Source organism: Novosphingobium sp. PY1, from assembly GCF_017312445.1.
GTDB lineage: Bacteria > Pseudomonadota > Alphaproteobacteria > Sphingomonadales > Sphingomonadaceae > Novosphingobium.
Map to the genome: position 1 here is coordinate 114,167 of NZ_BLTI01000003.1, position 53,876 is coordinate 168,042.

The 53,876-nt window shown below is 66.1% G+C and carries 62 protein-coding genes (2 of these 62 running past the window's edge); 37 read left to right on the forward strand and 25 right to left on the reverse strand.

Annotation, left to right across the window (positions count from 1 at the left end; all coding sequences use genetic code 11):
* Positions 1–520 carry the 3' portion of a hypothetical protein gene (locus J3474_RS03490; RefSeq protein WP_207093110.1) on the forward strand. It extends 140 nt beyond the left edge of the window, so the window shows 520 of its 660 coding nt (coding positions 141–660); its start codon lies beyond the left edge, outside the window; its stop codon occupies positions 518–520.
* A 494-nt stretch (positions 521–1,014) separates the two neighbouring features.
* Here the strand turns inward: J3474_RS03490 and ruvB are convergent, their stop codons facing one another.
* Together ruvB and ruvA are read right to left on the reverse strand one after the other, a co-directional pair.
* On the reverse strand, positions 1,015–2,052 hold the full coding sequence (gene ruvB / locus J3474_RS03495; protein WP_007012912.1) for a Holliday junction branch migration DNA helicase RuvB: 1,038 nt from the start codon (positions 2,050–2,052) through the stop codon (positions 1,015–1,017).
* A gap of 70 nt (positions 2,053–2,122) precedes the next feature.
* Positions 2,123–2,731: a Holliday junction branch migration protein RuvA gene (gene ruvA / locus J3474_RS03500; RefSeq protein WP_207093111.1), complete on the reverse strand. Its 609-nt coding sequence runs from the start codon at positions 2,729–2,731 to the stop codon at positions 2,123–2,125.
* A gap of 109 nt (positions 2,732–2,840) precedes the next feature.
* Here ruvA and J3474_RS03505 point away from each other — a divergent pair, with 109 nt between their 5' ends.
* On the forward strand, positions 2,841–4,352 hold the full coding sequence (locus tag J3474_RS03505; protein ID WP_207093112.1) for a hypothetical protein: 1,512 nt from the start codon (positions 2,841–2,843) through the stop codon (positions 4,350–4,352).
* A gap of 21 nt (positions 4,353–4,373) precedes the next feature.
* On the opposite strand, the gene ruvC is transcribed toward J3474_RS03505, so the two are convergent.
* The 5 genes from ruvC to J3474_RS03530 form a co-directional block, all read right to left on the reverse strand.
* Positions 4,374–4,850: a crossover junction endodeoxyribonuclease RuvC gene (ruvC, locus tag J3474_RS03510; protein WP_007012909.1), complete on the reverse strand. Its 477-nt coding sequence runs from the start codon at positions 4,848–4,850 to the stop codon at positions 4,374–4,376.
* Between the two features lie 61 nt (positions 4,851–4,911).
* A complete protein-coding gene (locus J3474_RS03515) occupies positions 4,912–5,655 on the reverse strand; it encodes a YebC/PmpR family DNA-binding transcriptional regulator (protein ID WP_007012908.1) in 744 nt (247 codons plus the stop codon).
* 107 nt (positions 5,656–5,762) lie between these two features.
* Positions 5,763–6,080 (reverse strand): heavy metal-binding domain-containing protein, encoded by a 318-nt coding sequence (locus tag J3474_RS03520; RefSeq protein WP_007012907.1) that lies wholly within the window; start codon positions 6,078–6,080, stop codon positions 5,763–5,765.
* Positions 6,081–6,190: 110 nt separating this feature from the next.
* Positions 6,191–6,427, reverse strand: a complete 237-nt coding sequence (locus J3474_RS03525; RefSeq protein WP_007012906.1) for a DUF2312 domain-containing protein — start codon at positions 6,425–6,427, stop codon at positions 6,191–6,193.
* 147 nt (positions 6,428–6,574) lie between these two features.
* Entirely contained in the window at positions 6,575–6,886 is a 312-nt protein-coding gene (locus J3474_RS03530) for a DUF1244 domain-containing protein (protein WP_013834389.1), read from the reverse strand.
* A gap of 77 nt (positions 6,887–6,963) precedes the next feature.
* On the opposite strand from J3474_RS03530, the gene pyk reads away from it, so the two are divergent.
* Both pyk and J3474_RS03540 read left to right on the forward strand, forming a co-directional pair.
* Positions 6,964–8,445, forward strand: a complete 1,482-nt coding sequence (pyk, locus tag J3474_RS03535; protein WP_007012903.1) for a pyruvate kinase — start codon at positions 6,964–6,966, stop codon at positions 8,443–8,445.
* A 13-nt stretch (positions 8,446–8,458) separates the two neighbouring features.
* The gene (locus J3474_RS03540; protein ID WP_207093113.1) at positions 8,459–9,088 is read left to right on the forward strand and encodes a LysE family translocator; all 630 of its coding nucleotides are present in this window, start codon (positions 8,459–8,461) and stop codon (positions 9,086–9,088) included.
* Between the two features lie 38 nt (positions 9,089–9,126).
* On the opposite strand, the gene J3474_RS03545 is transcribed toward J3474_RS03540, so the two are convergent.
* Positions 9,127–9,792: a YggS family pyridoxal phosphate-dependent enzyme gene (locus tag J3474_RS03545; protein ID WP_007012901.1), complete on the reverse strand. Its 666-nt coding sequence runs from the start codon at positions 9,790–9,792 to the stop codon at positions 9,127–9,129.
* On the opposite strand from J3474_RS03545, the gene J3474_RS03550 reads away from it, so the two are divergent.
* From J3474_RS03550 to J3474_RS03560, 3 genes are all read left to right on the forward strand, one after another.
* Positions 9,791–10,396 carry a thiamine phosphate synthase gene (locus tag J3474_RS03550; protein ID WP_207093114.1) on the forward strand — a complete coding sequence of 202 codons (606 nt, stop codon included), beginning with the start codon at positions 9,791–9,793 and terminating at the stop codon, positions 10,394–10,396. The two genes, J3474_RS03545 and J3474_RS03550, sit on opposite strands and share 2 nt — an antisense overlap.
* Positions 10,397–10,449: 53 nt before the next feature.
* On the forward strand, positions 10,450–12,843 hold the full coding sequence (locus J3474_RS03555; protein ID WP_207093115.1) for a DNA translocase FtsK 4TM domain-containing protein: 2,394 nt from the start codon (positions 10,450–10,452) through the stop codon (positions 12,841–12,843).
* 291 nt (positions 12,844–13,134) lie between these two features.
* Positions 13,135–14,880: a cation:proton antiporter gene (locus J3474_RS03560; protein ID WP_013834394.1), complete on the forward strand. Its 1,746-nt coding sequence runs from the start codon at positions 13,135–13,137 to the stop codon at positions 14,878–14,880.
* Positions 14,881–14,895: 15 nt separating this feature from the next.
* On the opposite strand, the gene J3474_RS03565 is transcribed toward J3474_RS03560, so the two are convergent.
* On the reverse strand, positions 14,896–15,357 hold the full coding sequence (locus J3474_RS03565; protein ID WP_007012896.1) for an Lrp/AsnC family transcriptional regulator: 462 nt from the start codon (positions 15,355–15,357) through the stop codon (positions 14,896–14,898).
* A 142-nt stretch (positions 15,358–15,499) separates the two neighbouring features.
* On the opposite strand from J3474_RS03565, the gene ald reads away from it, so the two are divergent.
* Positions 15,500–16,615: an alanine dehydrogenase gene (gene ald / locus J3474_RS03570; protein WP_013834395.1), complete on the forward strand. Its 1,116-nt coding sequence runs from the start codon at positions 15,500–15,502 to the stop codon at positions 16,613–16,615.
* Positions 16,616–16,669: 54 nt separating this feature from the next.
* On the forward strand, positions 16,670–18,376 hold the full coding sequence (locus J3474_RS03575; RefSeq protein WP_207093116.1) for a diguanylate cyclase: 1,707 nt from the start codon (positions 16,670–16,672) through the stop codon (positions 18,374–18,376).
* Here J3474_RS03575 and J3474_RS03580 read toward each other — a convergent pair.
* Entirely contained in the window at positions 18,363–18,761 is a 399-nt protein-coding gene (locus J3474_RS03580) for a thioesterase family protein (protein WP_007012892.1), read from the reverse strand. The two genes, J3474_RS03575 and J3474_RS03580, sit on opposite strands and share 14 nt — an antisense overlap.
* A complete protein-coding gene (locus J3474_RS03585) occupies positions 18,758–20,836 on the reverse strand; it encodes a S9 family peptidase (protein ID WP_207093117.1) in 2,079 nt (692 codons plus the stop codon). Before J3474_RS03585 ends, J3474_RS03580 begins: the two co-directional genes overlap by 4 nt.
* A gap of 48 nt (positions 20,837–20,884) precedes the next feature.
* Here J3474_RS03585 and J3474_RS03590 point away from each other — a divergent pair, with 48 nt between their 5' ends.
* The 5 genes from J3474_RS03590 (at position 20,885) to J3474_RS03610 (ending at position 26,192) form a co-directional block, all read left to right on the forward strand.
* On the forward strand, positions 20,885–22,699 hold the full coding sequence (locus J3474_RS03590; RefSeq protein WP_242528177.1) for an aminopeptidase P family protein: 1,815 nt from the start codon (positions 20,885–20,887) through the stop codon (positions 22,697–22,699).
* A gap of 92 nt (positions 22,700–22,791) precedes the next feature.
* Complete coding sequence (locus J3474_RS03595) at positions 22,792–23,190, forward strand: cupin domain-containing protein (protein ID WP_207093119.1); 399 nt, start codon at positions 22,792–22,794, stop codon at positions 23,188–23,190.
* 190 nt (positions 23,191–23,380) lie between these two features.
* Complete coding sequence (locus J3474_RS03600) at positions 23,381–24,010, forward strand: EF-hand domain-containing protein (RefSeq protein ID WP_207093120.1); 630 nt, start codon at positions 23,381–23,383, stop codon at positions 24,008–24,010.
* Positions 24,011–24,036: 26 nt separating this feature from the next.
* The gene (locus tag J3474_RS03605; protein WP_013834401.1) at positions 24,037–24,771 is read left to right on the forward strand and encodes a response regulator; all 735 of its coding nucleotides are present in this window, start codon (positions 24,037–24,039) and stop codon (positions 24,769–24,771) included.
* Positions 24,768–26,192, forward strand: coding sequence for an ATP-binding protein (locus tag J3474_RS03610; RefSeq protein WP_041559139.1), 1,425 nt, complete (start codon positions 24,768–24,770; stop codon positions 26,190–26,192). Before J3474_RS03605 ends, J3474_RS03610 begins: the two co-directional genes overlap by 4 nt.
* A gap of 43 nt (positions 26,193–26,235) precedes the next feature.
* On the opposite strand, the gene J3474_RS03615 is transcribed toward J3474_RS03610, so the two are convergent.
* On the reverse strand, positions 26,236–27,834 hold the full coding sequence (locus J3474_RS03615; protein WP_007012885.1) for a helicase HerA-like domain-containing protein: 1,599 nt from the start codon (positions 27,832–27,834) through the stop codon (positions 26,236–26,238).
* 124 nt (positions 27,835–27,958) lie between these two features.
* Between J3474_RS03615 and pabB the strand changes: the two genes are divergently transcribed.
* Genes pabB through arfB form a run of 4 tightly spaced genes read left to right on the forward strand, consistent with a single transcriptional unit; the run spans position 27,959 to position 32,060 of the window.
* Positions 27,959–29,779, forward strand: coding sequence for an aminodeoxychorismate synthase component I (gene pabB, locus J3474_RS03620; RefSeq protein WP_207093121.1), 1,821 nt, complete (start codon positions 27,959–27,961; stop codon positions 29,777–29,779).
* Positions 29,779–30,945, forward strand: coding sequence for a pyridoxal phosphate-dependent aminotransferase (locus J3474_RS03625; protein WP_207093122.1), 1,167 nt, complete (start codon positions 29,779–29,781; stop codon positions 30,943–30,945). Before pabB ends, J3474_RS03625 begins: the two co-directional genes overlap by 1 nt.
* Before the next feature lie 13 nt (positions 30,946–30,958).
* On the forward strand, positions 30,959–31,657 hold the full coding sequence (locus tag J3474_RS03630) for an RluA family pseudouridine synthase (protein WP_207093175.1): 699 nt from the start codon (positions 30,959–30,961) through the stop codon (positions 31,655–31,657).
* Positions 31,650–32,060, forward strand: coding sequence for an alternative ribosome rescue aminoacyl-tRNA hydrolase ArfB (arfB, locus tag J3474_RS03635; protein WP_207093123.1), 411 nt, complete (start codon positions 31,650–31,652; stop codon positions 32,058–32,060). The genes J3474_RS03630 and arfB overlap by 8 nt, the downstream gene beginning before the upstream one ends.
* A gap of 15 nt (positions 32,061–32,075) precedes the next feature.
* Here the strand turns inward: arfB and J3474_RS03640 are convergent, their stop codons facing one another.
* From J3474_RS03640 to dksA, 5 genes are all read right to left on the reverse strand, one after another.
* Complete coding sequence (locus J3474_RS03640; RefSeq protein WP_207093124.1) at positions 32,076–32,288, reverse strand: hypothetical protein; 213 nt, start codon at positions 32,286–32,288, stop codon at positions 32,076–32,078.
* An 8-nt stretch (positions 32,289–32,296) separates the two neighbouring features.
* Entirely contained in the window at positions 32,297–32,680 is a 384-nt protein-coding gene (locus J3474_RS03645; protein WP_013834407.1) for a DUF4112 domain-containing protein, read from the reverse strand.
* Between the two features lie 74 nt (positions 32,681–32,754).
* On the reverse strand, positions 32,755–34,293 hold the full coding sequence (locus J3474_RS03650; protein ID WP_207093125.1) for an ABC transporter substrate-binding protein: 1,539 nt from the start codon (positions 34,291–34,293) through the stop codon (positions 32,755–32,757).
* Between the two features lie 116 nt (positions 34,294–34,409).
* A complete protein-coding gene (locus J3474_RS03655) occupies positions 34,410–34,775 on the reverse strand; it encodes a PilZ domain-containing protein (RefSeq protein WP_007012877.1) in 366 nt (121 codons plus the stop codon).
* A gap of 148 nt (positions 34,776–34,923) precedes the next feature.
* On the reverse strand, positions 34,924–35,382 hold the full coding sequence (gene dksA / locus J3474_RS03660; RefSeq protein ID WP_013834409.1) for an RNA polymerase-binding protein DksA: 459 nt from the start codon (positions 35,380–35,382) through the stop codon (positions 34,924–34,926).
* Positions 35,383–35,678: 296 nt separating this feature from the next.
* Between dksA and J3474_RS03665 the strand changes: the two genes are divergently transcribed.
* Positions 35,679–36,017, forward strand: coding sequence for a sel1 repeat family protein (locus J3474_RS03665; protein ID WP_007012875.1), 339 nt, complete (start codon positions 35,679–35,681; stop codon positions 36,015–36,017).
* 31 nt (positions 36,018–36,048) lie between these two features.
* Here the strand turns inward: J3474_RS03665 and J3474_RS03670 are convergent, their stop codons facing one another.
* Genes J3474_RS03670 through J3474_RS03690 form a run of 5 tightly spaced genes read right to left on the reverse strand, consistent with a single transcriptional unit; the run spans position 36,049 to position 39,382 of the window.
* Positions 36,049–37,185, reverse strand: coding sequence for a GNAT family N-acetyltransferase (locus tag J3474_RS03670; RefSeq protein WP_207093126.1), 1,137 nt, complete (start codon positions 37,183–37,185; stop codon positions 36,049–36,051).
* Positions 37,182–37,979: a glycerophosphodiester phosphodiesterase family protein gene (locus J3474_RS03675; RefSeq protein ID WP_207093127.1), complete on the reverse strand. Its 798-nt coding sequence runs from the start codon at positions 37,977–37,979 to the stop codon at positions 37,182–37,184. The genes J3474_RS03670 and J3474_RS03675 overlap by 4 nt, the downstream gene beginning before the upstream one ends.
* On the reverse strand, positions 37,951–38,415 hold the full coding sequence (locus J3474_RS03680; RefSeq protein ID WP_207093128.1) for a RidA family protein: 465 nt from the start codon (positions 38,413–38,415) through the stop codon (positions 37,951–37,953). The genes J3474_RS03675 and J3474_RS03680 overlap by 29 nt, the downstream gene beginning before the upstream one ends.
* Positions 38,412–39,086 (reverse strand): HAD family hydrolase, encoded by a 675-nt coding sequence (locus tag J3474_RS03685; RefSeq protein WP_207093129.1) that lies wholly within the window; start codon positions 39,084–39,086, stop codon positions 38,412–38,414. Before J3474_RS03685 ends, J3474_RS03680 begins: the two co-directional genes overlap by 4 nt.
* Entirely contained in the window at positions 39,083–39,382 is a 300-nt protein-coding gene (locus tag J3474_RS03690; protein ID WP_232512550.1) for a DUF3572 domain-containing protein, read from the reverse strand. Before J3474_RS03690 ends, J3474_RS03685 begins: the two co-directional genes overlap by 4 nt.
* 41 nt (positions 39,383–39,423) lie before the next feature.
* Between J3474_RS03690 and J3474_RS03695 the strand changes: the two genes are divergently transcribed.
* The 3 genes from J3474_RS03695 to J3474_RS03705 all read left to right on the forward strand — a co-directional run bounded on the left by J3474_RS03695 (position 39,424) and on the right by J3474_RS03705 (position 41,398).
* Positions 39,424–39,786, forward strand: coding sequence for a response regulator (locus J3474_RS03695; RefSeq protein ID WP_007012869.1), 363 nt, complete (start codon positions 39,424–39,426; stop codon positions 39,784–39,786).
* 113 nt (positions 39,787–39,899) lie between these two features.
* Positions 39,900–40,139, forward strand: coding sequence for an acyl carrier protein (locus tag J3474_RS03700; protein ID WP_007012868.1), 240 nt, complete (start codon positions 39,900–39,902; stop codon positions 40,137–40,139).
* A gap of 23 nt (positions 40,140–40,162) precedes the next feature.
* The gene (locus J3474_RS03705; protein WP_207093130.1) at positions 40,163–41,398 is read left to right on the forward strand and encodes an aminotransferase class I/II-fold pyridoxal phosphate-dependent enzyme; all 1,236 of its coding nucleotides are present in this window, start codon (positions 40,163–40,165) and stop codon (positions 41,396–41,398) included.
* A gap of 60 nt (positions 41,399–41,458) precedes the next feature.
* Here J3474_RS03705 and J3474_RS03710 read toward each other — a convergent pair whose 3' ends face one another.
* From J3474_RS03710 to J3474_RS03720, 3 genes are all read right to left on the reverse strand, one after another.
* Complete coding sequence (locus J3474_RS03710; protein ID WP_013834415.1) at positions 41,459–42,016, reverse strand: NADPH-dependent FMN reductase; 558 nt, start codon at positions 42,014–42,016, stop codon at positions 41,459–41,461.
* 78 nt (positions 42,017–42,094) lie between these two features.
* Positions 42,095–42,370 (reverse strand): usg protein, encoded by a 276-nt coding sequence (locus J3474_RS03715; RefSeq protein WP_013834416.1) that lies wholly within the window; start codon positions 42,368–42,370, stop codon positions 42,095–42,097.
* 148 nt (positions 42,371–42,518) lie between these two features.
* Positions 42,519–43,157 (reverse strand): YqaA family protein, encoded by a 639-nt coding sequence (locus tag J3474_RS03720; protein ID WP_013834417.1) that lies wholly within the window; start codon positions 43,155–43,157, stop codon positions 42,519–42,521.
* A 186-nt stretch (positions 43,158–43,343) separates the two neighbouring features.
* Here J3474_RS03720 and J3474_RS03725 point away from each other — a divergent pair, with 186 nt between their 5' ends.
* The 15 genes from J3474_RS03725 to J3474_RS03795 form a co-directional block, all read left to right on the forward strand.
* Complete coding sequence (locus J3474_RS03725; RefSeq protein WP_207093131.1) at positions 43,344–43,844, forward strand: hypothetical protein; 501 nt, start codon at positions 43,344–43,346, stop codon at positions 43,842–43,844.
* Positions 43,831–45,156: a DNA-packaging protein gene (locus tag J3474_RS03730; RefSeq protein ID WP_207093132.1), complete on the forward strand. Its 1,326-nt coding sequence runs from the start codon at positions 43,831–43,833 to the stop codon at positions 45,154–45,156. The genes J3474_RS03725 and J3474_RS03730 overlap by 14 nt, the downstream gene beginning before the upstream one ends.
* Before the next feature lie 24 nt (positions 45,157–45,180).
* Positions 45,181–46,341 (forward strand): phage portal protein, encoded by a 1,161-nt coding sequence (locus J3474_RS03735; RefSeq protein ID WP_207093133.1) that lies wholly within the window; start codon positions 45,181–45,183, stop codon positions 46,339–46,341.
* The gene (locus J3474_RS03740; RefSeq protein WP_207093134.1) at positions 46,341–46,649 is read left to right on the forward strand and encodes a DUF6127 family protein; all 309 of its coding nucleotides are present in this window, start codon (positions 46,341–46,343) and stop codon (positions 46,647–46,649) included. Before J3474_RS03735 ends, J3474_RS03740 begins: the two co-directional genes overlap by 1 nt.
* Entirely contained in the window at positions 46,646–47,044 is a 399-nt protein-coding gene (locus J3474_RS03745; protein WP_207093135.1) for an HK97 family phage prohead protease, read from the forward strand. Before J3474_RS03740 ends, J3474_RS03745 begins: the two co-directional genes overlap by 4 nt.
* Positions 47,045–47,101: 57 nt before the next feature.
* A complete protein-coding gene (locus tag J3474_RS03750; protein WP_207093136.1) occupies positions 47,102–48,238 on the forward strand; it encodes a phage major capsid protein in 1,137 nt (378 codons plus the stop codon).
* 60 nt (positions 48,239–48,298) lie between these two features.
* Positions 48,299–48,847 (forward strand): phage head-tail connector protein, encoded by a 549-nt coding sequence (locus J3474_RS03755; RefSeq protein ID WP_207093137.1) that lies wholly within the window; start codon positions 48,299–48,301, stop codon positions 48,845–48,847.
* A complete protein-coding gene (locus J3474_RS03760; RefSeq protein ID WP_207093138.1) occupies positions 48,844–49,026 on the forward strand; it encodes a hypothetical protein in 183 nt (60 codons plus the stop codon). The genes J3474_RS03755 and J3474_RS03760 overlap by 4 nt, the downstream gene beginning before the upstream one ends.
* Before the next feature lie 3 nt (positions 49,027–49,029).
* Positions 49,030–49,419, forward strand: coding sequence for a DUF3168 domain-containing protein (locus J3474_RS03765; RefSeq protein WP_013834424.1), 390 nt, complete (start codon positions 49,030–49,032; stop codon positions 49,417–49,419).
* Positions 49,420–49,454: 35 nt separating this feature from the next.
* Positions 49,455–49,862 carry a phage major tail protein, TP901-1 family gene (locus J3474_RS03770; RefSeq protein WP_207093139.1) on the forward strand — a complete coding sequence of 136 codons (408 nt, stop codon included), beginning with the start codon at positions 49,455–49,457 and terminating at the stop codon, positions 49,860–49,862.
* Positions 49,859–50,191: a gene transfer agent family protein gene (locus J3474_RS03775; RefSeq protein WP_013834426.1), complete on the forward strand. Its 333-nt coding sequence runs from the start codon at positions 49,859–49,861 to the stop codon at positions 50,189–50,191. Before J3474_RS03770 ends, J3474_RS03775 begins: the two co-directional genes overlap by 4 nt.
* Positions 50,188–50,382 (forward strand): phage tail assembly chaperone, encoded by a 195-nt coding sequence (locus J3474_RS03780; protein ID WP_207093140.1) that lies wholly within the window; start codon positions 50,188–50,190, stop codon positions 50,380–50,382. Before J3474_RS03775 ends, J3474_RS03780 begins: the two co-directional genes overlap by 4 nt.
* Positions 50,375–50,950: a tail tape measure protein gene (locus J3474_RS03785; protein ID WP_207093141.1), complete on the forward strand. Its 576-nt coding sequence runs from the start codon at positions 50,375–50,377 to the stop codon at positions 50,948–50,950. The genes J3474_RS03780 and J3474_RS03785 overlap by 8 nt, the downstream gene beginning before the upstream one ends.
* Before the next feature lie 66 nt (positions 50,951–51,016).
* Positions 51,017–53,347 carry a DUF2460 domain-containing protein gene (locus tag J3474_RS03790; protein ID WP_207093142.1) on the forward strand — a complete coding sequence of 777 codons (2,331 nt, stop codon included), beginning with the start codon at positions 51,017–51,019 and terminating at the stop codon, positions 53,345–53,347.
* Positions 53,344–53,876, forward strand: partial view of a DUF2163 domain-containing protein gene (locus J3474_RS03795; RefSeq protein ID WP_207093143.1) — the 5' portion only. 292 nt of this gene lie beyond the right edge of the window; only the first 533 of its 825 coding nucleotides appear in the window; the start codon lies at positions 53,344–53,346; the stop codon falls past the right edge of the window. Before J3474_RS03790 ends, J3474_RS03795 begins: the two co-directional genes overlap by 4 nt.

A 53,876-nucleotide genomic window follows, 5' to 3' on the forward strand; every position in this document is an offset into this window, starting at 1 on the left:
CGACGAGGAACTGCTCGACGAGGACGAACTGCTGGTCGAGGACGAGGAACCCGAGGAGGACGAACTGCTGCTCGACGAAGAGGACGAGCCGCTTGAACCGCCGCTGGAGGTCGTGCCGCCCGATGAACTCGAAGATGAACTGGACGACGACGACGATGAACTCGACGAGGAGGACGACGAGGAGCTGGTCGAAACATTACCCGAGCTGGTCGATGTCGTCGAAGTCACACCTCCCGTGGTCGAAGTTACGCCGCCCGTGGTCGAGGTCACGCCGCCGCTCGAACTGGACGTCGAAGTGGAGCCGCCCGTGGTCGTGGAGGTCAGGCCGCCGGTCGAGGTAGAGGTCGATCCGCCGCTGGTCGTGGAACTGATCACGACGTTTCCGCCGCCGCCACCGCCGCCACCGAAGAAGCCGCCGAAGAAGCCGCCGCCGAAACCGCCCAGCGGCCCGCCGCCGATCACCACCGGCACGCCGCCACCGCTGCCGCCGACCGGCGGCTGGGGGGCCGGCGGGATGTAAGGCGGCGGAAGCGGCACCATGGCCACTTCAGGCTGTTCGCAACAGGTCCGCTTGATGATCTTGCGCACGCGCTTGGTTTCGCGCGGAAGTTCCCTCTTCACCACGCGCTTGACCGGCTTGGGCTGAGCGACCTTGGCCTGCTTGACCTTGCGGTACTGCACTTCCTTGGAAGGGGTTTCCGCCACGTGGACGGCGCCGCCCCCAATGATGGCGCAGCCTGCCGCGCAGGCAGACAATTTTGCAAGGGCCATCCGAACCGACATAAGCGAAGCTCTCTTTGTTCCGTTTGGTCTTTGCGGCTGCCTGAATGGCTAACCGACCAGTCCATCTGGCACAGAGAACACGCAGAAAGCTTAACGCGACAACGGCGTTAACCGTGAATCGGGCGTCCCGAAGCGGGAAACGCGGTTAATTAATCATCAAGCCCCAAGGCCTGTACCGAAACGGGACTGCCAGATGCCGATTCTGTAAACGTCTCCGACGCTTTTTCGAAGCTAGTCAGTCGATTGCTCCGAATCGAAAAGCCCGCCCTGCGGCCCTGCGGGCGGCGTCAATCCCAGATGCTTCCAGCCCAGATCGTTGAGGCAACGCCCGCGCGCCGTGCGTGCGACGAGACCGAGCTGGATCAGATAGGGCTCGATCACCTCCTCGATCGTGTCGCGCGGCTCCGAGAGGCCCGCGGCCAGCGTCTCGACGCCAACCGGACCGCCCTTGTAGATGTCGGCGATCATATGGAGGTAGCGCCGGTCCTGCGCATCGAGGCCGATCGAATCGACTTCGAGCCGGGTGAGCGCATCGTCGGCAATGGCGCGGGTGATGACATCGCTTCCCGCGACATGTGCGAAGTCGCGCACCCGGCGCATCAGCCGCCCGGCCACGCGCGGCGTTCCCCGCGAACGGCGGGCGATCTCGGTCGCCCCGCCCTTGTCCATGCCGATGCCCAGCAGTCCCGCGCCGCGCGTTACGACATGTTCAAGCTCGGGCACGGTGTAGAACTGCAGGCGCACGGGGATGCCGAAACGGTCGCGCAAGGGCGTCTGCAGCAGCCCCTGCCGGGTCGTCGCGCCGATCAGGGTGAAAGGCGGCAGGTCGATACGCACCGAGCGCGCGGAAGGCCCCTCGCCGATGATGAGATCGAGGGCACGATCCTCCATCGCCGGATAGAGCACTTCCTCTACCACCGGGTTGAGCCGGTGAATCTCGTCGATGAACAGGACGTCCCCCTGTTCCAGATTGGTCAGCAGCGCGGCGAGGTCGCCCGCTTTCGCGATGACCGGGCCGGAGGTGGCACGAAAGCCCACGCCCAGTTCGCGCGCGACGATCTGCGCCAGCGTGGTCTTGCCCAGCCCCGGAGGGCCGAAGAAGAGCACGTGATCCATCGCCTCGCGCCGCGACTTGGCGGACTCGATGAAGATACGCAGGTTGTCCTTGGCGCCCGCCTGTCCGACGAACTCCTCAAGCGTCTTGGGACGCAGCGCCGCGTCGGCATCCTCGGGCTGACGGGACGAAGTGAGGATGGGGTTATCGGTCATGACCTGGCCGCTTGGGATGGAATGGACCCAGAAACAAGTTCAGGGTGAGGTGCCGGGGTAATTCCTGAAGTCACCCCGCAGCCCTCTTGAGGGCCACGCGAACGATGGCGTTGAGGTCGGCGTCATCGCCCAGTTCGCCCATCGCGTGGGCCACTGCGGCGCTGGCGATGGCGGGCTTGAAGCCGAGGTTCTGCAGCGCGGAGACCGCATCGGCGCTGACCGAACCTGCGGGCGCTGCTGACGTCGCCACACCCGGGGAGCCCGGCGCGGTCGGCATGCCGCCGGCCTTTTCCTTCAGCTCGTTGACGATCCGGCTTGCCAGTTTCGGCCCGACGCCATTGGCCCGAGCGACCATCGCAGCGTCACCGCCGGCGCAAGCTCGCTGCAGTTCCTCGGTGTTGAGCGCCGAGAGGATCGCAAGCGCCACCTTGGAGCCGACGCCCTGCACGGCCGTCAGCAGGCGGAACCAGTTGCGCTCCGCCGCGCTGGCAAAGCCGATGAGGCGCTGGTCGGTTTCGGAGACCTGCATTTCGGTATGAACGACGACCTTGTCGCCGCGAATGCCCAGGTGCTCCAGCGTGCGGGCCGAGCAATGGACGAGGTATCCCACCCCGTTGACGTCGATGATCGCCCAGTCCGGGCCGGTATCGTCGAGCAGACCTGTAAGCTTGGCGATCATGGTTTGTTCCTATGGCACAAGGGCGAGTCGCGCCGCAAGCGCAAAGGCGGAAGAGCCGTGGATCACCCCCGACGCAATGCGGTGACAAGTCCGCCGGCGAGGACTAAGCATGGGTGCGATGGGGCAAGATCGGGCTGACCGGACATCGGGGCAGGAACGGGGGGAACGCGTGTCCCCGGGCTGGAAGCTGCTCGTCGTCCTCACCCTGATCGCAGCGCTGGCCCTGCGGGTGCGTGCATTCTCGCTTTACGACATCGCCTACTCGGACGAACTGCTCCAGTATCTCGAGCAGGCTAACCGGTTCGTGACCGGTCATGGCGTAGTCCCCTGGGAATGGCGCGTGGGCCTGCGCAATGCGCTGATCCCGCAAGTACTTGCCCTGCCCGTCTGGCTCGGCCACGCGCTTGGCCCCGGCACCATGCTGCCCGTCGCCCTTGCCCGCGCGGCATTCCTGGCGCTGAACCTGCTGGTCCTGCCCGCGGCCTATCGTCTTGGCGCCCTCCACTCGCGCGCCGCCGCACTGGTTGCGCTCTTCGCAGTGTCGGTCTGGTGGGAAAGCGTGCTTTTCAGCGAGTTGATGCTGGCCGAAAGCCTGGGCGCCGCGCTCATGCTGCCTGGCGCGGCCTTGCTCCTCGATCGGAGCGCCTCGCGGCGCGCGCTCGTGCTGAGCGGGCTGCTGCTGGGCCTAGCCGTGCTGGTGCGCATGCAATACGCGGTTTTTGCCGGCGTTCTGGCGCTGGCCGCCCTGCGCGTGGACCGTGGGCGCTGGGTGCCTGTCATGCTCGGCGGACTGGCCGCGCTACTGGTCGGCGCGGCAAGTGACCTCGCCGCCGGATTGCCGCCGTTCGGCTGGGTCGTGGTCGGCATATCCAAGAACATCGGCGAAGGCATCGCCGCGCGCTTCGGCACTTCACCGCCGCTTGCCTACCTCGGGATGCTCCAGCAGCATCTCTGGCCGGTCTTCGCCCCGGCGCTGGTGGGAGCGGTGCTGGCCGGACGGCGCTATCGACCGCTCATGCTGGCAGCACTGGCCAACCTGATCGTGCACAGCCTGATCGGCCACAAGGAATACCGCTTCGTCTGGCTGACGACGCTGACCATCGTCATCCTGTCCGCCATCGCCCTCGTGCGCCTTGCAGACTGGCTGGCGAATCGGCGCGGACAGGAACCCGGGAGCTTGCGCAGCGCCGCCATTCTTTGCGGCGCCATCGCCCTGCTGTCCGCCTTTTCCGCCACCATGACCGGCGGAGCGAGTGCCTGGCGCGGCGGCGGCGCGATTCCCCGCCTGGCCGGATTGGCGGCACAGGACCCCAAGGTCTGCGGCATCGCCGTCGCCTACGAGTTCAAGAGCCACGTGGTGCCTGCGCTGCTGCCCCGCCGCGTACCGCTGATGCTGGCGCCCGAAGGTGTCCTGTCCGGCAACCGGCCGCTCTCTCCGGGCCTTGCTGCGGCGGCCGACGCGCTGGTTCTCAACTCGGACACGCCGGTGCCGCAGCAATACGAGCGCCGCGCCTGCCTGCCGCTTGCAGGGGACAGTCCCTGCCTATTCGTGCGCCCCGGCACCTGCACGCATGACACCCGCGACAGCTACCAGCAGGCGATTGCCCGGAACGACATGTAATTACCGGCTTCCCGCCAGCGCTCAGCGATGGCTGCCGAGCATGTTGGCGTGGGTGATCGCGACGGCCAGAGCGTCGGAGGCGTCTTCGCCGGCCAGCTTAACGCCGGGCAGCAGCACCTTGAGCATGGCCTGTATCTGCGCCTTCTCAGCCCCGCCAGTGCCGACGAGCGCCTTCTTGACGACCTTGGTCGAATATTCGGCGACGGGCATCCCGGCGCGCGCCAGCGAGAGCATGGCAACGCCGCGCGCCTGACCGAGCTTGAGCGTGGACTGCGGGTTCACGTTGACGAAGACTTCCTCCACCGCGCCCGCATCCGGCCGGTGGTGGAGAATCACATCGGTCAGGGCCGCGTCGAGTTCGACAAGGCGGTCGGCCATCGCCGCCTTGGCATCGGTGCGGATCTGCCCGTTGGCAACGTGGCTGAGCCTGCTGCCCGACTTGGCGACGATGCCCCAGCCAGTGCAGGTCAGGCCCGGATCGAGGCCGATGATGATCATGACGGCGGTGCGCCCGGGACCGGGCTTTCGGGCAGGACGCGAAAATCTGCCCGATGCCGGATCAACCCAGTTGTTCCATGACCTCGTCGGAGATCTCGTAGTTGCCCCAGACGGTCTGGACATCGTCGTCATCGTCCAGCGTGTCGACCAGCTTGAGCAGGGTCGAAGCGGTATCGGCGTCGACGTCGACCTTGATGTTGGGCTTCCACGCCAGCTTGACGCCTTCGGCCTCGCCCAGCGCCTTTTCCAGTTCGCGGGCGACTTCATGCAGGTCCTCCACCGCAGTCCAGACCGAGTGACTTTCCTCGTCGCTTTCGACGTCCTGCGCACCGGCCTCGATCGCGGCTTCGAGGACCTTGTCCTCATCGCCCACCGAACCGGGGTACTCGATCAGGCCGAGACGTTCGAAGCCGTGGGAAACCGCGCCGCTGGCACCGAGGTTGCCGCCGTTCTTGGAGAAGGCGGTGCGTACGTTGGTGGCGGTGCGGTTGCGATTGTCGGTCAGCGCCTCGACGATGAGGGCGACGCCGCCGGGGCCGTAACCTTCGTAGCGCACTTCCTCGTAGTTCTCGCCATCGTTCTTGCTGGCCTTGTCGATCGCGCGCTGGATGTTGTCCTTGGGCATCGACTGCGCCTTGGCCGCGTTGACGGCGGCGCGAAGGCGCGGATTCATGTCCGGATCGGGCATGCCCATCTTGGCTGCGACGGTGATTTCGCGCGAAAGCTTGGAGAACATCGCCGAGCGCTTTTTGTCCTGCGCCCCCTTGCGATGCATGATGTTCTTGAACTTGGAATGGCCTGCCATGGGTCCGCCCGTTATTTCGTTATGGATCGCCGGAACCGGTTTCCGGCGGGAAAGATCGCGCGCCCTTACAACAGGCGCATGGCCGAGGGCAACCGCCCCCGATGCCCTCAGACGACTACGGCCGTGCCCGAGCAGCTGACCATCAGCATCGATCCGCTTTGCCCGATCACCTCGTAGTCGAGGTCGACGCCGACCACGGCATTGCCGCCCAGCTTCACGGCCTCCGCTTCCATTTCCGCCAGTGCTTCCTTGCGAGCGCGCTGCAGCACCTGCTCGTACTTGCCCGAGCGGCCACCGACGATATCGGTGATCGAGGCGAAGAGATCGCGGAAGATGTTCGCGCCGACGATGACCTCGCCGGTGACGATGCCCAGGTAGTGCTGGACGGGACGGCCTTCGACGGCAGGCGTGGTCGTGACGATCATTCGGCTCTCTCCTCGGCCTTGGGCTTGTTGCGCATGCCTAGCGCAAGCCGGGGCCGAGGTCAGCCTCGATCGTCACTTTCCCGCTGCGCGGCAGCTGCCGCGCAGGCCGATCAGTCGATGCCGAGCGCGGCCTTGTAGGTATCGAGAATCATGTCCATTTCGCGGCGGTCGTCGGGCTTCATCTTCCGCAGGCGCACGATCTGGCGCATGATCTTGACGTCGTAACCCACGGCCTTCGCCTCGTTGTAGACGTCGCGGATATCGTCCGAGATGCCCTTCTTTTCCTCTTCGAGGCGCTCGACGCGCTCGATCAGCAGGCGCAGGCGATCGTCGGTGGTTTCGGCCATGGGGTGTCAGCTCCGGAAACTGGGATGGTGAATCGATTGGTCGGGGCTGATAGCCGCAGCCGGAGATTCGGGCAAAGCCGGACCTGTGGAAATTGCAGGTGCCGAAAAAGCCCGCGCGCGAGCGGCCTGCCGCCCGCGCACCAGCGTTCAGTGCGATCCGCCGTTCTTCTTCAGGCTTTCCTCCATCCGGGCGAGCTGTTCGGGCGTCGCCTCGGTCTGGTACTTGTCCTTCCATTCGGCGAAGGGCATGCCGTGGATCAGCGCACGCGCCTCGGCCTTGTCGCCTGCGAATCCCGCATCGCGGATCCAGTCGGCAAGGCAATTGCGGCAAAAGCCTGCAAGCCCCATCAAATCGATGTTTTGCGCATCGTGACGCTGCTGGAGATGGCCCACCAGCCGGCGGAACGCAGCGGCCGCGATTGCGTCGTCAAGATCTGCGATTTCGTATTCTTGGGTCATATCCCTGCCATTCGTCCTTGGTTTGTAACCTGCCCTTTGCCATATGACCGGGCAACTTCGAAAGAGGCAGAAACGACTTGGCCAATCTCCCCAACCGTCGATCCCCGCATCACCGCGGCATCAAACGCGCACGCAAGGTCAAGATCCTGGCGACGCTAGGCCCCGCCAGCCGCGACAAGGAGACCATCGCCAAGCTGCTGAAAGCCGGGGCCGACGCCTTCCGCGTCAACATGAGCCACGGCGATCACGAAACCCACCGCGAGACCATCGCCAACATCCGCGCGGTCGAAAAGGACCTGATGCGCCCGGTCGCGGTGCTGTGCGACCTGCAGGGACCGAAACTGCGCGTCGGCCAGTTCGAGGGCGGCAAGGCCTTCATCCGCCACGGCGCACACTTCACACTCGATCGCAATCCCGAACCGGGCAACGACGAACGCGTCTGCCTGCCGCATCCCGAACTGTTCGGCCTGCTCGAAAAGGGCCAGCGCCTGCTGATCGACGACGGCAAGCTGCGCCTTGTCGTCCTGCGCGCCGAACCGGACGCGATCCTGTGCAGCGCCGAAGTCGGCGGGCAGATCTCGGACCGCAAGGGCGTGAACATTCCCGATGCCATCGTCCCGGTCCCGGCACTGACCGAGAAGGACCGGCGCGACCTCGCCTTCGCAGTCAAGGAAGGCGCCGACTGGATCGGCCTCTCCTTCGTCCAGCGCCCCGAGGACGTCGCCGAAGCGCGGCGCCTGATGGGCGGCCACGGCGCGCTGATGGCCAAGATCGAAAAGCCCGCCGCGGTGGAGAGCCTGAACGAGATCATCGAGCTGTCCGACGGCATCATGGTCGCGCGCGGCGATCTGGGCGTCGAACTCAATCCCGAGGAAGTGCCGCCGATCCAGAAGCGCATCATCGAAATCACGCGCGGTCACGGCAAGCCTGTCGTCGTCGCCACGCAGATGCTGGAATCGATGATCACCAGCCCCTCGCCGACCCGCGCGGAAGTTTCCGACGTTGCCAACGCGGTCTACGACGGCGCCGACGCGGTCATGCTCTCGGCAGAGACGGCCGCGGGCCAGTGGCCGGTAGAGGCAGTGACGATCATGGATCGCATCGCATCGCAGGTCGAAGGCGATTCGACCTACAACGCGCGCGTCCACCTTGCGCAGACGCCGCCCGATGCCACGACCGCCGACGCGCTTTCGGCTTCGTGCGCGACCATCGCCGACACGCTGCCGATCGAGGGGATCATCGTCTTCACCGGTTCGGGCGGCTCGGCCCGCCGCGTGGCCCGCGAACGCCCCGCCGCGCCGATGCTGGTGCTCACCCCCTCGCAGAAGACGGCCCGCCGCCTCGCCCTGCTGTGGGGGGCGCACACCGTCTCGACCCGGGACATCGGCAGCTTCGAGGAGATGATCGCCAAGGGCAAGCGCATGGCCCTGCGCCATGGCTTCGGCGCCGGCGGATCGCGCCTCGTCACCCTGGCGGGCGTACCTTTCGGCGTTCCCGGCTCGACCAACCTGCTGCATGTCGTGACCCTGACCGGCAACGAACTCGACACGCCCAAGTAAGCCTGACCCACACATGGCATTGCATACATTGTGGATCTACGCGGTCGCGGTCTTTCTGCTGAGCGCGACCCCGGGACCGAACATGCTCCACGTCCTCTCGCGCAGCGTCGAGCTGGGCATGAAGCGTACCGTGGCGACGATGGCGGGCTGCCTGCTCGGCCTCGTCACCCTGCTGGCCGCTTCTGCGGTCGGCCTGGGCGCTCTGCTCCATGCGCTGCCGGGCGTCTTCACCACGCTTCGCATCGCGGGCGCGGCTTACCTGCTGTTCCTGGCGGTCAAGGCATGGCGCGCGCCGGTTCGCGAGGACGAAACCGAAACCCAGGACCTGCGGCCCGAAGTTTCATGGCAGGCCCTGTTTCGTGGCGGCTACGCGATCTCGATCAGCAATCCCAAGGCGATCGTCTTTGCCGCCGCCTTCCTGCCGCAGTTCATCGACCCGGCCCTTGCGCAAGTGCCGCAGTTCGCGATTCTCGTCGGCGTCTTCGCGGTGATCGAGGCGTTCTGGTATTCGGTCTATGCGGGAAGCGGCCGCGCACTCTCGCGCCACCTCAATCGCGCCGGCGTGAAGCGCGCGTTCAATCGGCTGACCGGCGGGCTGTTCGCCGGCTTCGGCCTGTCGCTGCTGGCCTTCCGCGCAACCTGAATCTGGTCCTCCCCCGCGAGGGGGAAGACTTCACCGGTTCAGCCGCGCGCGCCGAACAGGGCGCTGCCCACGCGTACGTGCGTTGCGCCGAGCATAACCGCGGTCTCGAAATCGTCGCTCATGCCCATGCTGAGCTGGTCCAGTCCATTCTCGGCGGCGATCTTGGCGAGCAGCGCGAAGAACGGCGCCGCCTCGATACCCAGCGGCGGCACGCACATCAGGCCGACGACCGGGATCTGCGCTTCGCGCGCGGAAGCCAGCAGCGCCGGCACCTCGGCAATCGCGCACCCGCCTTTCTGCTCCTCCTCGCCGATGTTCACCTGCACGAAGCACGGCACCTGCCGGCCCAGCTTGTCCATCGCCTTGCCGAGCGCCGACACCAGCGAGGGACGATCGAGCGAATGGATGCAGTCGAACAGCTGCACGGCGTCTTCCGCCTTGTTCGACTGCAGCTGCCCGACGAGGTGGAGCTGCACCCCTTCGTAGCGTTCGCGCAGCTCGGGCCACTTGGCCTGCGCTTCCTGCACCTTGTTCTCGCCGAAGACGCGCTGGCCTTCCTCGATCAGCGGAACGATCCGCTCGGCCGGGTGGGTCTTGGAAATGGCGATGAGCTCGACGGCCCCGGGCTTGCGGTGCGCAATCGTCGCGGCATGGGCGATCCTGGCCCGGACGGTCTGCAGGGGAGTAAGGTCTGGTTGATCCATGGGCCGCTGCTATAGCGATTGCGTGCCGATCCGCTACCCGCCTCTTTCCGTGAACCTGCCCGACATATGGCTGATCAGCGACGAGCGCATCGACGCGCAGCTACCTCAAGTTCTTTCACGGCTGCCGCGCGGGTCCGGCTTCGTCTTTCGCCATTACCACCTGCCGCCCGCCCACCGCCGCACCCGCTTCGAGGAGCTGGCGCGCATCGCCCGGCGGTACGGGCATGTCGTCGTGCTTTCCGGCACACCGCGCGAAGCCGGGCGATGGCAGGCCCACGGAGCCTACTGTGCGCCGCGAAGGCTTGCGGGCGGCCCCGCCACCTTGCGCCTCGCCACCGTCCATTCGCTGCGCGAACTGGCGCAGGCGAACCGCACGCGCGCCGATGCCGTGCTGCTTTCGCCGGTCTTCCCGACCCGCTCGCATCCAGGCGCGCGCCACCTCGGGCAGGTGCGTTTTCACCTCATGGCTGCCCGCTCAGGCGTGCCGGTCATTGCCTTGGGCGGAATGAACGCCCATCGGGCACGCTCTGCCCGGATCAGGAAATGGGCTGCGATTCAGGGACTTGCAAAATCGCCCACAAAGTCGTTCCCGATCCATTCTTGACGGCGAGTCCCGCCGAAGCGCATTATCACGACCTGTAACCAGGGGAATTCCGAATGGCCACACGGCCCATGGCGCCCGGACGGCGCATCGCCAAGCCGGACTGGCGCGCAGTCTTGAAGCGCAGCCTGCGCCGCGCGTCCGAACTGAGCGGTGCGGTGGTCCTGTTCGCGGCCATGGCGTTCCTCGCGCTGGCGCTGCTGAGCTATCACCAGACCGACCCTTCCGCCTCGACCGCCGCGGGCGGCGACGTGCAGAACTGGATGGGGGCCGCCGGCGCATGGGTGGCCGAGCGCGCGCTGTTCTTCTTCGGGCCGGTTTCGGCGCTGTTCGTGCCCCTGCTCTATGTCTTCGCCCGCAAGCTGTGGCTGCTGGTCGAGGAAGACGACAACGAAATCGAGCATTCCAACCAGCGCTGGTGGCGGCCCGTGGGGATGCTCGCCTTCGCCATGATCCTGGTGGCAACGGTGCTCTCGCTGTGGATCGACGAGCCGGGCGGTACCCTGCCCGCATCCTGGGGCGGGATCACCGGCCTGCTCGGAGCCAAGGCGATCACGGCCATTGCCGGATTCGCGCCCGATGCCGTGGACGGATGGATCAAGCTGGCACTGGCGCTGGTCTTCCTGGCCTGCGGCATCGCGCTGATCGGCAAGGTCTTCGCGATCGACTGGGTGCGCCTGCTCACCCTGCCCGGCCGCATCGGCCAGGTTCGCGATGCCCTGCCCAAGCCTGCGAAGCGCACCGCCGCGCGTGAGGCGACTGGCGAAACCGACGCCGAAGTCGAGACGGCCAAGCCCGAAGCGCCCGCCCCGCGCGCTGCCGCCCCCGCGCCGCTCAACGAGCCGGCCCGCAAGGCTCCCCAGATCGTCGATCCGACGACGCCCGCTCGCCCGGCGCAGCTGGGCACCGGCAGCCAGCAGAAGGACCTGTTCGACCAGTACCAGCTGCCGCCGCTCGACATCCTCGCCGATCCTCCGGCCAATGCCGGCCCGAAGATCGACAAGCTCAGCCTCGAGCGCAACGCGCGCCTGCTGGAAACCGTGCTCGACGACTTCAACGTCAAGGGCGAGATTACCGCCGTGCGCACCGGCCCGGTCGTCACCATGTACGAACTGGAACCGGCCCCGGGCATCAAGGCCAGCCGCGTGATCGGCCTGGCCGACGACATCGCCCGCAACATGTCGGCGATCTCCGCGCGCGTCTCCTCGATCCCGGGCCGCACGGTGATGGGCATCGAGCTTCCCAACGCCGACCGCCAGATGGTGTCCTTCAAGGAAATGGTCGGCTCGGAGAACTTCGCCCACCACAAGGGCATGCTGCCGATCATCCTGGGCAAGGACATCGCCGGCGAACCCGTCGTCGCCGATCTTGCGACGATGCCCCACCTGCTCGTTGCCGGCACCACCGGCTCGGGCAAGTCGGTAGGCCTCAACTGCATCCTGCTTTCGCTGCTCTACCGGATGACCCCGGCGCAATGCCGCCTGATCCTCGTCGACCCCAAGGTCCTCGAACTCAAGAGCTACGACGACATTCCGCACCTGCTCTCGCCGGTGGTCACCGAACCGCCCAAGGCGGTGCGTGCGCTCAAGTGGGCAGTCGAGGAAATGGAGCGCCGCTATCGCCAGATGAGCGAGATCTCGGTGCGCAATCTCGCCAGCTTCAACGAGAAGGTCCGCGCCGCCGCGGCCAAGGGCAAGCCGCTGGGCCGCCGCGTCCAGATCGGTTTCGACCCGGAAACCGGCGAGGAACTCTACGAGGAAAACCAGCTCGACTACGAAGTGCTGCCGCAGATCGTCCTGATCGTCGACGAGCTGGCCGACCTCATGGTCACCGTCGGCAAGGAAATCGAAGTGCTGATCCAGCGCCTCTCGCAAAAGAGCCGCGCGGCGGGCATTCACCTGATCATGGCCACGCAGCGTCCCTCGGTCGACGTCATCACCGGCGTCATCAAGGCCAACCTGCCCACGCGTATTTCCTTTGCCGTGACCAGCCGCATCGACAGCCGCACGATCCTGGGCGAACAGGGCGCCGAACAGCTGCTGGGCAAGGGCGACATGCTCTACAAGCCCAACACCGACCCGATCAAACGCGTCCACGGCCCCTTTGTCTCGGACGAGGAAGTCGAACACGTCGCCGACTTCTGGCGCACGCAGGGCAAGCCGGAATACATCGACGCCGTCACCGAAGAGCCCGAGGAAGGCAGCTTCGGCTTCGACGATCTCAACGCCACCGCCTCGGACAATCCCGAGGAGCGCAAGTACCTGCAGGTCTGCCAGCTCGTGTTCGAAAACCAGAAGGTTTCGGTCTCGTGGCTCCAGCGCCAGATGGGCGTGGGGTACAATACCGCGGCCAAGTGGGTGGAGCGCATGGAAAACGACGGTTACGTCGGCCCGGCCAATCACGTCGGCCGCCGCGACATCTATCGCGACGAGAACGGCAACCCGCTGTAACTGCGAAGCGGGTGGGCCGCAGGGGTCTTGCCCCATCGACAGGCCCGGGGTGAGCGGGGCAGCTCAAGGCAGGCGGGGTGTGGTGACCGGGTGCAGCGCTGTGAAGCGTTCCGCCCGAGGCCCGCTCATCCCGCGCTTGTGGAGCCATGCACCCCAGCCCTCCGATCCGCCTTCCACCCGCGACAAACCACGCCTACCGCACGCCGAACGGCAAGTCGGCGCTAGATTCCCGGGCGCCGGCCACTACATAGACCCCAATCAGTTCTCACCCAACCTGCCGGAAAGACCCAGATGGAACAACATGCGCAGGACTTCCTGCTGAGGGACGGCTTCCTGCTGCTCGGCACTGCGCTGGTCTTCGTCCTGCTGTTCCGGCGGCTGGGCCTGGGCGCGACCCTGGGTTACCTGCTCGCCGGAGCGATCCTCGGGCCTTACGCGCTCGACCTGATCGGCGACCCCGAAAGCAAGATCGGCATTGCCGAGCTGGGCATCACCCTGCTGCTCTTCGTCGTCGGCCTCGAACTGGCACCCCGGCGACTGTGGCGCATGCGGCACGAAATCTTCGGGCTGGGCCTGCTGCAAGTCGCACTGTGCGGGCTGGCGGTTTCGGCGGTAATCCATGTCTTTGCCGGCTTCACCATCGAGGCCTCGCTGGCGCTGGGCCTGCCGCTCGGCCTGTCATCGACGGCGCAGGTCCTGCCGATGCTGCAAAGCGCGGGCCGCCTGCACACCCCGTTCGGCGAACGCGCCTTTGCAGTGCTGCTGTTCCAGGATCTCTCGATCATACCGCTGATCACGATCATCGCGGCGATGAACCGCAATCCCAACCTGCCGGAAGGCCCTCCGGGCTGGCAGCTGGCGCTGCTGACGGTTGCCGCCATCGTCGGGCTGATCGCGGCGGGGCGTTTCGTCATCCGTCCGCTGTTCCGCCTGATCGGCAACCTCGGCGAGCGCGAGATGTTCGTCTTCGCCGCGCTGTTCACGGTGATTGCCTCGGCCGCGCTGATGCAGTGGCTCGGCCTTTCGACCGCACTGGGCGCCTTCATCGCCGGTGTCATGCTGGCCGACTCGCCCTATCGCCACGAACTGGAAGCGGACGTCGAGCCGTTCCGTTCGATCCTGCTGGGTCTGTTCTTCATGTCGGTTGGCATGATGCTCGACCTTTCCGCCATCGCCGAGCGGCCGCTGTTCGTCGCGGCCATGGCAACGGCGCTGATCGCGGTCAAGGCGACGATCATCTTCGCACTGGCGCTGGCCTTCCGCATGAACTGGCGCAGTGCACTGGCGCTTGGCCTGTTGCTCAGCCAGGGGGGCGAATTCGGCTTCGTCCTGTTCGCGCAGGCGCAGAATGCGTGGCTGATCGAACCGCAGGCAGCCAGCCTGTTCAGCGCCATCGTCACCCTGTCGATGATTACCACCCCGTTCCTGATGATGGCGACCCGGCGCATTCGCGAAACTCCGGCAAGCCGGCAGGAGCGCGAGGCTCCGCGCGAGGACGGTGCGAGCGCGCTCGTCGTCGGCTACGGGCGTTTCGGCCAGACCGTCGCCCAGATCCTGATCACCGCCGATATCCAGGTGACGCTGATCGACAACGACATCGAGATGATCGACCGCGCCAGCGCATTCGGGGCCAAGGTCTATTTCGGCGATGGTACGCGCCTCGACCTGCTGCGGCAGGCCGGGGCCGGAAATGCGCAGATGATCGTCTTCTGCATCGACGGCGACCAGCTGACGGAGGCCTTCCTGCACGCGGTTCACGACGCGTTCCCCGATGCCCAGATCCATGCCCGCGTCTACGATCGTCGCTCGCTGCTGCGTCTCAAGGACGCGCCGGTCAAGTTCCTGGCCCGCGAAGTGATCGAATCCGCCGTCGTCCTCGCCCGCTCGGCGCTCGACGGGCTGGGCCTATCGATCGAGGACATCGACAAGGCCGAGAGCCACTATCGCAAGAACGACAAGGAGCGCCTCTCGCTTCAGCACGAAGCCGGTGACTTGCGCGTCGCGCGCGACCGCATCATCACCCAGCCGACCCGGTGAATGCCCCCGCGCCGGTCAGGCGCCGGGTACCGCGTATCCCTCGAAGCGCTTGATGCGTCGCAGCGAGAAGCTGGTGCGCATCGACGAGACGCCGGGAAGACGCGCGAGGCAATCGCGGTGGATCCGGTCATAGTGGTCGAGATCGACCGCAGCGACGCGCAGCTGATAGTCGGCCGCACCCGACATCAGATGACACTCGAGGATCTCGTCGAAGTCGCACACGGCGCGCTCGAACCGGTCCATCGCCTCACGACTCTGGCTGTTAAGGGTGATTTCGACGAAGACTTCCACCGACAGGCCGAGTCGCCGGGCGTCGACGCGGGCAGCATAACCGAGGATCAGTCCCTGCTCTTCCAGCGACCGGATGCGCCGGTGGCAGGCGGAGGACGACAGGTTCACGCGTTCGGCCAGATCGGCAAGTGAACGCGACGAATCCGCCTGTAGCGCGGCAAGCAAGGCGCGATCGGCCCTATCCATGGGATATTTTCCCTATAATTTTACTTGTTTGGGATATCGTCCCATAGATCCCGCTGCGCAAGGGCAAATTTGGTGAAACGTTGCTCGGGAATGGGTGTATTTTCCATCGCACCAAGTTTACCGTATTTTTTGGAGTTGGATCATGCGCGTCGGTACCGTCCGGGAAATCAAGAACCACGAATATCGTGTCGGCCTCACCCCAGAGAGCGCCCGCGAGCTTATCGCTAACGGCCACGAAGTGTGGGTGGAAAAGTCGGCCGGTCTCGGCATCGGCGCCGCTGACAGCGCCTACGCCGCTGCCGGTGCCAAGATTATCGACACCGCCGCCGAAATCTTCGCCGGTTGCGAGATGGTCGTAAAGGTGAAGGAACCGCAGGCCGTCGAGCGCGCGATGCTGCGCGAAGGCCAGATCCTCTACACCTACCTGCACCTCGCGCCCGATCCGGAGCAGACCGCCGACCTCGTGAAGTCGGGCGTCACCGCGATTGCCTATGAAACCGTCACTGGACCGGGCAATTCGCTGCCCCTGCTCAAGCCGATGAGCCAGGTCGCAGGCCGCATGTCGGTCCAGGCCGGCGCCACCGCGCTGGAGAAGGCCCACGGCGGCCGCGGCGTTCTGCTCGGCGGCGTTCCGGGCGTGATGCCGGGCAAGGTTGCAGTCATCGGCGGCGGCGTCGTCGGCTTCAACGCCGCGCAGATGGCCGTTGGCCTCGGTGCCGACGTCACCATCCTCGACCGTAGCCCCGACGTTCTCGAACGCCTCGGCATCTACTTCGAAGCCCGCGCCAAGACCCGCATCGCGAGCACAGCCAACCTCGCCGAGAGCGTTGCCGACGCCGACCTCGTCATCGGCGCGGTGCTGATCCCAGGCGCTGCCGCTCCCAAGCTCGTCACCCGCGAGATGCTCGGCACGATGAAGCCGGGCGCGGTGCTCGTCGACGTCGCCATCGATCAGGGCGGCTGCTTCGAGACGAGCCGTGCGACCACGCATGCCGAGCCGACCTTCATGGTTGACGGCATCGTTCACTACTGCGTCGCCAACATGCCGGGCGCCGTTGCGCGCACCAGCACTTACGCGCTCAACAACGTGACCGTGCCCCACGCCCTGGCCATCGCCAACCTGGGCTGGAAGCAGGCCCTTGCAGACGATCCGCACCTGGCCAACGGGCTCAACGTCCATGCCGGCCAAATCACCTACGAGGCCGTCGCCAGCGAACTGGGCTACGACTACACCTCGCTGCAAACCATCCTGAGTTAAGAAAAATCACTAGAAATTAACCGTATTTTCAGTGAGCTCCGGCATTCCTTGCGAATGATCCGGAGCCGCTGGAAATTGCTGTTGAGCCTGATCCTGCTCGCATGGGCAGGACTGGCATCGGCTGCGCCTGTCGGACACGAATTTCCCATCGGTTCGACCTGTTTCGCATCCGGAACGCTGCAAACGAGCTACCGCGAGATCGCGCAGGACCGCTCGCGCTGGACTTGCCAGCCCGGCGGCGCCTCCATCGTCGGCCAGCGATCCTTCGTCCGCTTCGACATGCACGGGCGCAAGGCCATCGAAAACCCGGTGCTGACCACACGCCTGACGCTGTTTTCGGCCATGCGCGTCACTGCCATCGGCACCAGCGGTGAAATCCGCAGCCTCGCTTTCGGCCGCGATGACATGGCTTTCGCGACCGATGACTGGCTCATGCGCGTGGCCCTGCCCCGCCTGTCGCAGCCGGTCGCCGCCTATGTCGCCGAGTTCGACCTGCCCCGCCACGTGGGAGTCCTGACCGCCGCGAGCGTCGGCCCTGCCCCCGGGGCCGTGGATGTCGGACGCTCGGAGCTGGTCATCGCCTGGCTGTGCGGCCTGCTGTGCGTTCCCCTCGTCCTGAACTTCGCGTTCTTCCGCGTCCTGCGCCAGCGCTTCGTGCTCTGGCATGCGGCGGCAGTGCTGTTCATGCTCATCCAGACCGTCGTCAGCAGCGGCCTCATCAACCGCTTCGTCTCGCTATCGATGATGGAACTGAGCGTCCTGTCGGCGGGCAGTTGGGGCATGGCGATAACCACCGCATCGCTGTTCATCAGCGACCTGATCGAACCGGGCAAGCTCGACCGTATCCAGGTTACCATGCTGCGCTGGCTGGGGCCCTGGGTCATCGCCTGGAGCTACATCTATCTCTTCGCGGCCGATCCGATCCGGCCGCTCTCGGCCCAGGGGTATCTGGCGAGCTACGTCCCGGTGATACTGGTCTTCGCATGGGCCTTCATGACCGCGGCCAGCCGCGGCAGCCGGGCGATCCTGTTCCAGATCGTCGCCTGGGCGCCGATGATGCTGACCGGTGCCCTGCGCATCCTTTCCGCCCTCGGCCTGTTCGAAGTGCCGATCGAACTGATGCTCGAGCAGCACATCTCGATCGGCTTCGAAGTCGTGGTCACCTCGATCGGCGTGGCCGACCGCTTCATGGCGATCAAGCGTCAGCGCGACCATGCACTGGCCCATACCAAGATCCTCGAAGGTCTGGCTGCGCGCGATCCGCTGACCGGCCTCTATAACCGGCGCGGAATCGAGGAACGCTTCGACGACCTGACTGAAGAGGGCTTTGCCACGATGGCCCTGCTCGACCTCGATCACTTCAAGGTGATCAACGACACCATGGGCCACGCCACCGGCGATGCCGTGCTGCAGGCGGTCGCCGTCGCGCTCGGGGCTGACGAGGACACCCTGGCGGTGCGCATCGGCGGCGAGGAATTCCTCCTTCTCCTGCGCGGCAAGGACGGTCCCGAGCGCGCGGAACGCCGCCGCAAGTCGATCCCGGCCCGCATCGCCGCCGAGATACCCGGCCTCGACCGCCTGGTAACCGCGAGCATGGGCATGGTGACCTGCACTTCGCCGGTGCGGTTCTCTGAACTCTACAGCCGCTGCGACCACCTGCTTTACGAGGCCAAGGCGGCAGGCCGGAACCGGACCGAACGCGAGGTCCTGACCACGCAGCCCCTGCGCGAGACCGGCGCGACCGTGGTCAACTTGCGCTGAAGCAGTCGACCACTTCAGCCGGAACCCGCATGATCCGGCCGCTGGCAATATCGATCATCGCCCATGTCGTGCGCGCCGAAACGATCACCTTGCCCTTGGCATTGCGAAAGTCGACGCAGCGGTCGAAACGCGCGCCGCTCGGCCCATCGGGAATGAAAGTCTCCGCGGTCACGCTTTCGCCTTCGCGGATATTGCCGCGATAGTCGATCTCGTGGCGGGTCACGACCCAGGCATAACGCTCCTGGTGTTCGGGCAGTGCATCGGCCTCCCAGTGGGCGGTCGCAATCGCTTCCATCCACTGCACCCAGACCGCGTTGTTGACGTGGCCCATCACGTCGATGTGTTCGGCCTCGGCGGTAAAGGTGCAGGTAAACCGGTCGCTCAAACCTCCACTCCGAGCTGCCACAGGATAAAGGCGAATTCCTCCGCTGTTTCCTTCAGGCTTTCGAACCGGCCCGACTTGCCGCCGTGCCCGGCACCCATGTTGGTCTTGAGGATCAGTTCGTTGCCGTCGGTCTTCAACTCGCGCAGCCGCGCGACCCACTTGGCCGGTTCCCAGTAAGTCACGCGCGGGTCGTTGAGACCGGCGGTGACCATGATCGGCGGATAGGCCTGCGGCTTGACCTGGTCATAGGGGGAATAGCTCAGGATCAGTTCGAAGGCGGCCCGGTCTTCGATCGGATTGCCCCATTCCGGCCATTCGCCCGGCGTAAGCGGCAGGCTCTCGTCGAGCATCGTGTTGAGCACGTCGACGAAGGGCACGTGGGCGACGACCGCCCCGAACAGGTCGGGGTCGGAATTGACCACCGCGCCCATCAGCTCGCCCCCGGCCGAACCGCCCGAGATCGAGATCTGGCCCGGCGCCGTGAAGCCGCGCTCCACCAGACCCCTGGCGACGTCGACGAAGTCGTTGAAGGTGTTGGTCCGCCGCTCCAGCTTGCCCGCCTTGTACCAGGCACGGCCGAGATCGTCGCCGCCGCGGATATGGGCGATGGCGAAGGCGAAGCCGCGATCGACAAGGCTGAGACGCGAAGTCGAGAACCCTGGCTCGATGGCGATGCCATAGGCGCCGTAGCCGTAAAGGTGGAGCGGCCCCGCCCCGGTCCGGTCGCGGCGATAGACCACGCTGACGGGAACCGCGGTCCCGTCGCGCGCGGTGATTTCCAGCCGCTCGGTCGCATAGAGCGACGCGTCGTAGCCCGAGGGAATTTCCTGCACCTTGAGCGTCTCGAGCGTGCGCCCTGCCACGTCGTAGTCATAGACCGTTGCCGGACTGACCATCGATTCGTAACTCAGCCGCAGCGTATCCATGTGCCATTCGGGATTGTTCGAAAGGCCCGCCGAATAGCTCGCTTCGGGAAAGACGATCGGCTCCACGCGCGCTGGGTCGTCGTAATAGCGGACCTCGATCTGGTCGAGGCCGGCGCGGCGCCCCTCGATCACGTAGAAGTCGCGGAACAGATCGACGCCGGTCAGGTAGAAGTCGTCCGACCCCTCGATCAGCGTCGTCCACTCGCCCGGATTGTCCAGCGGCGCCGTGGCGAGGCGGAAGTTCTCGTGCGTATCGTTGGCATGGATGAAGAGCACGCCCTCGCGTTCATCGACATCGTACTCCACGCCCTTGCTGCGCGGCTTGACGAGGATCTGCTCGCCGAGCGGATCCGCGGTCCGCACCAGCCGCGCTTCGCTCGTCTCGTGATCGCTGGTGCCGATGATCAGCCAGTCCTCGTTCGACGATAGCGAGGAGCCGACGCGAAAGCCGTCGTCGCTCTCGTGGTAGAGCTCCACGTCCTTGTCGAGCGGATCGCCCAACCAGTGCAGGCGGGCATTGTCCGTGCGCCACTGTTCGTTGGCGAGCGAATAGACGAGGCCCCTGTCATCGCCGACCCAGACCAGCGAGGACAGCGTACCGGGGATCTCGTCAGGCAGCAGTTCCCCGGTCTCTAGGTTCTTGATCCGCGCGGTGAAGCGCTCCGATCCGTTGTCATCGAACGAATAGGCCAGCAATCTGCCGCCCTTGCTGACCGAGATCGCGCCGAGACTGAAGTATTCCTTGCCCTCGGCCAGCGCGACTTCGTCGAGGATCAACTGGTCCTCGCCGCCGCCCACGGGCCTGCGCCACCACTTCTTGTACTCTGCGCCTTCCTCGAACTCGATCCAGTAGTGCCAGTCGCCATCCTTCTGCGGCACCGACTTGTCGGCTTCCTTGATCCGCGCGCGCATTTCCTTGAACAATGTGTCGATCGCGCCCTTGCGATCGGCCATCCGCGCCTCGAACCAGCGGTTCTCCGCTTCCAGGTGCGCCAGCACTTCCTTGTCGGTGACCTGCGGATAGCCGGGGTCGCGCAGCCAGGCGTAGTCGTCGGAGACGCTCAGCCCGTGGTACGTGAAGGAATGCGGCTTCTTTGCCGCCTGGGGAGGACCTGCAACGGTCTGGGTGGAATCTGCCATGTCTCGCATCTATGTTGGCGCAATGCCCCCCGCAAGTCGGATACCGAAACCATGTTGATGAATACCCATGAAGCGCGCCTCGATGCGCTGCGCAAGGAACTCAAGTCGCGCGGCCTCGATGGCTTCGTCATCCCGATCTCCGACGAACACATGAGCGAGTACGTCGGCGCCTATGCCCAGCGCCTCGCCTGGCTGACCGGCTTCGGCGGCTCGGCCGGAACCGCAGTCGTGCTGACCGATCCCTCGCTGGAACCGGCGGCGGCCATGTTCGTGGACGGCCGCTATACCCTCCAGGTGCGCGACCAGGTCGACGGGCGCCTCTACGCTTATGAAAGCGTGCCCCAGACCAGCATCGCCAGGTGGCTGGAGGCCCACGCCCCGCATGGCGCGAACATCGGCTACGACGCCTGGCTGCACGGCCAGCGCTGGGTCGATGCGGTCGACAAGGCGCTCGCGGCCAAGGGCGGCAAGGTCACTCCGGTCGAAACCAATCCGATCGATTCGATCTGGGAAGACCAGCCCGCACCATCGCCCGCCCCTGCGCTCGTCCATCCCGACGCGTTCACCGGCCAGGCGAGCGAAGCCAAGCGCGGCGCGGTTTCCGAATGGCTCGGCGAACGCCATCTCGATGCAGCGGTGATCACCGCGCTCGATTCGATCGCCTGGCTGCTCAACATTCGCGGTACCGACGTCGAGCGCACGCCGGTGGCGCTGTCCTATGTGATCGCCCATGCCGACGGCACCGCGGACCTGTTCATCGCCGAGGAGAAGGTGACGCCCGAGCTGCGCCAGCACCTTGGCAACGCCGTGCGCATCCAGCCGCGCGACCGGTTCGTCGCGGGGCTGGAAAGCCTGTCCGGCAAGCGCGTCGCCGTCGACCCCGAGCGCGCCGTCAGCGCAATCTTCGAGACGCTGCGCCTCGGCGGCGCCGAAGTGGTCGAGGAACGCGATCCCACCGTCCTGCCCAAGGCGATCAAGAACCCGGTCGAACAGCAGGGCCACCGCGACGCTCAGGCCCGCGACGGCGCCGCCGTATCGCAGTTCCTGCACTGGCTATCGCTCGAAGCCCCCAAGGGCACGGTCAGCGAAATGACGGCGGCCGACCGGTTGCAGGCCTTCCGCCAGTCCTGCGGCGACTTGCGCGACCTATCGTTCGACACGATTTCCGGCGCCGGTCCCAACGGCGCCGTGGTGCACTACCGCGTCTCGGAAGAGACCAACCGTACGCTCGAGCCGAACAGCGTCTATCTCGTCGATTCCGGCGGTCAGTATCCGGACGGCACGACCGACATCACCCGCACCGTCTGGGTCGGCCCCGGCGAGCCCCCGGCAGAGGTAAGGGACCGCTTCACCCGCGTCCTCAAGGGCCACATCGCGCTGGCCCGCGCGGTTTTCCCGCAAGGTACCGCCGGAAGCCAGCTCGACGTGCTGGCGCGCCAGTTCCTCTGGACCGCCGGGCTCGACTATGCTCACGGCACCGGCCACGGCGTAGGCTCGTTCCTCTCGGTCCACGAAGGGCCGCAGCGCATCGCCAAGTCCGCGGGCGGCCAGGCCGGAACCGACCAGTCGCTGATGCCCGGCATGATTATCTCGAACGAGCCGGGCTACTACAAGACCGGCGAATATGGCATCCGCATCGAGAACCTCGTGCTGGTCGAACCGCGCGCAATCGACGGCGCGGAAGGTGAATTCTACGGCTTCGAGACGCTCACTCTGGTCCCGATCGAGCGCCGCCTGGTCGATAGGGCCCTTTTCACACGCGACGACGTGGCCTGGTGGAACGCCTACCATGCCCGCGTTCTCGAAGTGGTCGGGCCGCAGCTTGAAGGCAGCGCAAAGGCCTGGCTCGAAGAACAATGCGTGCCGCTTTGAGGATTTGACGGCTTGCCATGGCGGCGGCCGCTTGCTTCACTCCCCCGGTCCTGCAAATCACCCCAAGGAAGGCAGGGCCGGGAGAATGACCGATGGCTCAAGCGCATGACCTGCGCACCAACCCGATCCATCTCGGGCTCGGTGCCCGGGCAGAAGCCCAACCCGTCTTTACCGGCCTCGAATGGTACGAGGCCTATGCCGGGCGCACCCATGCGGATGGCGCCGAGGGACGGCTGGTCGCGCTCCACGATTTCACCGGCGACTGGACTTCATGGGAGGTCCACCCCGAAGGCGACGAAGTCGTTGTGTGCACGGCCGGTGAAATGACCCTGATCCAGGAGCGCGAGGACGGCTCGACCAGCGCACAGGTTCTCGCCGCGGGCGAATATGCGATCAATCCCGCCGGCACCTGGCACACCGCCGACATTGCAGGAACCGCGACCGCGCTGTTCATCACCTGCGGCCTCGGCACCCTCCACCGGCCCCGCTGAAATCTTGCCTGGCTATGAATGGGCAAGGCGAACTGAGACAATTGGCGACAATAATGGCCTGTCCCGGCATAACTGCGCGACAAGCCCTATCTAGAAGGAACACAAGAAAGTCGCGGGGCACGATCTTCCCCCTCCCTTCCCCCGCCCCGCGACTTTCGCCCCATTTTCGGGTGCAGCGAGGAGAGAATTCATGACCAGGTTCGGAAAGGTGTCGCTTGCGATATCCGCCGCCACACTCGCCATCGGCGGCGTTGCCTATGCGCAGATGCCCCATGGCAATTCCATGATGGACACCGACGGCGACGGCGCCGTGACCCGCGCCGAGTCGCAGGCCATGGCAGCCGCGATGTTCGCCCGCATGGACGTCAACAAGGATGGCAAGCTCGACCAGACGGATCGCGAGGAGCGCCGCACCGAAATGAAGAACCGCATGTTCGAGATGCTGGATGCCAACAAGGACGGCAGCATCTCGAAGCAGGAATTCATGGATGCCAGGCACCCCGGCCATGACGGCATGCGCGGCCCCGGTGGCCCGGGCATGGACGATCCAGGCATGGATGGAATGGACGGCCATCACGGCAAGCGCGGCGACAAGCGTGGCTGGCACCGCGGCGGCATGGCGATGATGAAGATGGCCGACACAAACAACGACGGCGCGATCTCGCAGGACGAGTTCGAGGCCGCCGCCGCCAGGCACTTCGACATGATGGACGCCAACAAGGACGGCACTGTCACCAAGGAAGAACGCAAGGCCGCGCGTGACAAGATGAAGGCGCAATGGCAGGCGAAGAAGGCGCAGAAGACGAGCGCCGCCAACTGAACTGACGGCGCGGAAGAAGGATTGCAATGAACGATACCGCGCCACCCAGGCTGCTTCTCGTCGACGACGAGGCAGCCCTGCGCGAGCCCCTGGCCGAGTACCTCTCGCGCCAGGGGTTTGCCGTCAGCCAGGCAGTCAGCGCCGCAGAAGCGCGCAGCCGCCTGCGTGAAGAGAAGCCCGAGCTGGTCCTGCTGGACATCATGATGCCGGGCGAAGATGGCCTCTCGCTGTGCCGCCACCTCGTCGAATCGCAGGATCTGCCGGTCATCTTCCTGACCGCGCGCGGTGAGGCGACCGACCGCATCGTCGGGCTCGAAATCGGCGCCGACGACTATGTCGTGAAGCCCTTCGAACCCCGTGAACTGGTTGCCCGCATTCGCAGCGTGCTACGCCGTTCCTCGCGCGTGCCCGCGGCTCCGGCCGAGAACGAAGCGTTCGTCTTCGAAGGCTGGCACCTCGATCCACTCAAGCGCCGCCTGACCGATGCCGAAGGCGCCGTCGTGGCTATCTCCTCGGTAGAGTTCCGCCTACTGATGGCTTTCCTCGAGCATCCGCGCCAGGTCCTCAACCGGGATCGCCTGCTCGACATGGTGCAGGGCCGCGAGGCGCACCTGTTCGACCGCGCGGTGGACAACCAGGTCAGCCGCCTGCGCCGCAAGATCGAAGTCGACAGCCGCAATCCGCAACTGATCCAGACGGTGTGGGGCGGCGGGTATATGCTCGCCACCGACGTCAAGCGCGTACCGCTCGCCCCTGAATGAAGTTCCTCCAGCCCCGCAGCCTGATGGGCCAGATGCTGCTGGCCGTCGCCGTGGCCCTGCTGCTCGTCCAGGGCCTTGGTGCCGTGCTCGTCTATCGTGCCCAGCGCGAAGGCTACGAGACCGGCATGCTCAACGCCGCCGCCTTCCGCCTCATCGCCGAAACCCGCGGCCCGCAATGGGTCGCCCGCAAATTGCGAAAGCAGGAGGATGCGCCCTTCGCCGGCCCTGCGCCGCGCGGCTTTCCCCTCGAGTTCTCGACCCGTCTGCCTATCGGCGCAGGCGAGATCCGCGACGAGCGCGCGCAGAACCGCCTGAGCGACATCCTGCGTGATCAGGATTTTCCCGATTCCGACGTCATCGTTGTCCACCGCGCGGTCGGACAAGACCCGGTCGCGCGGCTTGGCATGGTGATGCGCGGCCGCGCCCATCACCTGGAGCCGGAAGAAATCGCCAAGTCCATGGACGACCACCTGCTGGTCGTTGCGGTCAGGCCCAAGCAGCGCGACAACTGGATGATCGCAAGGGTGCGCACGCCGCGCGCCATGAACATCCTGCTCATGCCGATCGTTCTGCAGACCCTGTTCATCTACGTGGTGCTGGTCGGTGCCGTGGCGCTGATCCTGCGCCGGATCACCCGCCCGCTGGCGGCCCTTACCAACCGGGTCGAGCGCTTTTCCATGACCCAGGACGCCGATGGCCAGTTGGAGCCGTCGGGCCCCGAGGACATGCGCAGGCTGATCGTCGCCCACAACGCCATGGAAGCGCGCATTGCCGCCATGCTCGATGAAAAGGACGTCATGCTCGGTGCCATCGGGCACGACCTCAAGACCCCGTTGGCCGCCCTGCGCGTCCGCATCGAATCGGTGCAGGACGAAGCCGAACGTTCCCGCATGGCGATGACCATCGAGGATATCGTGCGCACGCTGGACGATATCCTCTCGCTCGCCCGCGTCGGCAGGCCCAGCGATCCGCGCGAACGCACCGAACTTTCCGCACTGGTCGCCTCGGTGGTCGAGGAATACGAAGACCTCGGCAACCCGGTCGAACTGGGCGACAGCGAGCGGATTGTCCTGGAACTGCGCCCCACGTGGCTGCGCCGCGCCATGCGCAACCTGATCGACAATGCCCTGCGCTACGGAGAGAACGCGAATGTCTCGCTCAAGCGCGAAGGGAATCTCGCCGTCATCCGGATCGAGGACGTGGGGCCGGGCATTCCCGAAGACACCATCGATGCGATGATGGACCCGTTCACGCGCGGCGATCCCTCACGCAATTCGCTGACCGGCGGCGCCGGCCTTGGCCTCGCGCTGGCCCGCGCCGTCGCCGAGCAGCATGGCGGCGCCCTCAGCCTGTCCAACCGCCACGCGGCCGACGGCCAGGTCGAAGGCCTGACCGCTCGAATCGCCATTCCCATCGGCTGAGCGCCGGAACGGTGCGGAACAACCGCCCCCTCCCCACGCCGCACTAACGCATCAGGCCACCGATCAGGTTGCGGGCAAAGCGGCCTATTCCCGGGATGCCGATGGCTTTCTCGATCGTGCTTCCGATCGTGCCCGCAGCCGCGCTGGCGGCGGACGCCTTGGGGTTGGCGCGGCTCTTCTTGCCCTGCAGGGTCTGGGCGAGGATCGATCCGGCGCTGGCGGCGGCCGCACCGGCAGCGGCCTTGGCGACCTTGCCGCCCAGACCGTCCCACAGGCTCGGGCTGCGCCTTTCGCGCTTGCGCACTTCAGCTTCGCCCTGCTCGGCCACTTCCTCGGCCGTGGCCGCGGCATCGGCGGCTTTTGCGGCAAGCACTTCTTCGGCGCTCTCGCGATCCACGCGGGTATCGTACTTGCCCTCGCACGGGCTGATCGACTGGATGATTGCCCGCTCCTTCTCCGACACCGGACCCAGCCGCGAGCGGGGCGGAGCGATGAGCGTACGCTGGACGACGGTAGGCGCGCCTTCCTCGTCGAGCGTCGAGACCAGCGCTTCACCGACCTTGAGTTCGGTAATCGCAGCCTCGACGTCCAGTTCGGGATTGATCCGGAAAGTCTCGGCAGCCGCCTTGATCGCCTTCTTGTCCCGCGGGGTGAAGGCCCGCAGCGCGTGCTGGACGCGGTTGCCCAGCTGGCCGGCGATATCCTCGGGAATGTCGATCGGGTTCTGCGTCACGAAATAGACGCCCACGCCCTTCGAGCGGATTAGGCGCACGACCTGCTCGACGGTATCCTGCAGGGCCTTGGGGGCATCGTCGAACAGCAGGTGCGCCTCGTCGAAGAAGAAGACCAGCTTGGGTTTCTCCGGATCGCCGACTTCGGGCATCGCCTCGAACAGTTCGGACAGCAGCCAGAGCAGGAACGTCGCGTAGAGCTTTGGGCTGCGCATGAGCCGGTCGGCGGCCAGCACGTTGATGTAGCCGCGGCCCTGATCGTCGCAGCGGATGAAGTCCTGGATCTCCAGCGCCGGTTCGCCGAAGAACTGCGCCGCCCCTTGGCTGTCCAGCGCCAGCAGCTGGCGTTGGATCGCGCCGACGCTGGCCCTGGTCACATTGCCGTACTTCGCCGAGAGATCCGCCGCGTTCTCGGCCGTATAGGCCAGCATCGACTGCAGGTCCTCAAGGTCGAGCAGCAGCAGCCCCTGTTCGTCGGCATAGCGAAAGACGATGTTGAGCACGCCTTCCTGCGTATCGTTGAGATCCATCAGCCGCGCGAGCAGCAAGGGCCCCATTTCGGAAATCGTGGTGCGGACCGGATGGCCCTGCTCGCCGTAGATGTCCCAGAAGACCGCCGGATTGTCGGAATAGGCATAGTCGGCAAGACCGATTTCCTTCGCCCGGCTCTCCAGCTTGTCGGCATGCTTGAAGGTCGGACTGCCGGGCATCGAAATTCCCGAAAGGTCGCCTTTCACGTCGGCCATGAACACCGGCACGCCTTGCGCGGAAAACTGCTCGGCAATGGTCTGGAGCGTCACCGTCTTGCCGGTGCCCGTCGCGCCGGCGATCAGCCCATGGCGATTGGCACGGCCCAGCCGCAGCGCCTGTCGGTTTCCATCGGCGCCAAGCCCCAGAAAGATATCGCTCATTGCCGGTCCCGGGCTCCCTTGTTTCGCCAGTCTTGTCCCAGTGATAAGGCTGCATTTCCCTGAGTGCGAGAGGGTTTTTGCCAGCCGGCGATTGCGCGGCTAAAGGCGGGGCGAAACACGCACCATGACCAGTCCATTCGTCCTTCTCGATGACGCCCGCACCCTGGGCGCAGCCGGAGCCCGGCTCTACCGCGAACCGCTCGAAATCGTCGAGGCGCGGCGGGCGCAGGACGTTGCGCCGGCGCTGGAACGCCTGGAAGCCCTGCAGCGCGAAGGCCGCCACCTGGCCGGATACATGGCCTACGAGGCCGGCCTTGCGCTGGAGCCGCGGCTGGCCGGGCTGCTTGCCGAGCGCACCGGCGCTGTCGGCCCGCTCGTGTGGTTCGGCGTCTTCGCGGGCTACGAGACCATCCCGGCTGCCGACGTGCCGACCTGGCTGGCCTCCTGCGCGCCCGACGATGCCGCGGCGATCGGCCCACTCGACCCGCAAGTCCCGATCGGGGACTACGAGCACGCCTTCGACACGCTGCACCGCGCGATCGGCGACGGCGACATCTATCAGGCCAACCTGACGATGCCTTTGGAAGGGCCATGGCGGGGCGATCCCTTCGCGCTCTACGCAGCCATCCGACCCGCCGCCGACGCCGGCTACGGCGGGCTGATCCATGACGGCAGCCACTGGATCCTGAGCTTCTCGCCCGAACTGTTCTTCTCGCTCAAGGACCGGTCGGTGCGGGTCAAGCCGATGAAGGGCACGCGCCCGCGCGGACGCGACGAGGCTGAGGACGAGCGCCTGCGCGAGGAACTGGCGGCTTCCGACAAGGATCGCGCCGAGAACCTGATGATCCTCGATCTCATGCGCAACGACCTTTCGCGCGTGGCCGAAGCGGGGTCTGTCCGGGTCGAGGATCCCTTCACGATCGAGACTTACCCGACCGTCCACCAGATGGTGTCCTCGGTCGGCGCGACGCTTGCCCCGGGCAAGGGCGCGGTGGACGTGCTGCGCGCGCTGTTTCCCTGCGGCTCGATCACCGGTGCGCCCAAGATCCGGGCAATGGAACTGATCGCGCAGGTCGAACGCCACTTACGGGGGCCCTATTGCGGCTCTATCGGGCGGATCGAACCCTCTGGCGATGCCGCGTTTAATGTGGCAATCCGCACCTTGCGGCTCACTCCCGGCGAGAATGGCGGGGGCAAAGCGGTGCTAGGGGTCGGATCGGCCATCGTTGCCGATTCGCAAGCGCTTCCCGAATGGCGGGAATGCCTGATCAAAGGGGGTTTCGTGAGAGAGTCGGAAGCGCGTCATACGGGTGGGACAGCCTCGCCCGCGAGCTTCGATCTGATCGAGACCATGCGCTTTACGCCGGAAGACGGCATTCCGCTGCTCGAACTGCATCTGGAACGGATCAAGGCCAGCGCCGCCGCGCTCGGTTTCACTTTCGATCGCCACGCCGTGCGCAATGCGATCCAGGCGCTGTGCTTCGATGCCGAAGGCCCTGCCAAGCTGCGCCTCGTCGCCGCGCGCAGCGGGGCCTACGCGCTCGAACTGGCGGACGTGACCGAAAGCCTGCCCGAACCGGCGACGGTTGCGGTGCTGCGCATGCCGGTCGACAGCGGCGACTGGCGCCTGCGTCACAAGACCAGCGACCGCGGCTTCTACGAGGCCGGCCTCGTCGCGGCAAAAGAAGCCGGGGCGCACGAAGCGATCTTCCTGCGCGACGACGGTCTCGTCACCGAAGGCTGCTTTACCAACCTGTTCGTCGAACGCGACGGCAAGCTGCTTACCCCTCCTGCCGATCTCGGCCTGCTGCCCGGCGTCCTGCGCCGCTCGCTGCTCGACGAGGGCCGCGCCGCCGAAGCCGCGCTGACGCTCGACGATCTTGCCGGCGGGTTCTTCATCGGCAACGCCCTGCGCGGCCTCATTCCGGCCAGACTGCTCACCTGATGCACACGTCCCATGCCCTCTCCCGCATCGCCCCGTCCCAGACGACGGCGATGACAGACCGCGCCATCCAGCTTCGCGAACAAGGCGTCGACATCATCTCGCTTTCGGTTGGCGAACCCGATTTCACCACCCCGCCCCACGTGATCGAGGCCGCCAAGGCCGCGCTCGACGCAGGCGATACCAAGTATACCGCGGTGGGCGGCACTTCGCGGCTCAAGCAGGCCGCCGCGCTGCACTTCGCGCGCGACCTCGGCATCGAGGTCCCCGCCTCGCAGGTCACGGTCAGCGCAGGGGGCAAGCAGGCGATCTTCCACGCCCTGCTCGCCACGATCAGCGAGGGCGAGGAAGTGATCGTACCCTGCCCCTGGTGGGTCAGCTATCCGGAGATCATCCGCTTCGCTGGCGGCAGCGTCGTGCCGCTGATGACCTCGGCGCGTGACAACTTCCGCTTTACCGCTGCCGACCTCGAAGCGCAGATCGGGCCGCGCACGCAATGGCTGCTGCTCAACAGCCCAGGCAATCCGACCGGCGCTTACTACCCGGCCGACATGCTGCGCGGCATCGGCGAAGTCCTGCGCCGCCATCCGCGCATCATGGTCCTCTCGGACGACATCTACGCGCCGATCAACTACACCGGCGAGCCGCACGCGACCCTTGCGAACCTGTGCCCGGACCTTGCCGACCGCATCCTGACGATCTCGGGCGTATCCAAGAGCCATGCGATGACCGGCTTTCGCATCGGCGTGGCCGCCGGGCCGGAATGGCTGATCAGGGCCATGGAAAAGCTGCAGTCGCATTCATCGGGCAATCCCTGCTCGATCAGCCAGGCGGCTGCCGTGGCCGCCTTCGAGGGCCCGCAGGACTTCCTGAAAGAGTGGTGCGAGCGCTTCCGCGCGCGCCGCGACATGGTGGTCTCGGCGATCAACGCCATTCCCGGTCTCTCGACCCCGACGCCCGACGGCGCCTTTTACTGCATGGTCGATGCCGCTCCGCTGATGCAGCGTTTCGGCGACGATACCGGCCTTGCGCTCCACCTTCTCGAAAACGGCGTCGCGATCGTTCCGGCATCGGGTTTCGGCGGCCGCAACGGCTTCCGAATCAGCTTCGCCGCCGACGAGGCCAAACTTACCGAGGCATTGCGCCGCATTGCGAAGGCCCTTGCCTGATGAAAGTCACTTGATGGAACTGGAAATTCTCTTCGAAGACGGCGAAGCGCTCGTCATCGACAAGCCCGCAGGCCTGCCGCTCGACCGCCCCCGGGCCGGCGGGGTGAGCCTTGACGACTATATCGACACGCTCAAGCTGGGCTTCCACCGTGAGCCCGCGCCCGTTCACCGCCTCGACCGCGACACCTCCGGCTGCCTGCTGCTGGCCCGCAATCCCAAGGCGCTCAAGCGCTTTGCCGCGGCGTTCGAGGAGCGCCTCGTCGAAAAGCGCTATCTCGGCATCGTGACCGGTGTTCCGGCCGATGACGAGGGCACGATCGCCCTGTCGCTGTCCAAGGTGAGCACGGCCAAGGACGGCTGGCGCATGATACCGGCGCGCAAGGGCAAGCCCGCGGTGACGCACTGGCGCAAGCTCGACACGCGCGACGGCCTGACGCTTATCGAATTCCGCCCCGAAACCGGCCGGACCCACCAGATTCGCGTGCATGCCGCATCAGGCCTCGGCATGCCGCTGCTCGGCGATCCGGTCTATGGGACGAAGAAGGCCGGGGCACGGACCATGCTTCATGCTGCCGCCCTCACCGTTCCGCGCGGCGAGAAAGCCCCCATCGTCGCCATCGCCCCGCTTCCCGCAGACTTCGCCGCCCTCGGTTTCGTCGACCCCGGCTATGAAGACCTCGGCTCCGAAGACCTCAGCCCTGCCGATGAGTGAAGCGGTCGTCGAGCGCGCCAACGCCCTCGCGACCGAGTCTTTCATCGCCTCGGCCGGTCCGGGCGGCCAGAACGTCAACAAGGTGGCAACGGCGGTGCAGCTGCGCCTCGACGTCTATGCCCTGCGCCTGGCCCCGCCGGTCTTCGCAAGGCTCAAGCAGCTCGCCGGAAGCCGCATGACCGGCAAGGGCGAACTGGTGCTCACCGCACGCACGTTCCGCACCCAGGAAGCCAATCGCGCCGATGCGCGCGAGCGCATGGCCGAACTGCTGCGCGAGGCGCACAAGCTGCCCGAAAAGCGCGCCAAGAGCCGCCTCAATCGCGTTGGCAAGACCCAGCGCCTGAAGGGCAAGAAGATCCGCGGCGCCGTGAAGGCCGGACGCGGCAAGGTGAGCTTCGACTGAGGTATTACGTCAGGCCTATTGGCTGCTGAGCGCTCCGGTGGCCGATTCTGCAGGAGCGCCGGTCGGTTGCAGCACTTCTTCCGGCGGCCGGCGCTCGTCGAGCATCTGCGCAGCTTCGTCGAGCGCGCGGGCCTCTCCGACGGTCACGCCGCCCGGACCGGGGTCATTCTCGCCCTTGCCGCATGCAGCAAGAACCAACACGGCGGCCAGCGGGGCAAATCTGCGCATCGATTTGCTCAACCCTCGATGATCCGGGTTTCGGGATGATGCTTGTCGAGGTGCTTGCGGATGATCCTGAGATTGCGACTGTTCGAGCGGAACACGAAGTCGAAGGCATCGCCCACCAGCGGGACTGCGCCAAGCGCGGTGTCAACGCCGACATTGGCGGTCATGCGCGCAAGTTGCCACTTCGACATGCCCAGGTTGCGGGCTTCCCAGACGAGGTACATGCCCAGCGCCGCACCGATCAGGTCGCCGGCGATGGGGACCAGGCCGACGATGGCGTCAAGACCGACCTTGTAGCGGATGCCGGGCACTTCGAAGGCCCGCTCGAGGACCAGTTCCAGCGCCTCGATGCGGCGGCGGATCGACATCGGATCGGTGCCGATCGGCAGTTCCATGTTCATGCGCCGCGCGGAATTCTCTCCGATCGCCAAGGCTCGGCTACTCCTTCTGGTTGCCTTTGCTCAACCTCTTATCTGGGGAGCCATGCCAGGGGCATCAAGGGATGCCACCCCCAGCTGTTGGTGGCAAAGCCATCGACGCTGCCGCGCACCAGAGACCAGCGGATCGGCGAACCGAAGGGAATATAGACGTTTTCCGCAGTCAGTTCCGCCTCGGCCTCGGTCATCAGGGCGGCGCGTTCTTCCGGCGTCGCTGCCGCCAGGGCCTCACTGACACGCGCATCCGCTTCCTGCGAGCACAGACCGAATTTCGCACGGCAGGACAAATGATTGAGGTACCAGACCGCCCGGGGATAGCGCGCAACGTCGTCGACAAGCGCCAGGTCTGCCGTATCGCCACTCTCCGCCTTTTCGAGGCGCAGCCCGATCGCCGCGAAATCGCTGCCGAGCTTCTCGAGAAGGATGTCGGACCCCTCACCTTGCGGAAGCCAGATGCTGATATGCGGCCCGGCCGCCGCTCCGCCACCCGAGCCGGTCACGGCCCTGCCCGCCTTCTTTTCCTTGTCGCCGTCCTTCTTTGCGGACGCCTGCCAGATGCGCACGCGCGCGGCGGCTACGGCACGCCGCTCTTCCAATGACTGTTCGCTCCAGCGCTCGCCGATGGTGCCGAGATCGCCGTCGAGACTGGGCGTGACGATCCGGGTCGTGGGCTTCCAGCCGCCGAGGCGGAACTGCTCGATCAACGCATCCCTGTCGATTGCCATCGCCAGCGCCTCGCGATTGGCCGGATCGGCAAGGAAGCCCTTGTCATTCATGACCTGAAGCCCGAACAACCCGACCACCGGATCGAGCTGGATCGTCCCGCGCAGGATACCAACCGAACGGGTCAGCGGAAAGTCCTCGATCCGTCCGCCCAGGACAAGGTCCGCCTTGCCGTCGTTAAAGCGCTGGACCGCTTCGGGCCCGCTGAGCGAAAGCAGGTCGATGTTGCGGGTGCGCTTGTCCCAGTTCTGGATTTCGGGCAGGCCCAGCGTCGATGGATCGATCGGCGTCAGGCGCGCGACGTCGCCGATCTTCTTCATGCGCATCGGACCATTGCCCTGCTTGTCCTCGTAGAGGCCAAGTTCAGGCTGGGCGAGAAGCTGAAGCAGGTAGGGCATCGGACGCTGGAGACGGATCTCGATGACGCGACCGGCCATGACGCGCACTTCGTCTATCCCATCCAGATCGAGCGAGAAGGTCGTGCGCCGCAGGGATTTCAGGGCAGTATCGAGGGCCTTCTTCGCCGATTCCGCCGAGATCGGATCGCCCGAGGCCCAATCCCCGTCGCGCAGGCGGAAGATGTAGCTCTGGCCGTCGTCGGTCACGATCCAGCGGTCGGCCAGCGCGGGGATCACCCGCCCCTTTTCGTCGAATGCGACAAGGCCTTCTACCGTCGCGGCGCGGATCAACTGGCCGGATGCCGTCACTTCCTTGCCGGACTGGAACGGATCGTCGGCCTCCCCAATCACCGCCACATTCAGTGTCGAATTGTCGAAGCCGCTGCAGCCGCCCATCGTCAGCGCGACCAGGGGGGCAAGGGCCCGGAAGGCTTTGCGCGTGGGGAGCATGCTTGCCGGACTAATCGATTTCCGCCGCGCCGCAAATGCGCAAGCGACGATTTCGCACGAAAGTCTCGATCTTGTGGGAAAAACGCCTCTGCCCTGCGATGGCTGGCGGACAGGAATCAGATCTTGCGCAGCCCCTTCACGCCCGTAACCGGCGGCTGGTGATTGCGCACGAAACGCGGCGAGGGATCTTCGCCGATGCTGACCGGCGCACGCGCCAGTTTCGGGTCGATGTCATCCTGAAAGGCGACGCCGAAGCGATTTTCCTGCACCCAGGCAACTGTCCCGTCGACCCAGCCGACATTGCGGATGCTGACCGAGACCTTCGATCCGCGCACCACGCGGACCGTGCCTTCGCCCATCATCCCGCCAGCGGAGAGGTTGCGCACCTTGATGCGGAATTCGCCGTCGAGGCCATCGACACGCAGATCGGCCAGCAGAAACAGGCTGTCGCGCGCGATCTGCCGATTTTCGCCTTTGATCATAAGCTCCATCCAGTGCCGGTAATGCCAGTACAAACAGAGACTTGCACGAGCAGACACGCTACCTGACGAAGGTTAGTCCCGAGTGACGAAAAAAGAGTTAACGGCACGGTAATCCCTCAGGCGAGATGAACTACCGTGCCAGAATGGGTCAGTCGTCGCGGGAAATCTTTTCGCGGCGCTCGTGCGCTTCCTGCGCCTCGACGGTCATGGTCGCGATCGGACGCGCCTCGAGTCGGCCGAGGCCGATCGGTTCGCCGGTCACTTCGCAAAAACCATATTCGCCTTCCTCGATACGGCGCAGGGCCGAATCGATCTTGGCGATCAGCTTGCGCTGACGGTCGCGGGTGCGCAGTTCGATACCCCAGTCGGTCTCGCTCGACGCGCGATCGTTGAGGTCCGGCTCGCGAATCGGACCGTCCTGCAACTGCTGCAGGGTGCCCGCAGAAGCGTCGAGGATCAGCCGTTTCCAGGCCATGAGCAGCCGGCGGAAATAATCCTGCTGCGCTTCGCACATGTAGGGTTCGTCAGGTTCGGCGACATAAGAGCCGCCCAGGACGCGCTTTGCTTTCGAAAGCACATCAATTTCATCAGACAGGGCCGTTGCCATCCAGAGAATCTCCGCACGTATGCCCCGAACCTTCATCGCCCTGCGGCCCCGGTTTTTCCGGTAACCTCTCGAAGATCCGCGGTTGGTCGCGCCTATAAATGCGCGGTATGCGCGGCACAAGGGCAGATGCGCCCCCTTCCACAAAAAACGTGAATCCGGCTTCGAAACGGCGCGGGTTCGCGAGGACATTCGCAAAGTTCCACAAACAACGTTAACGGTTTGTTGACCATCGCTGGTCCAGCCTAGCCGTGTCGAACTGCCAAAACGGGCTTTGTTGGACAGGGGGGTATCGGAAGATGCAAACTGTTTGGATCAAGAACGACGCATTCACCAGCGCTTCGGCCGCGGATATCGAAGCTGAAGACCTGCTGGTCGCCAATTGCCTTGCTGCTGCGTCGCAAGGAGACGTTTCCGCCTATTTCGATCTCGGAGTCGCATACTCAACGGGCAGCCATGGCGCCGCCTGCGACCTGATCGAAGCGCACAAGTGGTTCAACCTCGCCGCCGTAGCCGGTCACGAGGAAGCCGCTACCTGCCGCGCGGAAGTCGCCGATGAAATGACGGCGCGCGAAATCGCCGAAGCCCAGCGCCGCGCGCGCGAATGGCTCTCGGCCTCGATGCGCCGCGCCGCCTAGAACGCCCTGCGACGGATCGCTCGGCCCCGGTTCAGGCCTTGCGGAAGGGCACTCTCTCGCCCAGCCACAGCTGGTCCTGGGCGATGCCGGCGCGTTCCCGCTCAAGGTACTCGGCAATCGCCTCGCGCAGGCCGTTGTGGACGATGTAGTGCGCCGAAACCGTGCGCACCGGCTCATAGCCACGCGCCAGCTTGTGCCCGCCCTGGGCCCCGGCCTCGACGCGAGAGAGGCCCAGCGCGATCGCGGCGTCGATCGCCTGATAGTAGCACAGCTCGAAGTGCAGGAACGGCTTGTCGATCCGCGCGCCCCAGTAGCGACCGTAGAGCGCCTCCTCGCCGATGAAGTTCAGCGCACCGGCCACCGGCTCGCCATCGATGAAGGCCAGCACCAGCAGAATGCGGTCCGCCATCGTCTCGCCCATGAGGGTGAAGGCCGATCGCGTCAGGTAGGGCCGCCCCCACTTGCGGGCTCCGGTGTCCTGATAGAACTCCCAGAACGCGTCCCAGTGCTCCTCGCGGATATTCTCGCCGCGCAGGGTGCGTATCTCGACGCCCTCCTGCGCCTTTGCGCGCTCCTTGCGGATATCCTTGCGCTTACGCGACGACAGCGCGGCCAGGAATTCCTCGAAGTTCGCATACTCGCGGTTTTCCCAGTGGAACTGGATATCCTCGCGCAGGAGCCAACCGGCCTTCTCGAAGTGCGGGACCTGCGCAGGCTCGATGAAAGTGGCGTGAGCGGAGGAAAAACCGTTGTCCCGGCACAGCGTTTCCGCCGCGCGCAGCAGTGGCAATGTCAGTTCGGGATGCGGCGTCAGCAGGCGCGGGCCGGTTGCCGGGGTGAAGGGCACGGCGATCTGCAGCTTGGGATAGTACTCGCCCCCGGCCCGGTGCCAGGCATCGGCCCAGGCATGGTCGAAGACATATTCGCCCTGGCTGTGCTGCTTGAGATAGGACGGCAGGGCTGCGGCAAGGCTTCCGTTCGGCCCTTCGATAGTGATCGGGACCGGTTGCCAGCCGCTGCGCCCGCCGACACTGCCCGATTCCTCGAGCGCGCTGAGAAAGGCGTGGGAAACGAAAGGGTTGCCGCCCCCGGCAAGGGCATCCCACTCACCAGCGGGAAGCGCCCCGATGGCGGAATGGATTCTCGCAGTGAATTCGCCTTCGCTCACGCTGCCGCGCCCGCTCCTTTCTCTGCCACCACGACGCCTTCGAAGATCGGGGCATCGGCGTGGACCGCCGCACGATCACGATGTTCGGCCGAACGCACCGTCCAGGTGGCGAGCGGAATGCCCCGCCGCCGCTGGCTCGCAGCGAACCTGCTGGGCAGATCGCGGATGTCGTAGGCCAGAAAATCGGGTCTGGCGTGCCAGAGTGCAAGATGCCTGCGGATCCTCCCCAGAAGGGCGCGATCTTCCCCCTCGGTCACGACAAGGCCGCGCACGGTGTGCGGCGAGTGCCTGCGAAACCAGCCCGCGACGCGCGGATCGAAGCTCATCACTCCGTGCGCGCCGGTGTAGCCTTCCAGCACGCGGCGCACGGCCAGGCAGGTCGCGGCCACGCGCTGCTCGCGGCTCGACTTTACCTCGATCAGAATCGGCACCTGTCCGTCGACGAGCTTGAGGACCTGCCGCAGGGTCGGGATCGTTTGCGCCGTTCCCGACAGCTGCATGGCGCCGAGCTGGGCCGCGCTGCGCCGGGCCACCGGCCCGCTCTCCTGCGTCAGTCTATCGAGGTCGAAGTCATGAAAGACGACCGGTTGGCCGTCCCCCGAACGCTGCACGTCGCACTCGATCCCGTAACCGCCGGCAATCGCATGTTCGATGGCAGCGCAGGAATTCTCGGGCACGCCCGGTGCATGAAGCCCGCGATGGGCGTAGTTATGCGCGCCGACCCACGCGACCTTGCGCGGATCGGGGGCCGGCGCAAACCAGCGATCAAGCAGGGCGAAGAGCAATGATGGCATCCACTTCGACGGCGGCGCCGAGCGGAAGTACCGGCACGCCGACTGCGCTTCGCGCATGCTGCCCGGCTTCGCCGAAGACGGCAGCCATCAGCTCCGAGGCGCCATTGGCGACCTTGGGCTGATCGGTGAAGTCGCCGGTGGAATTGACGAAGGCCCCGAGCTTCACCACGCGCTCGACCCGGTCGAGCGACCCGATCGCGGCCTTGAGCTGGGCGAGGATCATCACCCCGCAGGCCTGCGCTGCCTCGATGCCCTGCTCGAGCGAGACATCCTCACCGAGGCGGCCGGTCACCAGCTCGCCCTCGACGAAAGGCAACTGGCCCGAGACATAGGCCACGTCGCCGGAAACGACGACGGGGACATAGGCGGCAACGGGCGCGGCCGGTTGGGGCAGGACGAGGCCAAGCTGTTCAAGGCGGGCGTCGATTTCACTCATTTGTCTTCACTGTCCTTCGAAGTTTCGGCGGCCTGGGGAGCAGCCTTCGTGGGATTGACGAGGCGGTCGAGCAACCAGGGCAGTGCGCTGTCCCAATCGTCGATGCGGACATGCGCGTCCCCGGCCTTGTGGGCGCAGGGAATATGCGGGGCGATGCTCGGCTCCGCGCACAAGTGCAGCCGGCCGATGTCTGGGGCGACGTCGCGAACCGAGCCATGATGCACGGCCAGATCGTCGATAAATACCGCCCGGCTCGGCGCATACTCATCGAGAATTGCCTTCAGCGCAGGCCCCTTCGGTCCCTGGTTGGTATAGACGCGCAGGTCGATGCCGTGGTCGGCAAGTTGCCGGGTGCGCGCTTCCTTGCGGAAATCCATGAGATTGGTGAGAACGACGACGTCAGCATGTTCGGAGATCGTCCCGATCGCCGCAATCGCGCCCTCAACCGGGGTCTGCCGATGCATCTGGCCGTCGAAGAACTTGTTGAGCAGACGCCAGGCGTCCTGTTCAGAAAGCGGCTCGTCGCTGTCGGCACGCCGCATCGACCGGTAGAAGTCGCTACGCGCGAGATCGAAGGTCACGCCTTCATCCTCGGCCAGCCAGTCGCGAAAGTGCGTGACCATGTAGAGCAGCACTTCATCGCAGTCGGTAATGAGCAGGGGCTTTTTCATCGTGCCAGCCTTTCACGCGCCGCGACCAGCGTTCCCGGAGCAATGCCCAGTGCCTCGGAAGCGGCAACAAGGTCGGCCTCGTGCGCGCACAGGAACTCGATGACCGCCGCCAGCGTCGCCGGTTCGCCCAGCGAAGCGCGTAGCGAATCGGGCGTCAGTCCGGTCAGGGCAAGGAAACGGGTCGCTCGATCGTCGTCGCCCAGCACCCAGCCCAGGGCATTCAAGGCCAGGGCCTGCGGATCGTCGTTGGCTGGGGATGGCTTGTCTCTGAGAATTGTCAGCCTCGCTTGCGTCACATAGAGCGGTAGGGAACCCCTAGATGGTGTCCAGGCGTCGAATGGCAAAGCGAATCCTCGTTGTCGAGGACAACGACCTCAATCGGAAGCTCTTTTGCGACGTGCTCAAGAGCCAGGGCTTCGCCGTGGAGCCGGTTGCCGACGGCCTCGATGCGCTCGACCGCGCGCGCGATTTCGTGCCCAACCTCGTCATCATGGACATCCAGTTGCCCAATGTCTCAGGCCTGGACCTGATCGAGGCCGCCAAGAAGGACCCTATCCTGCGCACGATCCCGGTCCTGGCGGTCACCGCCTATGCAGGAAAGGGCGACGAGGAGCGGATTCGCGAGGCAGGCGCAGAAGGCTATCTGGCCAAGCCGGTCTCGATCGGCCCCTTCATGCAGGCCGTGAAGGCCCTGATCTAGAGCGTTTATGATCCGGCCGCCTGCGAGTAAGCTTGACTTTGCCGCGCAGCGCCGCTTTTGCGCCGCATTTCCCGGCCAGAGAGCCGCCGGACCCTATCGGAGTTGAAAAGACCATGGACCGCGAAGAAACCTCGGCCCGGATCGCCGCACTGATCGAACCCTTCAACAAGAAGGGCATTGAGATCACCGACTCGACCCGCTTTACCGACGACCTTGAGTTCGACAGCCTCACCGTCATGGATTTCGTCGCGGCGATCGAAGACGAATTCGACATCATCATCTCGATGAACCAGCAGGCCGAGATCGAGAATTACGGCCAGCTCGTCGACGCCGTGGTCAAGCTCCAGGGCTGACGGAACTCCCAAGGAAACGGCCCATGACCGACATGCTCAGCGACAATGTAACCGAAACCCACACGGACCTTTTCAGCAAGTTCGACCCGCTGATCCAGATGCGCGAGAACCTGCTCGCCTCCGGCGTCACGGATCCCTTCGGCCTTGTGATGGAGCGGGTGCTTTCACCGACCGTGGCAATGTGCAACGGCCGCGAGACGATCCTGCTCGGCACCTACAACTACATGGGCATGACCTTCGATCCCGACGTGATCGAGGCGGGCAAGCAGGCGCTCGACGACTTCGGCTCGGGCACCACGGGCAGCCGCGTGCTCAACGGCACCTACGCCGGGCACAAGGCCGTCGAAGAAGCGCTTTGCGAATTCTACGGCATGGATCACGCCATGGTCTTCTCGACCGGGTATCAGGCCAACCTCGGCATTATCTCGACCATCGCGGGCAAGGGCGACTACATCGTCCTCGATATCGACAGCCACGCCTCGATCTGGGACGGCTGCAAGATGGGCGACGCCGAAGTCGTGCCCTTCAAGCACAATGACATCGAGGCGATGGAAAAGCGCTTGCGCCGCATTCCCGAAGGCGCCGGCAAGCTCGTCATTCTCGAAGGCGTCTACTCCATGCTGGGCGACATCGCCCCGCTCAAGGAAATGATCGCCGTCGCCAAGAAGTACGGCGCAATGGTGCTGGTCGACGAGGCGCATTCGATGGGCTTCATCGGCCCCAACGGCCGCGGCGTCGCCGAAGACCAGGACTGTCTCGAAGATGTCGATTTCGTGATCGGCACCTTCTCCAAGTCGGTCGGCACGGTCGGCGGGTTCTGCGTCTCGAACCATCCCAAGTTCGAGATCATGCGCCTCGTGTGCCGCCCCTACGTGTTCACCGCAAGCCTTCCGCCGAGCGTGGTCGCCACCGCCTGCACCTCGATCCGCAAGCTGATGAATGCCGGCGACAAGCGGGCGCACCTCTGGGAAAACTCGCGCACGCTGCACAAGGGCCTGCGCGAAGCCGGGTTCGAACTGGGCACGAACGAGCCGCAAAGCGCGATCATCTCGGTTATCATGCCCGACCTCGAGCGCGGCGCGGCGATGTGGGAAGCGCTGCTGCACGAAGGCCTTTACGTGAACCTCGCAAGGCCGCCGGCAACCCCCGCCAACATGACCCTGCTGCGCTGCTCGCTATGCGCCGAACATTCGGCCGAGCAGGTCGAGCAGATCATCGGCATGTTCACGCGCGCCGGCAAGACAGTGGGCATCATCTGACACGACGCGATCGGCAGGCGTCTGCGTGCGCCTGTCGATCCTTGCACCTCGCCCGTGCGCTCAACCCTTGCCGGAATGCAGGGCGACGTAGCCAAGAAACGCCGTCATCCATTTCCCCGCAAAGCCGACCGTGCCTTCAGCGAACTGGCCCTGCGCGGTCAGCAGGTCGTCGCTCCATTGCAGATAGGCTTCCGGCAAGCCCAGGGTGGGCATGTCGAGGACGGCCAGAACGTTGCGCAAGTGCTGCTGCGCGGCCGCGGTGCCCAGCTTGCCCGGCGAAGTGCCGATCACGCCCGCCGGCTTGCCTTTCCAGCAGCTATGCCCCGGGGGACGCGATCCATGATCGATCGCGTTCTTGAGAACGCCGGGGATGGAACGGTTATATTCCGGCGTCGCGAAGATCACCCCGTCGGACTCGGTTACAAGCGCCTTCAGGTCCCTGACGGCCTGCGGCTGATCGTCGTCCTGATCCTGATTGTAGAGCGGCAGCGCACCGATATCGGCAAAGGTGAAGCTATGGCCTTGCGCTTCGGGCAGGGCCACCATCGCCTTGGCCAGCCTGCGATTGAACGATTCGTCGCGCAAACTGCCGACGATGACGGCTATCTTGAGGGGCATGGCGTTCTCCTGTTACCGGTTACGGCAAGAACCCGCGTCGGCCCCTGCCGTTCCCGCTACGCCTTGTGCCTCAAGTCGTCAGTGGATGGAAATGATCCCGTCCACGGCCTGCCATTCCTGTGGACCGATCAGGTGCTTGTGCGCGATCCGGACCGAATGCAGCGGTCCTTCGATCTCGCGGCTCCAGTAGTCGAGAAAACCGCGAAGTACCGGGAAGCGCGGCGCCACATCGTATTGCTGAAATGCGAAGAGCTGAAGCAGCTTCGGATGGTCCGGCAGGAAATAGTGGATCTCTATGGTCGAAAGCCCGTAGCCTTCGAGCTGCTTCATGAAATCCTGACTTGCTCCATCCATCCGAACAGCCATAGCCCTCCTTCCGGCACTGCCCACATATTGCAGTGCAGCAAGTAGAGAATGCCACAAGTCATATTCCAGTCAAGTATCTCCGCAACCGCGATGAATCCCTGAGCCGACGTTTACGATTCCGCCGGTTTATACGGGATCATGCCGTTTGCGTCACCGCAACTGCTTCGCACTTCTCGTTGGTCTGCTCCGCGCCGCCGCCGAGGAAGGCAATGGCAAGGAAACCGGCTACCACGAGCACAGCGAAAGCGGCGGTGACCTTGCCCAGATGCTTGTCGATCACCGCCTTGATCGGCGCGCCGAAGAGTCGGAACAGCACGCCTACGATCATGAAACTGATCGAACGGGAAACGATCGACGCCCCTACGAACACCGCGAGGTTCATGCCGATGAAGCCTGCGGTGATCGTCAGCAGCTTGAAAGGGATCGGCGTCGCCCCCTTCACGACGATGATTTCCGCCCCGTATTCGCGCAAGTAGCAGGCCGCCTTGGGGAAACTTTCCGACAGGCCCAGCGCGCGCAGCAGCGTTTCGCCGAAGGCTTCGTAGGCAAAATGGCCGATCGCGTAGCCGAGCAGGCCGCCGGCTACCGAAGCAAGGGTGGCGATGATCGCAAAGCGAATCGCCTTCTTCGGTTCGGCCAGGCACATCAGGCCCAGCAAGGGATGCGGCGGCACCGGGAAGAAGCTGGCCTCCACGAAGGCGAAGGCAGCCAGCCACCATTCGGCATGCCGATGCGCGGCCTTGGCCATGGTCCAATCGTAAAGGCGACGCAGCATCGAATTCTCCGGAGGATTCAGTAGGCGCGTGCTTAGAGGCAGGCGGGTTTCCCGACAAGCAATAACCTATTTGGTTATTTATGCTTGACATCGTCACGCTCTTTCGGTACACAGCAGGAACATCGCGATAAACCGGGTCGCCCAAGGGCCTCGGTTCGCGAGCATTCCTCTCATCATGGATCGATCATGACGGACACACTTTCGTCCGGCCGCATCGCGTGTCCCGTTCCGGCGGAACCCGCGTCGTCGGCCGAGCATGACTGGCGCGCGCGCTTCCTTTCCGAACTGGCGGCAAGCTCAAACGTCGCCGCCTCTGCCCGCAAGGCCGGCATTGCCCCGGCGCTGGCCTACGAAGCCCGGCGGAAGGACCCCGAATTCTGTCGCGCTTGGCACGAGGCGCTTTGCGAGGGTTACGACCACCTCGAGATGAACCTGCTGCATCGGCTGCGCGAAGGGGAAGTGAAGCCCGCGGCCGGTGCCCGGCGCGGCGCGCGCCTCTTCGACAACGCCACTGCCCTGCGCCTGCTCACACTCCACCGCGAAGCGGTCTCCAGGCAGCGAGCACAGCGCGAAAGCCGCGATGCCGGGGCCATCCTCGATGCCATCGACGCCAAGCTGGACCGGATGCGCGCCCGCAGCAGTGCTGCCATCTCGGATGCGGACAGGGCTGCCGATGAGACGCAGTGAACGCCTGGCCTGGCTGCTCTCGCTGCCGCTGCGCGAGAGACGCAGGCGGGTGCGCGAACTCAGCGAGGCCGAACAGGCCGAATTCCTCACCCATTGGCGGCTCTGGGCACGCCCCGGGCAGCTTCCCCCTGCGGGCGACTGGCGGACATGGCTGGTCATGGCCGGCCGCGGTTTCGGCAAGACCCGCGCAGGTGCCGAATGGGTTCGTTCGATTGCAGAGTCAGATCCCGCGGCGCGCATTGCGCTGGTGGGGGCGACCCTGCCCGAAGTACGCGCGGTCATGGTCGAGGGCGAAAGCGGATTGCTCGCAATCTCTCCGCCGTGCCGCGCGCCGGGTTTCGAGCCGTCGTTGCGCCGGCTGATCTGGCCCAGCGGCGCGCAGGCCCTGCTCTATTCGGCCGGCGAACCGGAATCGCTGCGCGGTCCGCAGCACAGCCATGCCTGGTGCGACGAGATCGCCAAATGGGATAACGCCGGTGGCAAGGCAGGACGTACCTGGGACAATCTGCTGTTCGGCCTGCGCCTTGGCGACAGGGCACAGGCCATGGCGACGACGACGCCGCGCGCCGTCCCGCTGGTCCAGCGCCTGCTTGCCGAACCCGGCGACGAACTCGCCATCACCCGCGGCAGGACCGAGGACAACCGCGACAACCTGCCGCCCAGCTACTTGCGCGACATGCGGCGCACCTTCGGCAAGTCCCTGCTCGGACGCCAGGAGCTCGACGGCGAACTGCTCGACGATATCGAAGGCGCGCTCTGGACCCGCGCCCTGATCGAAGCGACCCGGACAAGCGCGCCCGCCGAACCGGTTCGCGTCGTCATCGGCGTGGACCCGCCTGCGTCGGCAGGCGGCGACGCCTGCGGGATCGTCGTGGCAGCCCGCTGCGGGGAAGGCCGCGGGCATGTTCTCGCCGATGCCTCGGTCGAAAAGGCGAGCCCGGAACGCTGGGCCCGCGCCGTGGCGGGCGCTGCGGCTGCATGGCAGGCCGACCGCGTCGTCGCCGAAGCCAACCAGGGCGGAGCGATGGTCGCCAGCGTCCTGCGCGCCGCCGACGTCTCGCTGCCGATCCGGCTGGTCCACGCCAGCCGCGGCAAGGTCGCCCGGGCCGAGCCGGTCGCCGCGCTCTACGAGGCAGGAAAGGTCCGCCACGCCGGACAGTTTCCCGCGCTTGAGGACGAGCTTTGCGGGTTGATCGCGGGCGGTGCCTACCAGGGCCCGGGCCGCTCGCCCGACCGCGCCGACGCCCTTGTCTGGGCCCTTACCGAACTGCTGCTCGACCGCCCCGCCGCGCCGCGCGTGCGCGTCACCTGAGCCAACCAGCGAAAGGCAATTCCCATGTCCTTCATCGATACGCTCGTCGCCGCCTTCAAGGGCGAGAGTGCCCGCGCGCCTCTGGCGCGAGGGCCAGCCTCGCCATGGTTCTTCGCCGATGGCGGCGGCGGGCGGACACCCTTCGAATACAACCGTGCCGTGCGCCAGGCCTATCTCGACAATCCGGTGGCCCAGCGCGCGGTCCGGCTGGTAGCGGAAGGGATCGCCGGCGCGCCCCTGCAGTCCGGCGATCCGGGGCTCATGGCCCTCGTCGCAGCGACAAGCGCCGGGCAATCCCTGCTAGAAACCATCGCCTCGCACCTGCTGCTGCATGGCAACGCCTATGTGCAGGTCATCAAGGATGGGCGCGGCCGCCCTGCCGAGCTATTCGCCCTGCGGCCCGAAAGGATGACGATCGTGGCCGGGGACGACGGCTGGCCGAGCGCATTCACGTATGCCGTCGCCGGGCGCCAGTTGACCATTCCCCTGCTCGACGAGGACGCATCGCCCAACCTCATCCACATCCGCCACTTCCATCCGGCGGACGACCACTACGGCGCCGGGTGCCTGACCGCCGCGAATGAGGCGATAGCCACCCACAACGCCGCCTCGCACTGGAACCGGCAATTGCTGGAGAACGCCGCGCGGCCCTCAGGCGCGCTCGTCTATGAAGCGGGTGACGGCAACGCGTTGACAGGCGACCAGTTCGAGCGTCTCCGCAGCGAACTGTCCTCAGCCTTTGCCGGATCGGGCAACGCAGGCCGCCCGATGCTCCTCGAAGGCGGGCTCAAGTGGCAGGCCATGGCGCTGAGCCCCGCCGACATGGACTTCGCCACGCTCAAGGCTGCTGCAGCGCGTGACATCGCGCTGGCCTTCGGAGTGCCGCCGATGCTGCTCGGCCTGCCGGGAGATTCGACTTACGCCAACTACCGGGAGGCCAACCGCGCGCTCTGGCGCCTGACCCTGCTGCCGCTTGCCGCCAAGCTGCTGGCGGCAATCGGCGAAGGCCTGGCCCCGTGGTTCCCCGATGCCACGCTCGCCGTCGATCTCGACCGGATTCCGGCGCTTGCCGAAGACCGTGAGCGGCTCTGGGCGCAAGTCGGCGCTGCCGAATTCCTCGCCGCTTCGGAAAAGCGCGCCCTGCTTGGCCTGCCCGAACGCCCCGATCATGCGGAGGACAAGTGATGACCAATAGCGACATGCTGACCGGCCTCGTCTCGCAGGCGGCGGACAAGGGCAACGACATCGTCACCTTGCGCGCCATCGTCGAGGAAGCGAGCGAGCTGGGCGCGAGCCGGATGCTCGAACGGATCGGCCTCGACGATGCCACCGCCCACGAGGACGTAAGCGAGTTGCGCGAACTGCTGCAGGCCTGGCGCGACGCCAAGGCCAGCGCCCAGACGGCGGCCATCGGCTGGATCGTGCGCGGACTGCTGGCCCTGCTGCTCCTTGGCATTGCAGTCCGCCTCGGCGCGACGGAGTTGCTGCGATGAACGGCCCGCGCTTTGCCGGCTACGCCGCCCTGTTCGACCGTCCTGACGCCGGCCGCGACACGATCCGAAGCGGCGCCTTCGCCCGCACCCTTGCCGAGCGGCGCGATCCCGTGCCGCTGTTCTGGCAGCACCGTCCGGACTTGCGCATCGGCTGGGTCGAATCTCTGGCCGAAGATGCGCGGGGCCTGCGCGTGATCGCTGCCTTGGACAATCCGCAGGGCGGGGCAGCCCTCTCCCTGCGGCGCGGGGCCGTCTCGGGACTATCGTTCGGCTACCGCGCCCGGGCCAGCCGCTCCGGTCGCAAAGGGCGCGAACTGCTCGACATCGACCTGTTCGAAGTCAGCCTCGTCACCCGCCCCATGCAGCACGGCGCGCGCGTTCACCTCGTCTGCTGAACCGTGCCCTTTTCCGGGCTGCACCCACTTTCCCCACCGACCGAAAGGCAATTGCTGATGGAAACCCCCGTGCCCACCGAAAACCTCGAAGCCTCGTTCGATCTCGTCGCCCGGCAGGATGCGACGGAGGCCGCCGTGGCCGAGATCCGCACCGACGTCGCGGACGTAAAGTCCCGCCTCGAGCGCGTCAGCCGCGCCGCCGCACGCCCGATGATCGCCGGCAGCGCCCCCGCCAGCCCTGAAGTGAAGGGTTTCGTCGAGGGCTACCTGCGCCACGGCCGGGAGACCGAGCTCAAGTCGATCTCCGGCGCCGTCGCAGCCGATGGCGGCTATGCCGTGCCGCAGGAAATCGACGCGCTGATCGCCTCGCGCCTCACCGCGATCAGCCCGATCCGCGCAATCGCCCAGGTCGTGCAGACCGGCAGCGCGGGCTACCGCAAGCTGGTAACGACCGGCGGCACTGCCTCCGGCTGGGTCAGCGAGACCGCCGCGCGCCCGCAGACCGACACGCCCAGCTTCGCCGAAATCGCCCCGCCGACCGGGGAACTCTATGCCAATCCGGCAGCAAGCCAGACGATGCTCGACGACGCGGTCTTCGACCTCCAGTCCTGGCTGGCCGACGAGATCGCCACCGAGTTCGCCCGGGCCGAGGGCGCGGCTTTCGTCGGCGGTGACGGGGTCAACCAGCCGATGGGCTTTCTCTCCGCCCCAACCAGCACCGCCGCCGACGCCGCGCGCACTTTCGGGACGCTGCAGCACCTCGTCTCGGGCGATGCCGGGGGCTTCGATACTGCGCCCGATCTCAAGCTGATCGACCTTGTCCATGCGCTCAAGGCCGGGCACCGGCAGGGGGCGAGCTGGGTGATGAACTCGGCGACGCTGGCCGAAGTGCGCAAGCTCAAGACCAGCGACGGCGCCTTCGTCTGGCAGCCGGGCCTCGTCGAAGGCCAGCCCGATCGCCTGCTGGGCTATCCGGTCATCGAGGCGGAGGACATGCCCGACATCGCTGCAGGGCAGTGCCCGATCGCCTTCGGCAACTTCCGCGCCGGCTACCTGATCGCCGAACGCAGCGCGACCGCCATCCTGCGCGATCCCTACACCAACAAGCCCTTCGTCCACTTCTACGCCACCAAGCGCATCGGCGGACAGGTGCTCGACAGCGACGCGATCAAGCTCCTCAAGATCGCGGCCTGATCGAACGGTCGTCCCGGCCTGCGCCGGGACGACACCCTTCCCCTATCGATGGAGACACCGATGAACCGGGTCATCCTTTCGCCGGCCACGCTGCCGAGTTCGGTGCTCGCCGAAATCAAGCAATGGCTCGGCATTACCACCACGCAGGACGATGGGGCACTGCAGGCCCTGCTGGAAACCGCGCTCGGCCTGTTCGAGTCCTTCACCGGGCAAAGGCCGCTCGAGTCCGAATGCGAGGAAATACTGGACGCCGCTTCGGGGTGGCTCACTCTCGCCACGCGCCCGGTACACGCGATCACAGCGCTTTATGCCGTAAGGTCCGATGGCACCCGTGCGCAGCTTGCGGCAGACCGTTACGACATCGATCTCGATGCCGACGGGACAGGGCGCGTCCGCCTGCTGACGAACGTGCCGGACAGGCGCATTGCGGTGCGCTTTGCCGCCGGCCTCGCGGCGGAATGGGACGATCTGCCCCCACCCCTGCGGCACGGCGTGATACGCCTCGCCGCGCACCAGCACCGGGAGCGGGAAACGAAGGGGGCGGCCCCGCTGCCGCCCGCCTCCGTCGCCGCGCTCTGGCGACCATGGCGAAGTCTGCGCCTGGCATGACCGGCCGCTTCATTGCAGCCGAAGCGGGCGCGGCTCTCGACGCGCTCGTCTCGCGGCTGACCGCAGCAGCATCGAGGCTCGGCAAGGCCCGCGCCCGCTCCCGCGATCTTTCCCGCCGCAACGACGAGACCCGCTGGCGCCGCGCCGAACTGGTCTGGCCCCTGTTCCCGAAAGGATAACCCATGGAAGTGCCCTTGCGCGCTGCCCTGCTCGACTGGCTGGCCGCCGATGCCGCTCTGGCAGAACAGTTGAACGCCATCGTCGAAGAAGCCCCCCTGCGCACCAGCCTGCCCTGGCTCGCGATTGCCGCCAGCGCCAGCATCGACTGGAGCACCAAGACCGCTTCGGGCCGCGAGGTACGCGTGGCGCTGGAACTGCATTGCCGCGGCGACCGGCCCGATGCCGCGGCCACGCTCGTCACCGCCATCGAGGCGCGGATCGAGGCCATGCCGCGCGAACAGTCAGGGTTCTCGATCGTCTCGGCCCGGTTCCTGCGCGCCCGCGCCGAGCAACGCACCGAGAGCAGGCGAGCGATCCTGCTCGAATACAGGTTCCGCCTGCTCTCGCAGTAATCCCCCAGCCCCTCCCCTTTTCAAGGAGTACGCAGATGTCCGCACAGAAAGGCAGCGCCTTCCTTCTCAAGATCTCCGACGGAGGCGATCCGGCCGCGTTCCAGACCGTGGCCGGCCTTCGCACCACGCAGATGTCCGTCACCGGCGAAACCGTGGTCGTCACCAACAAGGACAGCGGTGGCTGGCGCGAGCTGCTTTCCGGCGCGGGCGTCCGTACCGTGTCGGTCAGCGCGGCAGGAATCTTCCTTGGCAGCGCCGCCGAAGCGCAGATCCGCGCCAACGCCATGAACGGCACGCTCGACAGCTACGAACTGAGCTTCGAGGACGGTGAGAAACTGCGCGGCAGCTTCCTCGTCCAGCGGCTCGACTATGCCGGCGATTTCAACGGCGAGCGCAATTACACGCTCCAGCTCGAAAGCTCGGGCGAGGTTTCGGCGGCATGAGGCAGGCTCAGGCAGACCGCGCGCCGCCAAATCCGCTAAGGGGTGAAGCGGCTTTGGATATCGACGGCAGCGCGCATGTCTTGCGCCCGACTTTCAGCGCCCTGGTCGCCGCCGAGGAAGAACTGGGCCCGCTCTTCGCGCTCGTCGAACGGGCGGGAGCCGGAGAGCTGCGTCTGTCCGAACTGGCGGCGCTGTTCTGGCACTGCCTGGCCGACCGGCAGTCGCTATCCCGGGAGGCTATCGGCGAGGCCATCGCCCGTTGCGGCCTGGCCGCGTGTGCCGGACCGCTGCGCGCACTGCTCTCCCAGATCCTCAAGGGCAGCGGATGAGCCCTGCATTCGGCGAGCATGCGCTGGCCCTGTTCGCAGTGGCCGCGCGCCACCTGGGCTGGCGACCGGACGAATTCTGGTCCGCCACGCCCTGCGAACTGGCCGCCGCCCTGCCTGCGCCCATCCACCCTGCCGCAGCCGGCATCGACCGCGCGGCGCTGCAAAGGCTGATGGAAAACGATCATGGATGACGAAATCGAAAGCCTGCTGGTCGACGTGCGGGCCAGCACAGAAGGCTTTAGCCGCGACATCGCGGCGATGCGCGCCAGTGTCGAAACCGACCTGGTTTCCGGCTTCACGAAAGCAGGCGATGCACTGGAACGCAGCCTTTCCGGGGCCATTCGCAGCGGCAGCATGGGCTTCGACGATCTCAAGCGCGTGGCCAGCGAAGCGCTGGGCGCCATAGCTGCGCAGGCGGCGCAAGGCCTGACCTCGGCACTTGGGATCGGTGCTGGCGCTTCGGGCGGACCAGTCGACTTCGGGAGCATTCTCGGCTCGGCGCTCGGGCTGCCCGGCCGGGCTACCGGCGGCAATGTTTCGCCCGGGCGGGGCTACCTCGTCGGCGAGCGGGGGCCGGAACTTTTCGTGCCGACTTCAGCGGGACGCGTCGAAACCGGATCGGCCGGCCAACCGGCGGGGCGCGACGTACGCGTGTCCATCAACCTCGTCGCCCCGCGCGGATCGAGCGCGCCCCAATCGCTCCACCGCTCCGGCCGGCAGGTCGCCAGCGCGGTGCGGCGCGCGCTTTCCCGAAGCTGACTGCCTTCCTCCCCGGAAATTCGCCGGGGCAGCAAGCAGGTATTTCACCCAATCCGGAGAACCCCGATGGCATTCTGGCTCGCATCGCAGCGCCAAGGACAGGCGAGCGACTGGATCCAGCGCTTCGACGCGCGCTTCTGGACCGTCAACTTCCCCCGCCCGATGGTCGCCACCGTGATCTCGATCGCCGCCGACGCGCTGCGCGTCGATGCGTCGTTCCTGCGCAAGGCGGATCTCGGCGGCCTGATCTGGGCCAGCGAGGACACGCTCGACCACCCACTGCTCGCCTATCGCACCGACCGCAACTACGCACATACCTCGCTCCGTTTCCGCTGGCGTTCGGGCGGTGTGTTGCCGCTCGATGCCGTCTACGGCCCGACGCTGACCATCGAGGGCCGCGACGAGAGCGGGGCGGCGCGCACCTGGTACGTCCACCTGTGGAACTATGCCGAAGGCAGCGGCGAGGACGCGCAGATCGACCTGCGCTTTTCCGACCTAGAAAGCGGGTTTTCCCTGCCGGGCGAACGCATCTGGCCGGGTGACATCGACCGCATGTTCATCTCCTTCGCGCCGCCTGGTTACGACGGCAGCGCCGATCCCCTGCCAGCCGAAGCCGAAGGCTGGATCGAGATCAGCGAAATCGCGGTCGACGGTTCGCGCGCGATGCTGGAAATCGGTGACGTCATGATGCCGCCGCATGGCCTTGCCCTGGCCACCGGGTTCGACGACCAGGGCGTCCAGACTCCGGCGCGCCTCCTGCGCAATGTGCGACAACTGGGCTATCGTGGCTCGGTCGTGCTCTACCTCGGGATGAGCCACTATTTCCGCCTCGCCGCCAAAGACGGAAGCTACCTGACCGGCAGCAGCGCAGATCCGCTCAACACCCCGACCCGCAACTGGCACCGCACATTCTTTGCCGAGTGCCTGCGCCTGGGTTTCAGCCCGATGGCTTCGCTTTCCTACGAACTGCTCGACCAGCACTGCCCCGAAGGCTGGAAACAACGCGACCATCTCGGCCAGCCGGCGCTGACCGGCTGGGCGCCGCCATCGACCGTGCTCTCGCCTGCCAACGACGCGGCGATGGCCTGGCTCCAGTCGGTCGCGGACGAGTTCGCCCTGCTCATGGCCGAAGCGGGCGCGCCGGTGCGCTTCCAGGTGGGCGAGCCGTGGTGGTGGACTTTTGCCGATGGCCGCATCTGCCTCTACGACGAAGCCGCCGTCGCGGCCCTTGGCGGGGCACCGCCCGCGATCCCCGACATGCGCGCCGCATTGGACGATGCACAGAAGGCCCTGCTCGACGCAGCAGGCGCGCTGCTTGCGCAATCGACGGCGGACGTGATCGCTGCCGTGCGCGGCGCGGTTGCGCCCGAGCCGGTGGAAGCGCTTGCCCTCGTCTTCACGCCCACCCTGCTCGATCCGGAGATGCCCGAGTTGAAGCGCGCCAACCTGCCTCTCGGCTGGGCGGCCCCGGCCTTCGACCGACTTCAGGTGGAAGATTACGACTGGCTGACCGCGGGCGCCGATGCGCCGCGCCGCCGGGCCTATGAAGAAGTCAACGCCCGCCTCGGCTATCCGCCCGAAGAGCAGGACTATCTGGCCGGCTTCGTCCTTTACCGGACTCAGGCCGATCAGTGGCGCCTGATCGATGCCGGAATCGACGAAGCCACATTGCGCGCGCCGCACGAAATCGTCGTCTGGGCCCTGCCGCAGATCGCGCGCGACGGCTTCGTCCGCCTCCCCTCCATCGCCAGCCAAGGAAGCGCCATGCAAGCCTTCGACGACGTACCCTATCCGCTGCGTCTCGGGCGCGACGCCAGTGTTTCGCCCGAGTTCTCGACTGCCGTTTCCGTCACCGCGTCCGGGTTCGAGCGGCGCAACAGCCTGTGGTCGGATGCCCGCCTGCGTTTCGATGTCGGGCCGGGCATTCGCTCCGAGCAGGAGCTGGGCCAGCTCATCGCCTTCTTCCGCGCCCGGCGCGGTCCGGCACGCGGCTTTCGCCTGCGCGATCCCAGCGATTACAGCTCCAACGCCATGACCGGGACGCCGACTGCGCTCGACCAGTCCATCGGCATCGGCGACGGCACGCGGACCGCTTTCGCGCTGGTCAAGCGCTACGGCGAGGGCGAAGAGGCACAAGTCCGCAGGATCACGCGACCCGATTTCGCGACCATCCTGATCAGCGTCGATGGCGCGGTGCAGGCCGGGACCTGGTCGTTGGTCGGCGGCGGGACGATCCTCTTCGACGATCCCCCGGCGGCGGGGAGCGTGGTTCGGGCAGGCTTTCTCTTCGACGTGCCAGTCCGCTTCGCCGAGGACCGCCTCGACATTTCAGGAGCAGCCTTCGCGGCCGGGGAAGCGCCCAGCGTTCCCGTGATCGAAATCCGGGAGGCGGCATGACCCGGACCTGGTTTGCACAGGATCTCGAGACGGTTGCGACCTTCTGGCGGATCCTGCGCCGCGACGGCGTGACCTTTGGCTTCACCACCCATGACCGCGACTTGTGGTTCGACGGCGTGCTGCACGGCGCATCGCCGGGAATGGTCCCCTCCTCGATCCGCAAGCGCGCCGACCTCGATCCGGACAGCGTAGAAGTTCAAGGCATGCTCAGCGACGATGCGATCACCGGAGCCGACCTTGCCTCCGGGCGCTTCGACGGTTCGCGTGTGCTTATCGGCCTGATCGATTGGGAGACCCTGGAAAGAATGACGCTCTATTCCGGAACGCTGGGTGAAGTAACGCAGGAGGGCGAAGACTTCTCCGCGTCGCTTGCCTCGCGCAAGGCGGAACTGCAGCGCGATCCGATCCCCCGCACCAGCCCCACATGCCGCGCGGCGTTTTGCGGGCCGGGATGCAACCTCAATCCGCAAAGGTTCACCCGGGAAGTCAAGCTACTCGCCATCGACGCGCAGGCGAACGCGGCCACTTT

Bases quoted from the DNA above. Each gene is read 5' to 3' on its own strand.
- ruvB (WP_007012912.1), bottom strand. From the start codon at position 2,052: ATGACCGATAACCCCATCCTCACTTCGTCCCGTCAGCCCGAGGATGCC.
- ruvA (WP_207093111.1), bottom strand. From the start codon at position 2,731: ATGATCGCCAAGCTTACAGGTCTGCTCGACGATACCGGCCCGGACTGG.
- J3474_RS03505 (WP_207093112.1), top strand. From the start codon at position 2,841: ATGGGTGCGATGGGGCAAGATCGGGCTGACCGGACATCGGGGCAGGAA.
- ruvC (WP_007012909.1), bottom strand. From the start codon at position 4,850: ATGATCATCATCGGCCTCGATCCGGGCCTGACCTGCACTGGCTGGGGC.
- J3474_RS03515 (WP_007012908.1), bottom strand. From the start codon at position 5,655: ATGGCAGGCCATTCCAAGTTCAAGAACATCATGCATCGCAAGGGGGCG.
- J3474_RS03520 (WP_007012907.1), bottom strand. From the start codon at position 6,080: ATGATCGTCACGACCACGCCTGCCGTCGAAGGCCGTCCCGTCCAGCAC.
- J3474_RS03525 (WP_007012906.1), bottom strand. From the start codon at position 6,427: ATGGCCGAAACCACCGACGATCGCCTGCGCCTGCTGATCGAGCGCGTC.
- J3474_RS03530 (WP_013834389.1), bottom strand. From the start codon at position 6,886: ATGACCCAAGAATACGAAATCGCAGATCTTGACGACGCAATCGCGGCC.
- J3474_RS03540 (WP_207093113.1), top strand. From the start codon at position 8,459: ATGGCATTGCATACATTGTGGATCTACGCGGTCGCGGTCTTTCTGCTG.
- J3474_RS03550 (WP_207093114.1), top strand. From the start codon at position 9,791: ATGGGCCGCTGCTATAGCGATTGCGTGCCGATCCGCTACCCGCCTCTT.
- J3474_RS03545 (WP_007012901.1), bottom strand. From the start codon at position 9,792: ATGGATCAACCAGACCTTACTCCCCTGCAGACCGTCCGGGCCAGGATC.
- J3474_RS03555 (WP_207093115.1), top strand. From the start codon at position 10,450: ATGGCCACACGGCCCATGGCGCCCGGACGGCGCATCGCCAAGCCGGAC.
- J3474_RS03560 (WP_013834394.1), top strand. From the start codon at position 13,135: ATGGAACAACATGCGCAGGACTTCCTGCTGAGGGACGGCTTCCTGCTG.
- J3474_RS03565 (WP_007012896.1), bottom strand. From the start codon at position 15,357: ATGGATAGGGCCGATCGCGCCTTGCTTGCCGCGCTACAGGCGGATTCG.
- ald (WP_013834395.1), top strand. From the start codon at position 15,500: ATGCGCGTCGGTACCGTCCGGGAAATCAAGAACCACGAATATCGTGTC.
- J3474_RS03575 (WP_207093116.1), top strand. From the start codon at position 16,670: ATGATCCGGAGCCGCTGGAAATTGCTGTTGAGCCTGATCCTGCTCGCA.
- J3474_RS03585 (WP_207093117.1), bottom strand. From the start codon at position 20,836: ATGCGAGACATGGCAGATTCCACCCAGACCGTTGCAGGTCCTCCCCAG.
- J3474_RS03590 (WP_242528177.1), top strand. From the start codon at position 20,885: ATGAATACCCATGAAGCGCGCCTCGATGCGCTGCGCAAGGAACTCAAG.
- J3474_RS03595 (WP_207093119.1), top strand. From the start codon at position 22,792: ATGGCTCAAGCGCATGACCTGCGCACCAACCCGATCCATCTCGGGCTC.
- J3474_RS03600 (WP_207093120.1), top strand. From the start codon at position 23,381: ATGACCAGGTTCGGAAAGGTGTCGCTTGCGATATCCGCCGCCACACTC.
- J3474_RS03605 (WP_013834401.1), top strand. From the start codon at position 24,037: ATGAACGATACCGCGCCACCCAGGCTGCTTCTCGTCGACGACGAGGCA.
- J3474_RS03610 (WP_041559139.1), top strand. From the start codon at position 24,768: ATGAAGTTCCTCCAGCCCCGCAGCCTGATGGGCCAGATGCTGCTGGCC.
- J3474_RS03615 (WP_007012885.1), bottom strand. From the start codon at position 27,834: ATGAGCGATATCTTTCTGGGGCTTGGCGCCGATGGAAACCGACAGGCG.
- pabB (WP_207093121.1), top strand. From the start codon at position 27,959: ATGACCAGTCCATTCGTCCTTCTCGATGACGCCCGCACCCTGGGCGCA.
- J3474_RS03625 (WP_207093122.1), top strand. From the start codon at position 29,779: ATGCACACGTCCCATGCCCTCTCCCGCATCGCCCCGTCCCAGACGACG.
- J3474_RS03630 (WP_207093175.1), top strand. From the start codon at position 30,959: ATGGAACTGGAAATTCTCTTCGAAGACGGCGAAGCGCTCGTCATCGAC.
- arfB (WP_207093123.1), top strand. From the start codon at position 31,650: ATGAGTGAAGCGGTCGTCGAGCGCGCCAACGCCCTCGCGACCGAGTCT.
- J3474_RS03640 (WP_207093124.1), bottom strand. From the start codon at position 32,288: ATGCGCAGATTTGCCCCGCTGGCCGCCGTGTTGGTTCTTGCTGCATGC.
- J3474_RS03645 (WP_013834407.1), bottom strand. From the start codon at position 32,680: ATGGAACTGCCGATCGGCACCGATCCGATGTCGATCCGCCGCCGCATC.
- J3474_RS03650 (WP_207093125.1), bottom strand. From the start codon at position 34,293: ATGCTCCCCACGCGCAAAGCCTTCCGGGCCCTTGCCCCCCTGGTCGCG.
- J3474_RS03655 (WP_007012877.1), bottom strand. From the start codon at position 34,775: ATGATCAAAGGCGAAAATCGGCAGATCGCGCGCGACAGCCTGTTTCTG.
- dksA (WP_013834409.1), bottom strand. From the start codon at position 35,382: ATGGCAACGGCCCTGTCTGATGAAATTGATGTGCTTTCGAAAGCAAAG.
- J3474_RS03665 (WP_007012875.1), top strand. From the start codon at position 35,679: ATGCAAACTGTTTGGATCAAGAACGACGCATTCACCAGCGCTTCGGCC.
- J3474_RS03675 (WP_207093127.1), bottom strand. From the start codon at position 37,979: ATGCCATCATTGCTCTTCGCCCTGCTTGATCGCTGGTTTGCGCCGGCC.
- J3474_RS03680 (WP_207093128.1), bottom strand. From the start codon at position 38,415: ATGAGTGAAATCGACGCCCGCCTTGAACAGCTTGGCCTCGTCCTGCCC.
- J3474_RS03685 (WP_207093129.1), bottom strand. From the start codon at position 39,086: ATGAAAAAGCCCCTGCTCATTACCGACTGCGATGAAGTGCTGCTCTAC.
- J3474_RS03695 (WP_007012869.1), top strand. From the start codon at position 39,424: ATGGCAAAGCGAATCCTCGTTGTCGAGGACAACGACCTCAATCGGAAG.
- J3474_RS03700 (WP_007012868.1), top strand. From the start codon at position 39,900: ATGGACCGCGAAGAAACCTCGGCCCGGATCGCCGCACTGATCGAACCC.
- J3474_RS03705 (WP_207093130.1), top strand. From the start codon at position 40,163: ATGACCGACATGCTCAGCGACAATGTAACCGAAACCCACACGGACCTT.
- J3474_RS03710 (WP_013834415.1), bottom strand. From the start codon at position 42,016: ATGCCCCTCAAGATAGCCGTCATCGTCGGCAGTTTGCGCGACGAATCG.
- J3474_RS03715 (WP_013834416.1), bottom strand. From the start codon at position 42,370: ATGGATGGAGCAAGTCAGGATTTCATGAAGCAGCTCGAAGGCTACGGG.
- J3474_RS03720 (WP_013834417.1), bottom strand. From the start codon at position 43,157: ATGCTGCGTCGCCTTTACGATTGGACCATGGCCAAGGCCGCGCATCGG.
- J3474_RS03725 (WP_207093131.1), top strand. From the start codon at position 43,344: ATGACGGACACACTTTCGTCCGGCCGCATCGCGTGTCCCGTTCCGGCG.
- J3474_RS03730 (WP_207093132.1), top strand. From the start codon at position 43,831: ATGAGACGCAGTGAACGCCTGGCCTGGCTGCTCTCGCTGCCGCTGCGC.
- J3474_RS03735 (WP_207093133.1), top strand. From the start codon at position 45,181: ATGTCCTTCATCGATACGCTCGTCGCCGCCTTCAAGGGCGAGAGTGCC.
- J3474_RS03740 (WP_207093134.1), top strand. From the start codon at position 46,341: ATGACCAATAGCGACATGCTGACCGGCCTCGTCTCGCAGGCGGCGGAC.
- J3474_RS03745 (WP_207093135.1), top strand. From the start codon at position 46,646: ATGAACGGCCCGCGCTTTGCCGGCTACGCCGCCCTGTTCGACCGTCCT.
- J3474_RS03750 (WP_207093136.1), top strand. From the start codon at position 47,102: ATGGAAACCCCCGTGCCCACCGAAAACCTCGAAGCCTCGTTCGATCTC.
- J3474_RS03755 (WP_207093137.1), top strand. From the start codon at position 48,299: ATGAACCGGGTCATCCTTTCGCCGGCCACGCTGCCGAGTTCGGTGCTC.
- J3474_RS03760 (WP_207093138.1), top strand. From the start codon at position 48,844: ATGACCGGCCGCTTCATTGCAGCCGAAGCGGGCGCGGCTCTCGACGCG.
- J3474_RS03765 (WP_013834424.1), top strand. From the start codon at position 49,030: ATGGAAGTGCCCTTGCGCGCTGCCCTGCTCGACTGGCTGGCCGCCGAT.
- J3474_RS03770 (WP_207093139.1), top strand. From the start codon at position 49,455: ATGTCCGCACAGAAAGGCAGCGCCTTCCTTCTCAAGATCTCCGACGGA.
- J3474_RS03775 (WP_013834426.1), top strand. From the start codon at position 49,859: ATGAGGCAGGCTCAGGCAGACCGCGCGCCGCCAAATCCGCTAAGGGGT.
- J3474_RS03780 (WP_207093140.1), top strand. From the start codon at position 50,188: ATGAGCCCTGCATTCGGCGAGCATGCGCTGGCCCTGTTCGCAGTGGCC.
- J3474_RS03785 (WP_207093141.1), top strand. From the start codon at position 50,375: ATGGATGACGAAATCGAAAGCCTGCTGGTCGACGTGCGGGCCAGCACA.
- J3474_RS03790 (WP_207093142.1), top strand. From the start codon at position 51,017: ATGGCATTCTGGCTCGCATCGCAGCGCCAAGGACAGGCGAGCGACTGG.